A 55548-nucleotide genomic window follows, 5' to 3' on the forward strand; every position below is an offset into this window, starting at 1 on the left:
CCGCACTCGCGCGGCACAGCCGCGCTGGCCCTGGGAGGGCGACGAGGACGAGTGACGCCCCGCCGTGACGCGGGAAATCGCGGCGGCACCGCGCGGCGCGCCGTACGCTGGTGTCGTGGAGCGCTCATTGGAGACGCAGGTCGACCAGGCCGTCGAGGCCTGGTTGCGCTGGGTGCCGCGCTGGGAGCCGGCGACTCATCGCGGTCGCGTCGCGCCGTGCCGTCGGTGCCTCGGATCGCCGATCCTGTCCGCGGCCGGCATCGGCGCCAATGCGCCGCACGGCGTGCAGCACGGACTCTCGACGCGGATGAAGACGATCGTCGACCACGCGGTCGCCGACTACACGGCGCGGAACCTCCCCATGCTGCAGCGCGAGCTGGACGATCAGGCCGCCCGGAACCGTGCGCGCAGCTACCGGCCGGCAGAAGACCTCGATCCCGAGTTCGACGGTCTGCCGCTCGACCCCGAGCCCGTGCCGGGCGCCCCGTTCCTCTTCACGATCGCCGGGCTCGCCGACGACGCCACCGACGAGCTCCCTCCGCTGCCTCCGCTGACCGAGGAGGCGAAGGTCGCGCTCCGTCAGGAGGTCGCTCTCGCCGACGAGTACGCCAACATGGTCGGGCGCGAGATCTGCGGCATCCTGCTCCGGCACCGCCTGCACATCCAGGCCGCCATCTCGCAGCATGTCGAGCCGCAGATCGAGGCACTGCTCGCGGAACTCACGCAGTCTCTGGACTCTCCGTTCGATCCGGATGCCGCATAGTCCCGCAGCATCCTGATGTATCGGCATACAGCGCTCAGATCCATTGCTTTGCGGCACCGCGCGAACCTAGCCTGACCGGGATTCCTGCCCCCCGCGCAGGAACGGATGCGCAGCAGCGTCGAGGGCGGCGCTGCTCCGACGAAAGGATCGACCGTGATCGAATTCCCTCCCTTCGATGACCCGTGGTGGCTGACCCCCGACGCAGCGCTGATCTGGGACCTCTTCGGCCCCAACGCCTGATCTCCGTCAGCTCCCGACGGACCCGAAAGCCCCGCAGCACGCTGCGGGGCTTTCTTGTGCGCTCATTTGACCGGTTCGTTACGCGGCATTACACTTGATCAGGTGTGTGCACGTCTTGACGTGCGCGCTGGGCGTCGGCACCTTGCCGGTCCGCCTCCACGGCATACCCACCACACCACAAAGCCCGCCGATTCCGGCGTGCCGGTGGGTCATGATGTGAAACCCATCACGCTGTCACCGTGCAGCACTATGAGGAGAGAACGTGCCAACCATTCAGCAGTTGGTTCGCAAGGGTCGCTCGCCCAAGGTCACCAAGACCAAGGCGCCCGCCCTGAAGTCGAACCCGCAGCAGGCCGGGGTCTGCACCCGCGTCTACACCACCACCCCGAAGAAGCCGAACTCGGCGATGCGCAAGGTCGCTCGTGTGAAGCTCCGCAACGGCACCGAGGTCACCGCGTACATCCCCGGTGAGGGCCACAACCTCCAGGAGCACTCCCTGGTGCTCGTCCGCGGTGGTCGTGTCAAGGACCTCCCCGGTGTGCGTTACAAGATCGTCCGTGGCGCCCTGGACACCCAGGCAGTCAAGAACCGTAAGCAGGCTCGTTCCCGCTACGGCGCGAAGAAGGGTTGAGTTAGATGCCTCGTAAGGGTCCCGCCCCCAAGCGCCCCGTCGTCAACGACCCGGTATACGGCGCTCCGATCGTCACCTCGCTGGTGAACAAGATCCTCGTCGACGGCAAGAAGTCGCTCGCCGAGTCCATCGTCTACGGCGCCCTCCGCGGCGTCGAGGCGAAGAACGGCGGCCAGGACGCCGTCGCCACCCTCAAGAAGGCGCTCGACAACGTGCGCCCGACCCTCGAGGTCCGCAGCCGCCGCGTCGGTGGCTCGACCTACCAGGTTCCGGTCGAGGTCAAGCCGCACCGCGCGAACACCCTCGCGCTGCGCTGGCTCGTCAGCTACGCGAAGGGTCGTCGTGAGAAGACGATGACCGAGCGTCTGCAGAACGAGATCCTGGACGCGTCGAACGGCCTGGGTGCCGCGGTCAAGCGCCGCGAAGACACGCACAAGATGGCCGAGTCGAACCGCGCGTTCGCTCACTACCGCTGGTAAACACTTCGCCCGCTCCCGGTCACACGCCGGGAGCGGGCACCCCCTCCGCGCAGTACCACTGCACGAAAAGATAAGGACACTCCTGTGGCACAAGACGTGCTCACCGACCTGAGCAAGGTCCGCAACATCGGCATCATGGCGCACATCGATGCCGGCAAGACGACGACGACCGAGCGCATCCTGTTCTACACGGGCGTCAACCACAAGCTCGGCGAGACGCACGATGGCGCCTCGACCACCGACTGGATGGAGCAGGAGAAGGAGCGCGGCATCACGATCACGTCTGCCGCCGTGACCTGCTACTGGAACAAGAACCAGATCAACATCATCGACACCCCCGGTCACGTGGACTTCACGGTCGAGGTGGAGCGCTCGCTCCGCGTCCTCGACGGTGCCGTCGCCGTCTTCGACGGCAAGGAGGGCGTCGAGCCCCAGTCCGAGACCGTGTGGCGTCAGGCCGACAAGTACAACGTCCCGCGCATCTGCTTCGTCAACAAGATGGACAAGCTCGGCGCCGACTTCTACTTCACGGTCGACACGATCATCAACCGCCTCGGCGCGAAGCCGCTGGTCATCCAGCTGCCCATCGGCGCGGAGAACGACTTCATCGGCGTCGTCGACCTGGTCGAGATGCGCGCACTGGTGTGGGCGGGTGACTCCAAGGGTGACGTCACCATGGGCGCCTCCTACGAGATCCAGGAGATCCCGGCCGACCTCAAGGAGAAGGCCGACGAGTACCGTCAGCAGCTCCTCGAGACCGTCGCCGAGACCGACGACGCGCTGCTCGAGAAGTTCTTCGGCGGCGAAGAGCTGACCGTCGCCGAGATCAAGGGCGCGATCCGCATGCTCACCGTGGCTTCCGAGATCTACCCGGTCCTCTGCGGCTCGGCCTTCAAGAACCGCGGCGTGCAGCCGATGCTCGATGCGGTCGTCGACTACCTGCCGAACCCGCTCGACGTGGGCTCGATCGAGGCGCACGACCCGAAGGACTACGACACGATCATCGAGCGTCACCCCGACGCCAACGACCCGTTCGCGGCGCTGGCGTTCAAGGTCGCGGTGCACCCGTTCTTCGGTCGCCTCACCTACGTGCGCGTCTACTCGGGTCACCTCGACTCCGGTTCCGCGGTCGTGAACTCGACCAAGGGCAAGAAGGAGCGCATCGGCAAGATCTTCCAGATGCACGCCAACAAGGAGATCCCCGTCGCCTCGGTGACCGCCGGAAACATCTACGCGGTCATCGGTCTGAAGGACACCACCACCGGTGACACCCTGACCGACCCGACCTCGCCGGTCGTCCTCGAGTCGATGACGTTCCCCGAGCCCGTCATCGAGGTCGCGATCGAGCCGAAGACCAAGGCCGACCAGGAGAAGCTGGGTGTCGCCATCCAGAAGCTCGCTGAGGAGGACCCGACCTTCCGCACGGAGCTCAACCCCGAGACCGGTCAGACGACCATCAAGGGCATGGGCGAGCTGCACCTCGACATCCTCGTCGATCGCATGAAGCGCGAGTTCAACGTCGAGGCGAACGTCGGCAAGCCGCAGGTGGCGTACCGCGAGACGATCCGCAAGGCCGTCGAGAAGTACGACTACACCCACAAGAAGCAGACGGGTGGGTCGGGCCAGTTCGCCAAGATCCAGTTCAACATCGAGCCCCTCGATCTGGACGACGAGAAGACCTACGAGTTCGTGAACGCCGTCACCGGTGGTCGCATCCCTCGTGAGTACATCGGATCGATCGACGCCGGTTTCCAGGACGCGATGAACGTCGGAGTCCTCGCGGGCTACCCGATCGTCGGCGTCAAGGCGACCATCGTCGATGGTGCCGCGCACGACGTCGACTCCTCGGAGATGGCGTTCAAGATCGCCGGCTCCATGGGCTTCAAGGAGGCTCTGCGCCGCGCGAACCCCGTGCTGCTCGAGCCGCTGATGGCCGTCGAGGTGCGCACGCCCGAGGAGTACATGGGCGACGTCATCGGCGACCTGAACTCGCGTCGTGGCCAGATCCAGTCGATGGAGGATGCCGCAGGCGTCAAGGTCGTGCGTGCACACGTGCCGCTGTCCGAGATGTTCGGCTACATCGGCGACCTGCGCTCGAAGACCTCGGGTCGCGCCGTCTACTCGATGGAGTTCAACAGCTACGCTGAGGTTCCCCGGAACGTGGCCGACGAGATCGTCCAGAAGCACCAGGGCGGCGAGTAATCATCTTCCTGAGAGCCGGGTTCCGGCCCGGCTCTCAGGTCACCTACAACTTCACATTCCCTCTCTACTAAACTGAGATTCACACCCGTAGAGAACCGGTCGCAAACCAGTGCCCGGCACCCTCTACATGACGTCCTGAGGAGGACCCAGTGGCTAAGGCCAAGTTCGAGCGGACCAAGCCGCACGTCAACATCGGAACCATCGGTCACGTTGACCACGGCAAGACCACGCTCTCCGCAGCGATCTCGAAGGTGCTTGCTGACAAGTTCCCGTCTGACACCAACGTGCAGCGCGACTTCGCTTCCATCGACTCGGCGCCGGAAGAGCGCCAGCGTGGTATCACCATCAACATCTCGCACATCGAGTACGAGACCCCCAAGCGCCACTACGCGCACGTCGACGCCCCCGGCCACGCCGACTACGTCAAGAACATGATCACCGGTGCGGCTCAGATGGACGGCGCGATCCTCGTGGTCGCCGCCACCGACGGCCCGATGGCTCAGACGCGTGAGCACGTCCTGCTCGCCAAGCAGGTCGGCGTGCCGTACCTGCTCGTCGCGCTGAACAAGGCCGACATGGTCGACGACGAGGAGATCCTGGAGCTCGTCGAGCTCGAGGTCTCCGAGCTGCTCGCCTCGCAGGGCTTCGCCGAGGACGCTCCTGTCGTCCGCGTCTCCGCTCTGAAGGCCCTCGAGGGCGACGAGAAGTGGACCCAGTCCATCCTCGACCTCATGGAAGCCGTGGACAACAACGTTCCGGACCCGGTGCGCGACAAGGACAAGCCGTTCCTGATGCCCGTCGAGGACGTCTTCACGATCACCGGTCGTGGAACCGTCGTCACGGGTCGCGCCGAGCGTGGCACGCTGGCCATCAACTCCGAGGTCGAGATCGTCGGACTCCGTCCGACCGTCAAGACCACGGTCACGGGTATCGAGATGTTCCACAAGCAGCTCGACGAGGCCTGGGCCGGCGAGAACTGCGGTCTCCTGCTCCGTGGTACGAAGCGTGAGGACGTCGAGCGCGGTCAGGTCATCGTCAAGCCGGGTTCGGTCACGCCGCACACCGACTTCGCGGGCACCGCGTACATCCTCTCCAAGGACGAGGGTGGGCGTCACAACCCCTTCTACACGAACTACCGCCCGCAGTTCTACTTCCGCACCACCGACGTCACCGGCGTCATCACGCTGCCTGAGGGCACCGAGATGGTCATGCCCGGCGACACCACCGACGTGACGGTCGAGCTGATCCAGCCGATCGCCATGGAGGAGGGCCTCGGCTTCGCCATCCGTGAGGGTGGACGCACCGTCGGCGCCGGTACGGTCACGAAGATCATCAAGTAAGCATCTGCTTCCTCGCAGAGGGGTCGGACCTTCGGGTCCGGCCCCTCTGTCGTTAACGTCCGTCGCAAGGGTTCCCTTTGCCGGGGCGGGGATGCACAATGAGTCTTGCCGATCCCTACCGGTCGGCAGCACACACCTGAGAAGGGGAATCATGGGTATCGAGGACGCCGTCAACAAGGGCAAGGACCTGTACGAGCAGAACAAGGACAAGATCGCCGAGGCCGTCAAGAGCGAACAGGCCGAGGACATCAGCGACAAGGTCCTCGACGGTGTCGCGGACTTCGCCAAGAAGATCGCTCCCGGTGCGGCAGACAAGATCGACGAGATCCGCGACGAGGCCGACAAGGCGGTCGGCAACCAGTAGGTCTCGACCCGTACGTGAGACGGCGGTTCACCCATGGTGAACCGCCGTTTCTCGCGTCCAGCCAGTATTTCGGTGCTCGTGGACTCGCGCAGGAGGCCCTGGACCACGTATGATGTTCGAGACCGCCTGGGGATCTTGCGGTCGGGGTTGCCGAAGGGGTTCGGCTCCCGAAACTCGCGTCACTCGCGAACAAACTGGGGAAAAACGATCTTGGGGATCATCGTACGACGCGCGCACTCTGTGCGCCTGAGCGTCTCCCTGCCTGCGCGGCGGGTCATCATCCGTCGCGCCCTCGATCGAGGATGCCGGCGTCCCTTCACGCCGGCATCCTCGCGTTCGGTGTGCCCCCTCGCACTGAACGTCCTCCCCAAGCGGGGCGAGGCATGGGGATGCCTCGCCCCGCTCTCCTCCTCGATCTGACCCCGTTTCCGACCCGTTCAGAGGTCGGCGGGCGAGGCGCGACACGCCCGGGTTTGCAGAAGTGAAATCGGGCATGGCAGAATAGACAGGTTCGATATTCCGTCGCCGCTGTGCGTGCGAGGGATCACTGCCAGGGCAGTGCATAGACGGCGCCTCCTCCGGGATGGTGCAGGGTTCTAGGCCGCGGGTAGCAGAACAATCCCCGACACCTTCTTCCGAGAGGGTTCGCCGTGCGCGGCGGAGGTCGGCATCCGCATGTCGGAAGACACGCGGCTGACATGAGAACAGTGGTGCAGCAGATCGGCTCGCGAGAGTCGTCCGCGTGCCGAAGGCGCGAACAGCGCCGACGTGCGTCCAATGCCCCTGGGTCACCCGGCCCAGGACGGTAAGACGCCTGAAGAGAGTGAGCAGACAATGGCGGGACAGAAAATCCGCATTCGCCTGAAGTCGTATGACCACGAGGTCATCGACTCATCGGCACGCAAGATCGTCGACACCGTGACCCGTGCGGGCGCGACCGTCGTCGGCCCTGTGCCGCTTCCGACCGAGAAGAACGTCGTGTGCGTCATCCGGTCGCCGCACAAGTACAAGGACAGCCGCGAGCACTTCGAGATGCGCACCCACAAGCGTCTGATCGACATCGTCGACCCGACGCCCAAGGCTGTCGACTCGCTGATGCGTCTCGACCTCCCGGCCGATGTCAACATCGAGATCAAGCTCTGAGGTTCGACATGGCTGACATCAACTCCAAGGTTTCCAAGGGCATGCTGGGCACGAAGCTCGGCATGACCCAGGTCTGGAACGAGAGCGGCAAGCTCGTTCCCGTCACCGTCATCGAGCTCGCCTCGAACGTGGTCACCCAGGTCCGCACGCCCGAGAAGGACGGCTACAACGCCGTGCAGATCGCGTACGGCCAGATCGACCCGCGCAAGGTGAACAAGCCCCTCACGGCTCACTTCGAAGCGGCCGGCGTCACGCCGCGCCGTCACGTCACCGAGATCCGCACCGCGGACGCCGCCGAGTACACGCTCGGTCAGGAACTCACGGTCGACGGCACCTTCGAAGCCGGCCAGCTCGTCGACGTCGTCGGCACGAGCAAGGGCAAGGGCACCGCGGGTGTCATGAAGCGCCACAACTTCAAGGGCGTCTCGGCATCCCACGGTTCGCACCGCAACCACCGCAAGCCCGGCTCCATCGGCGCATCGTCGACCCCGAGCCGCGTCTTCAAGGGCATGCGCATGGCCGGCCGTATGGGTGGCGAGCGCGTGACCGTCCTCAACCTCACGGTGCACGCCGTCGACATCGAGAAGGGTCTGCTGCTCGTCAAGGGCGCCGTCCCCGGTGCTCGTGGCCGCATCGTCTATGTCCGCAACGCAGTGAAGGGTGCCTGAACATGGCTGACTCCACTCTCGCGCTCGACGTCCTCAAGGCAGACGGCAAGAAGGCAGGCTCCATCGAGCTTCCCGCCGCGCTGTTCGACGCCAAGACGAACATCCCGCTCATCCACCAGGTCGTCGTCGCGCAGCTCGCGGCGGCTCGCCAGGGCACGCACTCGACCAAGCGTCGTGGCGAGGTCTCCGGTGCCGGTCGCAAGCCCTTCAAGCAGAAGGGCACGGGTAACGCCCGTCAGGGTTCCATCCGCGCACCGCACATGACCGGTGGTGGCATCGTCCACGGACCGAAGCCGCGCGACTACTCGCAGCGCACCCCCAAGAAGATGATCGCCGCCGCCCTCCGGGGTGCACTCAGCGATCGCTTCCGCGGTGAGCGCATCCACGCCATCGAGTCCTTCGGGATCGACGGCACGCCCTCGACGAAGACCGCGGTGAACTTCCTCACCAACGTCGTCTCGTCGAAGAACGTGCTCGTCGTGATCGAGCGCAACGATGACGTGACGCTGAAGAGCATCCGCAACCTGTCGAACCTGCACGTGCTGACGTTCGACCAGCTCAACGCCTACGACGTGCTCGTCTCCGACGACATCGTCTTCACCCAGGCCGCGCTCGAGGGCTTCATCGCCTCCAAGTCCGGCGCCAACCAGGAGGTCTCCGCATGAGCGAGCAGGCATCTGTTCTCCAGACGGCCCTGAACAAGGACCCGCGCGACGTCATCCTGAAGCCGGTCGTGTCCGAGAAGAGCTACGGGCTCATCGATGAGGGCAAGTACACCTTCCTCGTCGACCCGCGCGCTTCGAAGACCGAGATCAAGCTCGCCATCGAGAAGATCTTCGGCGTCAAGGTCGCTGGGGTCAACACCCTCAACCGCGTCGGCAAGTCTCGCCGCACCCGCTTCGGAACCGGCAAGCGCAAGGACACCAAGCGCGCCATCGTCACCCTGAAGTCGGGCACCATCGACATCTTCACGGCAATCGGCTGATCCGGGGGATAAGGACAATCATGGCTATTCGCAAGTACAAGCCCACGACCCCGGGCCGTCGCGGCTCGTCGGTGGCTGACTTCGCCGAGATCACCCGATCGACGCCGGAGAAGTCGCTGCTGCGCCCGCTCTCGAAGACCGGTGGTCGCAACAACCAGGGCCGCATCACGACCCGTCACATCGGTGGTGGCCACAAGCGCCAGTACCGCGTCATCGACTTCCGTCGCAATGACAAGGACGGCGTCAACGCCCGTGTCGCTCACATCGAGTACGACCCCAACCGCACCGCGCGCATCGCGCTGCTGCACTACTTCGACGGCGAGAAGCGCTACATCCTCGCGCCGGCGAAGCTGAAGCAGGGCGACGTCGTCGAGTCCGGCGCCGGGGCCGACATCAAGCCGGGCAACAACCTCCCGCTGAAGAACATCCCGACGGGTACCGTCATCCACGCGATCGAGCTCCGCCCCGGCGGCGGCGCGAAGATGGCACGTTCGGCGGGCGCATCCGTGCGTCTCGTCGCTAAGGACGGCCCCTACGCTCAGCTGCGTCTGCCCTCGGGTGAGATCCGCAACGTCGACTCGCGCTGCCGCGCGACCATCGGCGAGGTCGGAAACGCCGAGCAGTCGAACATCAACTGGGGCAAGGCCGGCCGCATGCGCTGGAAGGGCGTCCGCCCGACCGTGCGTGGTGTCGCCATGAACCCGGTCGACCACCCGCACGGTGGTGGTGAGGGCAAGACGTCCGGTGGACGTCACCCCGTCACCCCCTGGGGTCAGGCTGAGGGTCGCACCCGTCACGCCAACAAGGAAAGCGACAAGTACATCGTGCGTCGTCGTAACGCCGGCAAGAAGCGCAAGTAGGAGTAAGAGAAGATGCCTCGCAGTCTTAAGAAGGGCCCCTTCGTCGACGATCACCTGCTTCGCAAGGTGGTCGTGCAGAACGAAGCCGGCACCAAGAACGTCATCAAGACCTGGTCTCGCCGGTCCATGATCATCCCGGCCATGCTGGGTCACACGATCGCGGTCCACGACGGACGCAAGCACATCCCTGTGTTCGTGTCCGAGTCCATGGTCGGTCACAAACTGGGCGAGTTCGCGCCCACCCGCACCTTCCGCGGCCACGAGAAGGACGACAAGAAGGGGCGGCGCCGCTAATGGTCGAATCGATCGCACGCGTGCGACACATCCGCGTGACCCCTCAGAAGGCTCGTCGTGTCGTCGCGCTCATCAAGGGCAAGCAGGCTCAGGAGGCTCTCGCCATCCTGAAGTTCGCGCAGCAGAGCGCCAGCGAGCCGATCTACAAGCTTGTCGCGTCGGCCATGGCCAACGCGCAGGTCAAGGCGGATCGCGACGGCGAGTTCCTCGACGAGCAGGACCTGTACGTGGCCAACGCGTACGTGGACGAGGGCACGACGCTCAAGCGTTTCCAGCCCCGTGCACAGGGTCGCGCTTTCCAGATCAAGAAGCGCACGAGCCACATCACGGTCGTGCTCTCGACGCCTGAGGCGGCTCCGGCCGCCGCGGGCGACAGCAAGAAGAAGGCGAGCAAGTAATGGGACAGAAGGTAAACCCGTACGGCTTCCGCCTCGGCATCACGACGGACCACGTCTCGCGCTGGTTCTCTGATTCGACGAAGCCGGGCCAGCGCTACGCCGACTACGTGGCCGAGGACATCAAGATCCGCAACCTGCTGAAGACGCAGCTCGACCGCGCCGGTGTCTCGAACATCGAGATCGAGCGCACCCGTGACCGCGTCCGCGTCGACATCCACACCGCCCGTCCGGGCATCGTGATCGGTCGTCGTGGCGCCGAGGCCGAGCGCATCCGCGGCGACCTCGAGAAGCTCTCGGGCAAGCAGATCCAGCTGAACATCCTCGAGGTCAAGAACCCCGAGGCCGATGCTCAGCTCGTCGCACAGGGCATCGCCGAGCAGCTCTCTGCTCGCGTGGCGTTCCGTCGTGCGATGCGCAAGGGTCTGCAGGGCGCTCAGCGCGCCGGCGCCAAGGGCATCCGCATCCAGGTCTCCGGCCGCCTCGGCGGCGCCGAGATGAGCCGTTCGGAGTTCTACCGCGAGGGTCGTGTGCCGCTGCACACGCTGCGCGCGAACATCGACTACGGCTTCTACGAGGCGAAGACCACCTTCGGCCGCATCGGCGTGAAGGTCTGGATCTACAAGGGTGACCTGACCGCAAAGGAGCTCGCTCGCGAGCAGGCCAATGCACCCAAGGCCCGTCGTGACGACCGTGGTGGCGACCGCCGCCGCGCGCCGCGCAACGAGGCACCTGTCGCAGAAGGAGCGTCGGCATAATGCTCATCCCCCGTAAGGTCAAGTTCCGCAAGCAGCACCACCCGGGTCGTTCGGGTCAGGCCACCGGTGGCACGAAGGTCTCCTTCGGCGACTTCGGCATCCAGGCCCTGACGCCCGCGTATGTGACGAACCGTCAGATCGAGTCCGCTCGTATCGCGATGACCCGTCACATCAAGCGTGGTGGAAAGGTGTGGATCAACATCTATCCCGACCGTCCGCTCACGAAGAAGCCTGCCGAGACCCGCATGGGTTCCGGTAAGGGTTCCCCCGAGTGGTGGGTCGCCAACGTCAAGCCGGGTCGCGTCCTCTTCGAGGTCGCCGGTGTGAGCGAGGAACTCGCTCGCGAGGCACTCACCCGTGCCATTCACAAGCTGCCTCTCAAGGCACGCATCATCAAGCGCGAGGAGGGCGACGCGTAATGGCGATCGGCACCAAGGAGCTCGCTCCGGCAGAGCTCGACACGTTCGAAGACCAGCGCCTCGTTGAGGAGCTGCGCAAGGCCAAGGAGGAGCTGTTCAACCTCCGTTTCCAGTCGGCCACCGGCCAGCTGGAGAGCCACGGCCGCATCCGCGCCGTCAAGCGCGACATCGCGCGTCTCTACACCGTGATCCGCGAACGCGAGCTGGGCATCCGTGCGACGCCTGCTCCGGTCGAGGCTCCGGCCAAGAAGGCGACCAAGTCGAAGGCGAAGAAGGCGGACTCCGCCGACGACGCCGTGAAGGAAGAGGCTGAGTGATGGCCACCAAGAAGGAAGCGACTGTGGAGACGCAGGCCGCAGGGCACGAGTCGGCTGCACACGACGTGCGCGACTCCGCGGCTCGCGGTTACCGCAAGACGCGTCGCGGCTATGTCGTCAGCGACAAGATGGACAAGACCATCGTGGTCGAGGTCGAGGACCGCGTGAAGCACCCGCTTTACGGCAAGGTCATCCGCCGCACCTCGAAGGTCAAGGCGCACGATGAGGCGAACACCGCCGGCATCGGCGACCTGGTCCTCATCAACGAGACCCGCCCGCTGAGCGCCACCAAGCGCTGGCGTCTGGTGGAGATTCTGGAGAAGGCCAAGTGATTCAGCAGGAGTCCCGCCTCAAGGTCGCCGACAACACCGGCGCCAAGGAGCTGCTCACGATTCGCGTGCTCGGTGGCTCGAAGCGTCGTTACGCCGGTCTCGGCGACACGATCGTCGCGACCGTCAAGGACGCGATCCCGGGCGGCAACGTGAAGAAGGGCGACGTCGTCAAGGCGGTCATCGTCCGCACCAAGAAGGAGGTCCGTCGTCCGGACGGCTCCTACATCAAGTTCGACGAGAACGCCGCCGTCATCCTGAAGGCAGACGGGGAGCCTCGCGGCACCCGCATCTTCGGACCGGTCGGTCGTGAGCTTCGCGACAAGAAGTTCATGAAGATCGTCTCGCTCGCGCCGGAGGTTATTTAGTCATGGCGAAGATCAAGAAGGGTGACCTGGTTCAGGTCATCACCGGATCCAAGGACCAGCGCGGAAAGCAGGGCAAGGTCCTCGAGATCCTGTCCGATCGCAACCGCGTCGTCGTGGAAGGCGTGAACTACGTCACCAAGCACACGCGTGTCGGTCAGACGCAGCGTGGCACCAAGACGGGTGGCCTCGAGACTGTCGAGGCTCCCATCCACATCTCGAACGTCGCACTCGTCGACCCTTCGACCAAGAAGCCGACCAAGGTCGGCCACCGGGTCGAGGAGAAGACCAAGGACGGCGTCAAGCGCACCGTCCGCGTGCGCTTCGCGAAGAAGAGCGGTAAGGACCTCTGATGAGCACCGACACTGCCGCGCCGGCTGGCAAGATCCAGCCGCGCCTGAAGCAGAAGTACAACGCCGAGATCAAGAAGGCGCTGCAGGACGAGTTCGGCTACTCGAACGTCATGCAGATCCCCGGACTGGTCAAGGTCGTCGTGAACACCGGTGTCGGCGAGGCAGCTCGCGACAGCAAGGTGATCGACGGCGCGGTCGACGACCTCACCAAGATCACCGGCCAGAAGCCGATCGTCACGAAGGCCCGCAAGTCCATCGCGCAGTTCAAGCTGCGCGAGGGCCAGGCCATCGGCGCGCACGTCACCCTCCGCGGTGACCGCGCGTGGGAGTTCGTGGACCGCCTGGTCTCGCTTGCACTGCCGCGCATCCGCGACTTCCGCGGCCTGTCGCCCAAGCAGTTCGACGGCAACGGCAACTACACCTTCGGTCTCCAGGAGCAGAGCGTGTTCCACGAGATCGATCAGGACAAGATCGACCGGGTTCGCGGTTTCGACATCACCGTCGTCACCACCGCGAAGACGGATGACGAGGGCCGGGCACTGCTCCGCCACCTCGGCTTCCCGTTCCAGTCGACCGACGCACAGGCGTAAGCCTTCGACGGGCTCAGTGGTCACTGGTCACTGGGCCCGTCGATCTGCACGTACAATTGAAGATTGCGTGTCATCGCAGGCCGTCTGTCGTGTAACGGCAGCCGGAACCTCATGAACAAAGGAAAACAACAATGACAATGACAGACCCGGTCGCAGATCTGCTGACCCGTCTGCGTAACGCGAACTCGGCGCACCACGACTCCGTGACCCTGCCGTCGAGCAAGCTCAAGACGCACATCGCCGAGATCCTCCAGCAGGAGGGCTACATCGCCGGCTGGGAGACCTCTGACGCCCGCGTCGGGAAGAACCTCACGCTGTCGCTGAAGTACGGCCCGAACCGCGAGCGCTCGATCGCTGGCATCAAGCGCGTGTCGAAGCCCGGCCTTCGCGTGTACGCGAAGTCGACGGAGCTCCCCAAGGTGCTCGGCGGCCTCGGCGTGGCCATCCTGTCCACTTCCTCCGGTCTTCTCACCGACCGTCAGGCTGAGCAGAAGGGCGTGGGCGGAGAAGTTCTCGCCTACGTGTGGTAATCCCTCATGTCGCGTATTGGACGACTTCCCATCGACGTGCCTGCGGGCGTCACCGTTTCGGTCGACGGCCGTGAGGTCGCGGTGAAGGGCCCCAAGGGTGAACTCACCCTCACGGTGGCCAGCCCCATCGAGGTCGCGGTCGAGGAGAACCAGGTTCTGGTCTCCCGTCCCGACGACGAGCGCGAGTCGCGGTCGCTTCACGGCCTGACCCGCACGCTCATCAGCAACAACATCATCGGCGTGACCCAGGGCTACACCAAGGGTCTCGAGGTCGTCGGAACCGGTTACCGCGTGGCTCAGAAGGGCAGCTCGGTCGAGTTCGCCCTCGGCTTCTCGCACCCGGTCCTGATCGACCCGCCCGCCGGCATCACGCTCACGGTCGAGGGCACCAACAAGCTCACCGTCAGCGGGATCGACAAGCAGGCTGTCGGCGAGGCAGCTGCCAACATCCGCAAGATCCGCAAGCCCGAGCCGTACAAGGGCAAGGGTGTGCGCTACGCCGGCGAGAACGTGCGTCGCAAGGCCGGAAAGAGTGGTAAGTAACCATGGCTCTCAAGTCAAAGTCTGACGCCCGCGCGCGTCGTCACGCCCGCCTTCGCAAGAAGGTCGTCGGCACCGAGGCGCGTCCGCGTCTCGTCGTCAACCGTTCGGCCCGCCACGTCTTCGTGCAGCTCGTCGACGACAGCAAGGGTCACACCGTGGCGTCGGCATCGACGCTCGAGACCGACCTGCGCTCCATCGAGGGTGACAAGACCGCCAAGGCACGCAAGGTCGGCGAGCTCCTCGCCGAGCGCGCGAAGGCCGCAGGCGTTTCCGAGGCAGTGTTCGACCGTGGCGGCAACCGCTACGCCGGTCGTGTCGCCGCCATCGCCGACGGCGCCCGCGAAGGGGGTCTGGCACTGTGAGTGACAACAAGGAGAACGAAGTGACCGAAACGGCTGCTGCCGCTCCCGAGACGGCCCCGGTCGTCTCTGAGACGGCCGCCGGCACGACCCAGGCCGAGCCTGCTCGCGAAGGCCGCCGCGGCGGCGGTCGCGATCGCAACCAGGGTGGCGGCCGCGACCGCAACTCGCGCGACCGCGGAGACAACCAGTTCCTGGAGCGTGTCGTCACGATCAACCGCGTCTCGAAGGTCGTGAAGGGTGGTCGTCGCTTCAGCTTCACCGCCCTCGTGGTCGTCGGTGACGGCAACGGTCTGGTCGGAGTCGGCTATGGGAAGGCCCGTGAGGTCCCCCTGGCGATCTCGAAGGGTGTCGAAGAGGCCAAGCGCAACTTCTTCCGCGTTCCGCGCGTCGCCAGCACCATCCCGCACCCCGTGCAGGGTGAGGCGGCCGCAGGTGTGGTCCTGCTTCGTCCGGCTGCTGCCGGTACCGGTGTCATCGCCGGTGGTCCGGTCCGCGCCGTGCTCGAGTGCGCCGGTATCCACGACGTGCTGTCGAAGTCGCTCGGTTCGTCGAACACGATCAACATCGTGCACGCGACCGTCGCTGCCCTGAAGCAGCTCGAGGAGCCCCGTGCGGTCGCCGCACGTCGTGGCCTCGAGTTCGACCAGGTTGCTCCGGCGCGTCTCGTCCGTGCGGAGGCTGACGCCATCGCCGCACAGAAGGTAGGTGCCTGATGGCTTCGCGCCTCAAGGTCACGCAGGTCAAGTCCAAGGTGAGCGAGAAGCAGAACCAGCGTGACACGCTGCGCAGCCTCGGTCTGAAGCGCATCGGTGACAGCACCGTTCGCCCCGACGACGCGCAGACGCGCGGTTACGTCAAGACCGTCGCCCACCTCGTCAAGGTTGAGGAGATCGACTAATGGCTGAGAAGAACGACGCCGTCGAGGCCGAGAAGGCCCCGAAGAAGGCTGCCGCTCCCAAGGCTGCCGCCGAGAAGAAGACGGCTGAGAAGAAGCCCACCGCGAAGAAGGCGCCGGCCAAGACCGCCGCTGCCGACGCCAAGGCCGACGCTCCCGCCAAGAAGCCTGCCGCCAGCAAGGCTGCGCCGAAGAAGGATGCTCCGGCATCCCGTCCCGGCGTGCTGAAGGTGCACCACCTGCGTCCGGTCCCCGGATCCAACACCGCGAAGACCCGTGTCGGTCGCGGTGAGGGCTCCAAGGGCAAGACCGCCGGTCGCGGCACCAAGGGCACCAAGGCTCGCAACACCGTTCGCGTCGGCTTCGAGGGTGGGCAGATGCCTCTGCACATGCGCACCCCGAAGCTGCGCGGGTTCAAGAACCCGTTCCGCGTCGAGTACCAGGTCGTGAACCTGGAGAAGCTCGCGGAGCTGTACCCGAAGGGCGGCGACGTCACCGTCACCGACCTGGTCGCCAAGGGCGCCGTTCGCAAGAACGAGAAGGTCAAGGTTCTCGGAAACGGCGACATCGCCGTGAAGCTCACCGTCGCGGTCGACAAGGTCTCGGGTTCCGCCGAGCAGAAGATCGTGGCAGCGGGCGGTTCCGTCAAGTAACCACTGCACAAGAGGGGCCGGAGGATTCTCCGGCCCCTCTTGTGGTTACGCAGTGCGGGCCGTGGTCCGCTCTCGCAGTCCGGGGTCGTCGGATGGGTTACCCTGGTCTTTCGGCCGTCCTTCGGGAATCGGCAACTTTTCAGGAGGAACGTTCTTGTTCAGCGCCATCGCGCGGATCTTCCGCACGCCCGACCTGCGTCGGAAGATCGGTTTCACTCTCGCCATCGTCGCGATCTACCGACTCGGTTCCAACGTCCCCGCACCCTTCGTCAACTTCCCGAACGTCGAGGAGTGCCTGGCCGCCAACTCGGGCACCGACGGACTGCTCGGTCTCGTCAACCTCTTCTCCGGCGGTGCGCTCCTGCAGCTGTCGATCTTCGCGCTCGGCGTGATGCCGTACATCACCGCGACGATCATCACCCAGCTCCTCCGCGTGGTCATCCCGCACTTCGAGGCCCTGCACAAGGAGGGTCAGGCCGGTCAGGCTCGACTCACCCAGTACACGCGGTACCTCACCATCGCGCTCGCGCTGCTGCAGTCGACGACCCTCGTCACGGTCGCCCGCAGCGGTCAGCTCTTCGGCACGACCGATCTCGCCGCCTGCCAGCAGCTGCTGACCAACGACGTGTGGTGGGCGCAGCTGCTCATCATCATGGCGATGACGGCCGGCACCGGACTCATCATGTGGTTCGCCGAGCTCGTCACCGAGCGCGGCATCGGCAACGGCATGTCGCTCCTCATCTTCACCTCCATCGCCGCGACCTTCCCCGGCGCCATGGGCCTCATCTGGCAGACCAAGGGCTTCGAGGTGTTCCTCCTGGTCTTGGCGGTGGGCATCATCGTGATGGGCCTCGTCGTCTTCGTCGAGCAATCCCAGCGACGCATCCCGGTGCAGTACGCCAAGCGGATGGTCGGACGCCGCACCTACGGCGGCACGAACACCTACATCCCGATCAAGGTGAACATGGCGGGTGTGATCCCCGTGATCTTCGCCTCGTCGCTGCTGTACATCCCGGCGCTCATCGCGCAGTTCAACACTCCGCAGGACGGCTCCGTGCCGGCGCCATGGGTCACCTGGATCAGCGCGAACTTCACCACGGGCAACCACCCCGTCTACATGGCGGCGTACTTCCTGCTCATCATCGGGTTCACCTACTTCTACGTCGCGATCACCTTCAACCCCGTCGAGGTCGCCGACAACATGAAGAAGTACGGCGGGTTCATCCCGGGCATCCGTGCCGGCCGCCCGACCGCCGAGTACCTCGACTACGTCCTCACCCGCATCACGCTTCCCGGCTCGCTGTACCTCGGCCTGATCGCGCTCATCCCGCTGATCGCCCTGGCCACCGTCGGCGCCAACCAGAACTTCCCGTTCGGCGGGGCCTCGATCCTCATCATCGTCGGCGTCGGCCTCGAGACCGTCAAGCAGATCGATGCTCAGCTGCAGCAGCGCCATTACGAAGGGCTTCTCCGATGACAGCATCCGCTCGTCTCCTCATCGTCGGACCCCAGGGCTCCGGAAAGGGCACGCAGGGCGTGCGCATCGCCGAGTCCTACGGCATCCCGGTCGTGTCGACCGGTGACATCTTCCGCGCGAACATCAAGGAGGGGACGCCTCTCGGCCAGCAGGTCACGGCGATCCTCGACAAGGGCGACCTCGTGTCCGACGAGCTGACGAGTGAGATCGTGCGCGATCGCCTGTCGCAGGAGGATGCCGCGAACGGCTTCCTGCTCGACGGGTACCCGCGCAATGTGGCCCAGGTGGCACACCTCGAGGAGTTCCTCGCGGGTCGCGGGGAGTCGCTCGACGCCGTCATCGTGCTCGATGTCCCTCGTGAGGAGAGCATGTCGCGCCTCGGCCTGCGGGCAGCGGAGCAGGGTCGCTCGGACGACACCGACGAGGCCATCGCCCACCGACTCGACATCTACGAGAAGGAGACGGCGCCGATCGTCGAGGTGTACGGGCCGAAGGGCATCGTCGACCGCATCGACGGCGTCGGCTCGCTGGACGAGATCACCGAGCGCATCTCCGCAGCACTCGCCGCCCGGGGCCTGCGCCTCGCGGCCTCGGCCTGAGGCCTCGCGATGTTCCGCCGGTCGATCTACAAGACCCCGGCCCAGCTTCGATCCATGGTCGAGCCCGGACTCATCACGGCGGCGGCGCTCGACGCCGTGCGTCCGCTGATCACGCCGGGCGTCACCACCCTGGAGCTGGATGCCGCGGCGAACCGCACCATCCTCGATCGTGGGGCGGAGTCGAACTTCCAGCTCGTGCGCGGCTATCACCACACCATCTGCGTGTCGGTGAACGAGCAGGTCGTGCACGGCATCCCGGGGGAGCGCGTGCTGGTGCCCGGCGACATCGTCTCTGTCGACTGCGGCGCCCAGTTCCAAGGGTGGAACGGCGACAGCGCGGTCACGGTCGTCGTGCCGGATCCCGAGCGTCCCGAGCTGGTGGCGCAGCGCGAGGAGCTCTCCCGTGTGACCGAGGGATCGATGTGGGCGGGGATCGCCGCCATGGCCTCCGTGTCGTCGATCGACGAGATCGGCGCCGCCATCCAGGAGTACATCGAGGCGCAGGGGCCCTCCGCGGTGTCGGGCGCGCCGTACGGAATCCTGCGCGAGTATGTCGGGCACGGCATCGGACGCAAGATGCACGAGGCGCCCAGCGTGTTCAACTACCGCACACCTGACCGCGGAGCCGACGTCAAGCCCGGGCTCGTCCTGGCGATCGAGCCGATGGTGACGGCGGGCGGTGAGGCGACCTACGTCGAGGACGACGACTGGACCGTCACGACCGTCGACGGCACAGACGGCTCACATTGGGAACATAGCGTAGCCCTGCATGATGGGGGTATCTGGGTGCTCACCGCGCCCGATGGTGGAAGAGCCGGACTCGCCCCGTTCGGGGTCGAGCCTCGAGAGATCGGAAAGTAATGGCAGCGGCGAAGAGCAACACGAACTGGTTCGCGATCGGCGTCTCCATCGCTGTGGTCGTGGTGCTGGTCGTGCTGGGTGGCCTCGTGGTGTTCCTCAACAACCAGGCGACCTCCCCGGGTGCTACGCCGACGAGCAACGGAACCTTCGATGCCGACGCCGGGTCGATCTCCATCGGCGAAGGCGAAGACACGGTCGCGGTGTTCGTGGACTTCCAGTGCCCTGTGTGCAAGAACTTCGAAGACCAGTACGGAGCGGCGCTCGAGGCAGCTGCGGAGGACGGGCGCATCACCCTCCAGTACCACCCGATCGCGATCCTCGACCGCTACTCGCAGGGAACCGACTACTCGTCGCGCTCGGCCGGTGCGGCCGTGTGCGTCGCCGAGTCCAACCCCGACCTCTACCTCGACTACGCCAAGGTTCTGTTCGAGAACCAGCCGGCCGAGAACTCCTCCGGCCTCACCACCGAGGAGCTCGCCGGGTTCGCCTCCCAGGTCGGTGCGGACGACGCCGTCTCCTGCATCAACGACGAGACGTACCGCAAGTTCGGCGTCGCCCAGGCGAAGGCCAACGAGATCGGGGGAACCCCCACGATCGAGATCAACGGAACCCGGCTCGACCTGCAGAACAACCCGGATGACCTGAAGAAGCTCACCGATCTCATCGGCTGAGCCGGGGAGCACCGGCCAAGTTGCCGGATGCCTCCAGAGGGTCTAATATTGATCTTTGGTGCTTTGTGCCTTGATTCGGCGTGTCCGATCGGTGCTGCACCGCACACCACCCACCCACCGCAGATCGACCGGTCTGCAGAAGCGTCAGCGAGGCTATGGCTAAGAAAGACGGTGTCATCGAGATCGAGGGCGTGATCTCCGAGGCTCTGCCCAACGCGATGTTCCGCGTTGAGCTCAGCAACGGACACAAGGTCCTGGCAACGATCTCCGGAAAGATGCGACAGAACTACATCCGCATCATCCCCGAGGACCGCGTGGTCGTGGAGCTCAGCCCCTACGACCTCACCCGCGGCCGTATCGTCTACCGCTACCGCTGACCGGTCGAGAAGTAACGGCCTGCCTCGGTAACGAGGCGGTACGAAGACAGCGATAAGGAAACATCATGAAGGTCAACCCGAGCGTCAAGCCGATCTGCGATCACTGCAAGGTGATCCGCCGCCACGGCCGCGTCATGGTGATCTGCAAGAGCAACCCGCGTCACAAGCAGCGCCAGGGCTGACCTGCGCTGCGCGGACCGCTCGCGCACATCTCACAACTCAATACGAAACGGCAGGATCAGATCCTTCGTCGGGGCTCAGGCACCAGCGAAGAGGACACCTCGGGGCGGAGGCCCGGGCACCGATCCTGTTCCATACCTCCACTACATCCAGGAGAACCGCATGGCACGTCTTGCCGGCGTTGACATCCCGCGCGACAAGCGCGTGGTGATCGCCCTTACCTACATCTACGGCGTCGGCCGTACCCGCTCGGTCGAGATCCTCAAGGCGACCGAGATCGACGAGAGCATCCGCGTGAAGGACCTCAGCGACGACCAGCTGATCGCCCTCCGCGACCACATCGAAGGCAACTACAAGGTGGAGGGTGACCTGCGCCGCGAGGTGGCTGCAGACATCCGCCGCAAGGTCGAGATCGGCTCCTACGAGGGCATCCGCCACCGTCGTGGTCTCCCGGTCCGTGGTCAGCGCACCAAGACCAACGCCCGTACCCGCAAGGGCCCGAAGCGCACCGTCGCCGGCAAGAAGAAGGCCCGCTAAACGCGGCCCCAGGGACTAGGAGAACATTTTCATGGCTGCACCCAAGGCCGCCGCGCGCAAGCCGCGCCGCAAGGAAAAGAAGAACATCGCGCTGGGCCAGGCCCACATCAAGTCGACGTTCAACAACACGATCGTCTCGATCACCGACCCGTCCGGCGCTGTCATCAGCTGGGCATCGTCGGGTGGAGTGGGCTTCAAGGGCTCGCGCAAGTCGACCCCGTACGCCGCAGGTCTTGCTGCCGAGTCCGCTGCGCGTCAGGCGCAGGAGCACGGCGTCAAGAAGGTCGACGTCTTCGTGAAGGGTCCGGGCTCCGGCCGCGAGACCGCGATCCGCTCGCTCCAGGCCGCCGGCCTCGAGGTCGGCTCGATCCAGGACGTCACCCCGCAGGCGCACAACGGTTGCCGCCCGCCGAAGCGTCGCCGCGTCTGACACGGCTTATGCGAGGGATGCCACGGCATCCCTCGCATGCCCGCGTGCGGGCATCGACTTCCACAATTGAAGACCTCACCACACCACATGTCATATAGCGGGCATGTGATCGAAAGGAACACAGAGTGCTCATTGCACAGCGTCCCACACTGACCGAGGAAAAGATCGTCGAGAACCGTAGCCGGTTCATCATCGAGCCTCTGGAGCCCGGCTTCGGCTACACGATCGGCAACGCGCTGCGTCGCAGCCTGCTGTCGTCGATCCCCGGCGCCGCTGTCACCAGCGTTCGTCTCGACGGCGTGCTGCACGAGTTCAGCACCATCCCCGGCGTGAAGGAGGATGTCACCGAGATCATCCTCAACATCAAGCAGCTCGTGGTCTCGTCGGAGCGCGACGAGCCCATCACCGCATACCTGCGCAAGACCGGTGCGGGCGAAGTGACTGCCGCTGACATCTCGGCTCCGGCCGGTGTCGAGGTGCAGAACCCCGAGCTCGTCATCGCGACCCTCAACGAGACCGCGAAGTTCGAGCTCGAGCTCACCATCGAGCGTGGCCGCGGCTACGTCTCGGCCACGCAGAACCGCAACGAGTACGCCGAGGCCGGTCAGATCCCGATCGACTCGATCTACTCGCCGGTCCTCAAGGTCAGCTACCGCGTCGAGGCGACTCGTGCCGGTGAGCGCACCGACTTCGACAAGCTCGTCCTCGATGTCGAGACCAAGTCGTCGATCAGCCCCCGCGACGCCGTCGCGTCGGCCGCGAAGACGCTCACCGAGCTGTTCGGCCTCGCCCGCGAGCTGAACGTCGAGGCCGAGGGCATCGAGATCGGCCCGGCACCCGTGGAGGCAGTGAACTCCAGCGAGCTGTCTATGCCGATCGAGGACCTCGACCTGTCGGTCCGCTCGTACAACTGCCTGAAGCGTGAGGGCATCAACACTGTTTCCGAGCTCGTCGCCCTGTCGGAGACGCAGCTCATGAACATCCGCAATTTCGGCCAGAAGTCGGTCGACGAGGTGCGCGACAAGCTCATCTCGCTCGGTCTGTCGCTCAAGGATTCGGTGCCCGGTTTCGACGGCGCCCACTTCTACGGCGGCAGCGAAGACGAGTCCTTCTGATACCCGACCCTTCTGACCAGGAGTTAGACGATTATGCCCAAGCCCACTAAGGGTCCCCGCCTCGGAGGCGGCCCCGCACACGAGCGCCTGCTGCTTGCCAACCTCGCGGCGGCTCTGTTCACCCACAAGTCGATCAAGACGACCGAGACCAAGGCCAAGCGCCTGCGTCCGCTCGCCGAGCGTTTGATCACGTTCGCGAAGCGCGGCGACCTGCACGCGCGTCGTCGCGTGCTGTCGGTCATCGGCGACAAGAGCGTCGTGCACACGCTCTTCGCTGAGATCGCACCGCTGGTCGCTGACCGCGAGGGTGGCTACACCCGTATCACCAAGGTCGGCAACCGCAAGGGCGACAACGCTCCGATGGCCGTGATCGAGCTCGTCCTCGAGCCGGTCAACCCGAAGCCGAAGTCCGCCAAGAAGTCGGCCGCCGCCGCTCCGAAGGCCGAGAAGCCCGCTGAGGTCGTCGAGGAGACTCCCGCCGAGGAGGCTCCCGCCGAGGACGCAGCCGTCGAGGAGACGCCGGACGCCGGCGCCGAGTCGCAGGCCGAGGGCGAAGCAGCCGAGGCTGCCGCTGAGGACGCTGTCGAGAAGTAAGCACCTCTCACCACGAAGCCCGCCGCCCCTTCCGGGGTGGCGGGCTTCGTCGTTCCTGGCCGCAGGTTCTGCGGCCAGGAGCAACTTCTGCGGCCCGATTCGCGAGATGTGGCCGCAGAAGTTCGGAATGGCCGCAGAACCTGCGCGGCGGGTCAGCGGGCGCGAAGATCCTTGCGGAGGATCTTCCCGGATGCGGACTTCGGGATCGCGTCGATGAACTCGACCTGGCGGACCTTCTCGTGCGGCGCGACATGGGCGGCGACGTGCGCCATGACTGCATCCGCGTCGAGATCGGCATCCGCCTGCCGCACGACGAACGCCTTCGGGACCTCCTGGCCATCGTCGTCGGGAGCACCGATGACGGCGGCGTCAGCAATGGACGGATGCTCCAGCAGCACGGCTTCCAGCACGGCGGGTGCGACCTGGTAGCCCTTGTACTTGATGAGCTCCTTGAGCCGGTCGACGATGCGGAAGATGCCGTCGTGCGTGACGGTCGCGACGTCGCCGGTGCGCAGCCAGCCGTCGGCGTCGAGCATCTCGGCAGTGGCATCCGGACGGTTGAGATAGCCCTTCATGACCTGCGGACCGCGGATCAGCAGCTCGCCGGGTTCGCTCGCCCCGTCGTCGGGCACGGCGACGTCCGCTCCGGTCTCGGGGTCGATCAGACGTGCTTCGGTGTTGCTGATGAGCATTCCGACCGAGGAGCGGTCGATGTCGTCGCGGGCGGCCGGGATGGCGTGGGTCACCGGACTGGTCTCAGTCATGCCATACCCCTGGCAAACGGTGCAGTCCAGCCGCTTCGCGACGGCCGAGGCGAGCCCGCCGTCGAGGGGAGCGGCCCCCGAGAAGATCACGGAGATGGAGGAAAGGTCGTACTGGTCGATCAGCGGATGCTTCGCCAGGGCCACCGCGATCGGCGGGGCGATGAACACCCAGGTCGTGCGATGCTCGGCGACGACGCGCAGGAACTCGGTCAGGTCGAACTTCGGCATCGTCACGAGGGCGGCACGCTGCCGCAGGGCGAAGTTCAGCAGCACCGTCATCCCGTAGATGTGGAAGAACGGCAGCACCGCGAGCACGCGATCGCCGTCGACCAGGGATATCGTCGAGCGGCACTGGCTCACGTTCGCGACGAGGTTGCGGTGCGTGAGCATCACGCCCTTCGGACGTCCGGTCGTTCCCGAGGAGTACGGCAGCACCGCGAGATGCTCGGCGGGGTCGAAGGAGACGTCCGGCGCCGCGCGGCCTTCGCCGAGGAGATCGCGGAGTGAGGGATGCCCGTCGGCGCCGTCGAGAACGATGAGGTGATCGGCGTCGATCCCCACCTGCGCCGCGGCGGCCTCCGCGCCCGGAAGCAGAGGAGAGACCGTGATCAGCCATTCCGCCTCGGCGTCGGTGAGCTGGTTCACGATCTCGTCGGCCGTGTAGAGCGAGTTGATCGTCGTCGCGGTGGCTCCCGCGCGCAGGATGCCGTGGAAGACCGTCGCGAACGCCGGGATGTTCGGGCAGAGCACACCGATGCGGGTGCCGACGCCGACGCCGCGGGCGGCGAGTGCGCCGGCGAACAGATCGATCTGGGCGACCAGCTGCCGGTACGTCGTCTCGGCGCCGCTGGTGCCGTCGACCAGCGCGACGGCATCGAGGCGGTCCTCGTCGAGGTCGCCGAAGAGGTAGTCGTACACGGAGACGGCGGGGATCTCCACGTCGGGGAGGGTGCTGCGAACCATGAGATCTCCTTCGATCCGGTCACGACGTCATCGTCTGATGGGATTCAGTTTCGCACAGGGAGGCACCCCGTACCACTGGTGAACGGGGGAGGGTCGCCGCGAGTAGGCTGATCCGGTGAGCGACGCACAGACCCTGAACCGAGGGCCTCGCGCCTACACCGCCTTCATCGGGATCGGCCTGCTGGCCGGCCTCCTGTCCGGACTCTTCGGAGTCGGCGGCGGCACCGTCATCGTGCCGCTGCTGGTCCTCTTCCTGCATTTCAATCAGCGGCTCGGCGCGGGGACCTCGCTCGCCGCCATCGTGCCCACGGCCACCGTGGGCGTGATCTCCTACGCGATCCACGGCTCGGTCGCCTGGGTTCCCGGCCTCATCCTCGCGGCGGGTTCCGTGGTGGGTGCGCAGATCGGCACCCGCCTGCTTCCGAGGGTCTCCCAGACCGTGCTCCGGTGGCTGTTCGTGGGCTTCCTCGTGGTCGTGATCGTGAGCCTCTTCCTGGTGATCCCGTCGCGCGACGCGGAGTTCGAGGTTCAGCTGCTGAACGGGCTCGCCCTGGTCGCGACAGGCGTCGTCACCGGCATCCTCGCCGGGCTCATCGGTGTCGGAGGCGGGGTGATCGTCGTTCCGGTCCTGATGCTCGCCTTCGGAACGAGCGACCTGATCGCCAAGGGCACGTCGCTGCTCATGATGATCCCCACCGCGATCTCCGGCACGATCGGCAACCTGCGCAACCACAACGTCGACCTCGTCGCGGCTGCGATCGTCGGCGTGTCCGCGTGCACCACGACCGCCCTGGGTGCGTGGCTCGCGACGCTCATCGACCCGTTCGTCGGCAACATGCTGTTCGCGGCATACCTCGTCGTCATCGCCGTGCAGATGGCGATGAAGGCGATCCGCGGGCGCAAGAAGGACTGACTCGTCCCGCCTCGGTAGGATCGAGGGGTGGCAGTGAACCAAGATCTTGTCGGCCGGGAGTTCCCGCCGACCGCCCCGTACCTCGTCGGACGAGAGAAGGTGCGCGAGTTCGCCCGCGCCGTCTTCGCCGATGCCCCGCAGCACACCGACGTCGATGCCGCCCGTGCCCTCGGCTTCGACGACGTGGTCGCACCGCCGACCTTCGCGATGGTCATCCAGGACCACACGCTCCAGCAGCTGCTGGCGCAGGAGGACTCCGGCATCGTGCTGGCGCGCACGATCCACGCCGAGCAGCGATTCGCCTACTCGCGTCCGATCGTCGCCGGAGACGAGCTCGTCGGGCAGCTGCGCGTCACCGGCATCCGCATGATGGGCGGAAACGCGATGATCACCAGCGAGGCGGAGATCACGGATGCGGCCGGACAGCATGTCGTGACGGCCACCAGCGTGCTGCTCGTCGGAGCCGACGAGACCGCCGAGGGAGAGGCCGCCTGATGGGCTACACCGTCGGAGACGTGATCGCCGAGCGCACCGTGCACCTCACCCGCGAGTCGCTCGTGCGGTACGCGGGCGCATCGGGGGACTTCAACCCCATCCATTACCGCGACGACGTCGCGGCATCCGTCGGCCTGCCCGGAGTGCTCGCGCACGGCATGCTCACGATGGGGATCGCGTCGTCCGTGGTCGTCGCCGCCCTCGAGCCCGGCGCGAAGATCCTCGACTACGGCGTGCGCTTCACCAAGCCCGTGGTCGTCGATCCTGAGGCCGGAGCCGATCTGCAGGTCGTGGCCACCGTCGGCGCCGTCGACGACGCCGCCACGCGCATCGACCTCAAGGTCACCTTCGGCGAGACGACCGTGCTGGTCAAGGCGCAGCTGCGCATCGCCGTCTGATGGGGGTGACCGAGGTGCGGGACATCGACCCCATCCGTCTCGCCCAGCTCACGACGCTGCGCACCGGCGCCGCTCCTGAAAGGATGCTCGAGGCATCGACGACGGCAGAGCTGGTCGAGGCCCTGCGCGCCACCTGGGCCGCGCGCGAGCCGTGGTTCGTGCTCGGCGGAGGCTCGAACCTGTTCGTGGGAGACGCGCCCTTCGACGGGACGGTGATCCGCGTGCGCACCGAGGGCATCGAAGAGCTGCCCTCTCCGCACGTCGGGCGCATCCGCCTGCGGGCCCAGGCGGGCCACGGCTGGGACGATCTCGTCGCCTACGCCGTGGAGCACGGATACGCGGGCCTCGAGGCCATGAGCGGCATCCCCGGGACGGTCGGCGCGGCGCCCGTGCAGAACATCGGCGCCTACGGGCAGGAGATCCAGGAGACGCTGGTCGAGGTCGAGCTCATCGACGAGGCGACCGGCGAGGTCTCGACCGTTCCCGCATCCGAGCTCGGACTGGGATTCCGCACCTCGGTGCTGAAGCATCACTACGGCGGCGAACCCCTGCGGCGGGCCGTGATCCTGTCGATCACCGTCGACCTGTTCGTCGCGGGCGAGCGCGTCGTGCGCGGCGAGCAGCTGCGCCGAGCCCTCGGACTCGACCACGAGGCCCCGGTCGCGCTCGGATGGGTGCGGGAGCGCATCCTCGCCACACGGGCGTCCAAGGGGATGCTGCTGGACGATGCGGACCCCGACACCCACAGCGTCGGCTCGTTCTTCCAGAACGCGATCGTGCCCGAGTCCGTGGCGCGCGCCCTGCCGCCGGAGTGCCCGCGCTGGCCGGTCGCGCCGGACCTCGATGCCGTCACCGTGATCCCGCTCGCCTCCTACGACGGGCTCGTCCCGCAGACGAAGACCGAGGCCTCCGACGTCAAGGTGAGCGCTGCATGGCTCATCGAGCAGGCCGGCATCCGCAAGGGCTTCAAGCTGCCGCGCTCCCGCGCATCCGTATCGACGAAGCACGCGCTCGCACTGACGAACCGCGGCGGCGCCACCGCCGGCGAAGTCGCCGAGCTGGCGCGCTTCATCCAGAGCAGGGTCCACGCCGAGTTCGGACTCGTGCTGCAGCCGGAGCCGGTGCTGGTCGGCGTCGAGCTCTAGCCTGCGCGCTACACTCGCCGCATGACCGGACTGACCCCGTATCTGCTCTTCCCCGGCAATGCCGCGGAGGCGATGCGGTTCTACCAGTCGGTGTTCGGCGGCGAGCTGCGGATGTTCGACTATGCGCAGTTCGACCGCCACGACGGGCCCTCCGACGCGATCGCCCACGCCATGCTCGAGGGCGTCGTGGATCTGTCGGGTGCGGATGCCGGAATCGATGCCGATGCGGTGCAGATGGGAGGCATGTTCTTCTCCCTGCTCGGCACGGCGGATGCGTCCACGCTCACCAGCTGGTTCGCCGACCTGTCCGTGGGCGGCAGAGTCATCGATCCGCTGCAGCGCCGCCCGTGGGGCGACTGGGACGGCACGCTCGTCGACCGCTACGGCATCCGCTGGCTGATCGGGTACCAGCCCGAGTCGTGACGTGCGACGAAACCCCCGGTTCGCGCCGAGACCCCCGTCCGCGGACGTCTGCGAACGGGGGTCTCGGCGATAAAGCGGGGTCTCGGCGAGGTCGCGTCGCAGTCAGGCGAACAGGCGCTGCAGGCGCTGCACGCCCTCGAGGAGCTGGTCGTCGCCCAGGGCGTACGACAGTCGCAGGTAGCCGCTCGGGCCGAAGGCCTCGCCCGGGACCACAGCGACCTCGGCCTGCTCGAGGATCAGGTCGGCGAGTTCGAGCGAGGTCGTCGGTGTGACGCCGCCCCACGTGCGACCGAGCAGGCCCTGCACGTCGGGGTACACGTAGAAGGCCCCGAGCGGGTTCGGCACACGGATTCCCTCGATCTTCGACAGCTCCGCGACGATGAGGCGGCGGCGGCGGTCGAAGGCCTCGCGCATCTGCTCGGCCTCGGTCTGCGGACCGTTGAGGGCGGCGATCGCGGCCTTCTGCGCCACGTTGTTCACGTTGCTCGAGAGGTGCGACTGAAGGTTGCCGGCGATCTTGATGGCGTCGGCCGGGCCGACCATCCAGCCCACGCGCCAGCCGGTCATGGCGTACGTCTTCGCGACGCCGTTGACGAGGATCGTCTGGCCGGCGACTTCGGGGACCGCGGCGACGATCGACGTCGCCGTCACGCCTTCGTAGGTGAGGTTCTGGTAGATCTCGTCGCTGATGATCCAGATGCCGTGCTCGACGGCCCATTCGCCGATCGCCTTCGTCTCTTCGGCGGTGTAGACCGATCCGGTCGGGTTCGAGGGCGACACGAAGACGAGGACCGTGGTGCGCTCGGTGCGCGCGGCCTCGAGCTGCTCGACCGTGACCTTGTAGTCCTGGTCGGCTCCGGCGAAGACCTCGACGGGCGTGCCGTCGGCGAGGCGGATCGCCTCGGGGTACGTGGTCCAGTAGGGAGCGGGCAGCAGCACCTCGTCGCCCGGGTTCACGACGGTCTGGAACGCCTGGTAGACGGACTGCTTGCCGCCGTTCGTCACGATGACCTGGCTCGGCGAGACCTCGAGTCCGGAGTCGCGGAGGGTCTTCGCGGCGACCGCCTCACGCAGAGCCGGGAGGCCGGCTGCCGGGGTGTACCGGTAGTTCGCCGGGTCGGCGAGGGCTTCGGCCGCGGCATCCACGATGAACTGCGGGGTCGCGAAGTCCGGCTCGCCGGCCGCATACGAGATGACGGGCTTGCCTTCGGCCTTGAGAGCCTTCGCCTTCGCGTCGACCTTGAGGGTCGCCGACTCGGCGATGGCGGACAGCTTGCGGGAGAGAGGAGCGCGTTCGGTCACGATTACGAGCGTACTCGGGTGGGCAGGCCGGTCGCCGGGCGCGTCGTCATGAAGAACCGGAGTTCTTTACGGATCAGGCGGTCGCGAAGCCGTGCGCCTGCGCGACGGCGTCGAGGGTGATGCGTCCGCCCTGGACGTTCAGACCCTTGGCGAGGGAAGGATCTTCGGATGCCGCGCGCTCCCAGCCCTTGCCGGCGATCGCCGACACGTAGGGGAGGGTGGCGTTGGTGAGCGCACGGGTCGCCGTCTCGGGCACGGCGCCCGGCATGTTCGCGACGCAGTAGTAGATGGCGTCGTGGACCGCGAACGTCGGGTCGTCGTGCGTGGTGGGGCGCGAGCCCTCGAAGCATCCGCCCTGGTCGATCGCGATGTCGACGAGCACCGATCCCGGCTTCATCCCGGCGACCATGTCGTCGGTGACGAGCTTCGGCGCCGCGGCGCCGGGGATGAGGACCGAGCCGATCACGAGGTCGGCGGTCGCCAGCTCCTCGGCGATGTCGTAGCGGCTCGAGGCCCGGGTCTGCAGTGCGCCGCCGTAACGGTGCTCGAGCTCGCGCAGGCGGGGGAGGGAGATGTCGATGACGGTGACCTGCGACCCGAGGCCGAGGGCGTTCGCCGCGGCGTGCTCGCCCGCGACTCCGCCGCCGATGACGACGGTCTTCGCGCGGGGCGTCCCTGCGATTCCGCCGAGCAGCATGCCGCGGCCGCCGTTCGACCGCAGCAGCGAGTAGGAGCCCATCGTGACCGAGAGTCGTCCGGCGATCTCGCTCATCGGCACGAGAAGGGGGAGGCTGCGGTCGGGCAGCTGCACGGTCTCGTAGGCGACGGCGGTCGTGCCGGCGTCGACGAGCCCGGTCGTCAGCGCGCGGTCCGCCGCCAGGTGCAGGTAGGTGAAGAGCGTGAGGTCGGGACGGAGGAACCCGTACTCCTGTGCGATGGGCTCCTTGACCTTGATCAGCAGGTCGGCCTCGCCCCAGGCATCCGCCGCCGTCGGCACGATCTCCGCACCGGCCGCGCGGAAGGCGTCATCGGAGATGCGCGAACCGAGGCCCGCCCCGGACTGCACGAGCACCCGGTGTCCTTCACGGACGAGGCGGTCGGCGCCGGCGGGGGTGAGCGCGACGCGGCTCTCGTTGTTCTTTACCTCGGTGGGCACGCCGATCTTCATCGATCCTCCAGGACTAGGTTTTGGTGGATACAGAATCGCAGAAACGTCGACCAGGCAACAGATTCACTGAAGATGATTCGGATCAGAGATGAATCCTGAATAATGGTTCACGTGGAGACGACATCGCAGGGTCCTCAGCCGAACACTCTTCGGGCACCCGCCCTGGACCCGACAGATGCGCGGATCGTGCAGCTTCTCGCCGACGACGGGCGCATGACCAACGCGGAGCTCGCGGGTCACCTCGGCGTCGCTCCCTCGACGGCGCACGCCCGGCTGCGCGCCCTCGTCGAGCGCGGCGTCATCACCGGCTTCCACGCGAGCGTGGACGAGCGGATGCTGGGCGCCGGGCTCCAGGCGATCATCGGAGTCACACTGCGTCCGAGCGGTCGGCGCGAGAGCATCGTCGAGTTCGCGGAGCGCGTGCGAGTGCTGCCGCAGGTCATCCAGGTGTTCTTCCTGGGCGGCGACGACGACTTCCTGCTGCACATCGCCGTCGCGGACTCGTCGGAGATGCGCGAGTTCGTGCTCGAGCACCTGTCGGCGCAGAGCAGCGTCGCATCGACGCGCACGAGCATCGTGTTCGACTACCACCGCAATTCGGTGGCCGCCTCGTTCGCGTGAGGATCAGCGGTCACGCGCCGTAGGAGGCGGGGAGGGCGCAGTAATCGGCGAATCGTCGGGTCGGGTTCGCGGGGTCGGTGACGTCGACAATCGCGGCGGCGACGGTATGCGGCGCCTCGTCGTCCGCGAGCTGCCACACGACGTAGTGCCACATGCCGCGGGCCGTCTCGCTCAGCAGCGCGGACGGGCCCGAGACGACGAGCACGCTGTCGCTCGCGGAGGTCGCGCGGAACGGCGCGATCACCTCGGTGCGGAGGAACTGCTCGTCGCCGTCGGCGGAATGCCTCCGCTCGACCTGGAGCCCTGTCGCGCTCAGCGCTGCCGTGAGCTCGTCGGCACTGTGACGCGAGCGCTCGGCATCCGCTCCTGCCACGGCGACGAGCCGTCGCCCCCGGGGATACAGGTGCACGAATTCCGAGACGATGTCGGTCCACACGTCGGCCATGCGTCCAGGCTACGCCCGGAGATCGGAGGGTGGGCCGGTCAGAGGAGGCTCACCGCGAGCCAGACGATCACGACCACGTAGTAGATCAGCGGGGTGAGGAGGGCGAGCACGCACGCGGCGGAGAGGATCAACGCGGTGTTGCCCAGCAGCATCGGCACCCGTGGTCGGGCTGCGGAACCCGTGGGTTGGTCAGCGAGTGTGAGCGCGACCGCCGCCAGGATGACGACCAGTCCGATGCCGCAGACGGCTGTGTTCAGCATCGGACCGGGGAGAGGGAAGCTCGTGAAGAAGTCCGTGAAGAAGAACGTCGTGACGATCGTGACGAGGCACAGCGCGGCGATGACGACGGCACTCAGGCCCAGGACGACGGAGACGGTGCGGCGGATGCGCGCGGCACGCGGGGAGAGGGGAGCAGACGGCATCCCGCGAGCGTAGGGCGGCCGGCGCCCTCCGGACGAAGTTATCCACAGGCAGAGAAGACCCCCGGTTGCGCTCGGCACATCCGGGGGCCTTTTCGGGGACGTCAGTCCTCGTCGACGAGGAACCGGCTGTAGGCGCCGAGCGTCAGGAAGGTGGGGAACTCCTCCCGCAGGGCGACCTCGCGGAAGATCTCCGCCGCGTCGTCGAACCGGTCACCGGCGCTCCGGGTGGCCGAGGCGATGACCCGGGTGATCAGACCCTCGACGTATTCGGCCGTGATCGGCGTGCCCTCCTGCGTGACGCGGTCCTGGTGGATCCACTGCCACACCTGTGACCGGCTGATCTCCGCCGTCGCGGCATCCTCCATCAGGTTGTCGATCGCGACGGCGCCGAGTCCACGCAACCACGCCTCGAGGTAGCGGATGGCCACCGACACGTTGTCGCGCACGCCCCGATCGGTGACGGCGCTGCCGATGCGCAGATCGAGCAGGTCACGTGCCTGCACGTGCACGTCGTCGCGCTGCCGGTCCGCCTGGTTCGGACGGTCTCCCAGCACGGCGTCGAACTCCGCCTGAGCCGTCGGGATCAGGTCGGGGTGCGCGACCCAGGTGCCGTCGAAGCCGTCGCCGGCCTCGCGCTTCTTGTCGGCGGAGACCTTCTCGATCGCGCGTGCCGTCACCTCGGGGTCGCGGCGGTTCGGGATGAACGCGCTCATGCCGCCGATCGCGAAGGCGCCCCGCTTGTGGCAGGTCTGCACGAGCAGATCGGTGTACGCCCGCATGAACGGCACCGTCATCGTGACCTCGCTGCGGTCGGGGAGCACGAAGCGCGCCCCGCGTCCGCGGTAGTTCTTGATGATCGAGAAGATGTAGTCCCAGCGACCGGCGTTGAGGCCGGCGCAGTGGTCGCGCAACTCGTACAGGATCTCGTCCATCTCGAACGCGGCGGGCAGCGTCTCGATGAGGACGGTGGCCCGGATGGTGCCGTGCGGGATGCCGATGTACTCCTCGCTGAACGAGAACACGTCGTCCCACAGCTTCGCCTCCTCGCTCGACTCGAGCTTGGCGAGGTAGAAGTACGGGCCGCGGCCGCCGTCGATCAGGGCCTGCGCGTTGTGCAGGAAGTAGAGCCCGAAGTCCACGAGGGAGCCGGATGCCGCGGTGCGGCGCCCCATCCGATCGATGAACGACACGTGCTTCTCGGGCAGGTGCCAGCCGCGCGGGCGCATCACGATCGTGGGCGTGCGCTCGGCGGTGACGCGGTACTCCTTGCCGTCGGGCGACGTGAAGGAGAGCTCGCCGCGGATCGCGTCGCGGAGCGAGAGCTGCCCCTCGATGACGTTCTTCCAGGTGGGGCTCGTGGCATCCTCCTGGTCGGCCAGCCAGACCCGCGCGCCGGAGTTGAGGGCGTTGATCGTCATCTTCGGATCGGTCGGCCCGGTGATCTCCACGCGACGGTCCTCGAGACCCGGGCCGGCACCGGCGACGCGCCAGTCCGCGTCGTCGCGGATGTGCGCGGTGTCGTCGCGGAAGCGGGGGTCGTGCCCGTTGCCGATCTCGAAGCGGCGGCGCATCCGATCCGCGAGCCGGTCGTGCCGGCGCGACGCGAACCGATGGTGCAGCTCGGTGAGGAAGGCGATCGCCTCGGGGGTGAGGATCTCGTCGTAACGGTCGCGCAGGGCGCCGGTGATGTCGATCGCCGGCCCCTGCTGGGTCGTCGGAGTCGGAGCGGTCGTCGGGGGAGCAGTGGGAGTGGTCATGATGAAGTCCTTTGCGTGGATGCTGAGACCCCGGTTTGTCGCCGAAACCCCGGGCTGTGGTCGCACACAGCGAGGGGTCTCGACGAGAACCGGGGGTCTCGCGGGATCAATGGAACTGCGCGGCTTCGGTGGAGCCGGCGAGGGCGAGAGTCGCGCTGTCGGGGTTGAGCGCCGTGGAGATGACGTCGAAGTAGCCGGTGCCCGCCTCGCGCTGGTGCTTGGTGGCGGTGTAGCCGTCTGCCTCGGCGGCGAACTCGGCTTCCTGCAGCTCGACGTACGCGCTCATGGCGCGTTCGGCGTAGCCGCGGGCGAGGTCGAACATCGAGTGGTTCAGGGCGTGGAACCCGGCCAGGGTGATGAACTGGAACTTGTAGCCCAGGTCGGCCAGGTCCTGCTGGAAGGTCGCGATCTCGGCGTCGGAGAGGTGCCGCTTCCAGTTGAAGCTCGGTGAGCAGTTGTAGGCCAGGAGCTTACCGGGGAACTCCGCGTGGATCGCGGCGGCGAACTCCCGGGCGAGCTCGATGTCGGGTTCGCCCGTCTCCACCCAGAGCAGGTCGGCGTAGGGGGCGAAGGCGAGGCCTCGGCTGATGACCGATTCGATGCCGGGGCGGATCCGGTAGAACCCCTCGGTCGTGCGCTCGCCGGTGGTGAACTGCTGGTCGCGCTCGTCGACGTCGCTGGTGAGCAGGTCGGCGGCGAGGGCGTCGGTGCGGGCGATGATGATGGTCGGCACGCCGGCGACGTCGGCTGCGAGACGGGCGGCGTTCAGGGTGCGGATGTGCTGCTGGGTGGGCACGAGCACCTTGCCGCCGAGATGGCCGCACTTCTTCTCGCTGGCCAGCTGGTCCTCCCAGTGGATCCCGGCTGCGCCCGACTGGATCAGCGACTGCGCGAGTTCGTAGGCGTTCAGCGGCCCGCCGAAGCCGGCCTCGGCGTCGGCCACGATCGGGGCGAGCCAGTCCTGCGTGATCTCGCCCTCGCCGGCGAGGGCCTCGGCGTGCTCGAGCTGGTCCTGGCGGATCAGGGCGTTGTTGATGCGGCGGACGACCGCCGGCACCGAGTTGGCCGGGTACAGCGACTGGTCGGGGTACGTCTGCCCGGCGAGGTTGCCGTCGGCCGCGACCTGCCAGCCCGAGAGGTAGATCGCCTTGAGGCCCGCGCGCACCTGCTGCACGGCCTGACCGCCGGTGTAGGCGCCGAGCGCCCGCACGTAGTCCTCGGTGTGCAGGAGGTTCCAGAGGTTCTCTGCGCCGCGGTGGGCGAGCGTCGACTCCTCGCGGACCGATCCGCGGATCCGGATGACGTCTTCGGCCGTGTAGGTGCGCTCGACGCCGTCCCAGCGGGGGTCGGTCTCCCAGATCTCCCGGAGCTCGGCGGCCGTCTGCACCTGGTCTCCGGCGCGGAGGCCGGCGGGGCGGGGTGCGGTGGTTCCTGCGGTGTTCGACATGGTGTCTCCTCGGTGAGCGTGGTGGCTTGGCATCCACTCTGTGTGAAGTTCCGCCGCCCGACCGACCGAATCGGGGGTGAAGAATGCCGGAAATTCTGTTTCTGTGACAGAATCACCGCCATGAGCACCGCTGACGCCGCAGAAGACACCGACGCCCTCACCATCGGGAGGCGCATCCGCCAGCTGCGCACCGCGCGGGGACTGACGCTCGAGGACCTCGCGGCCATGGTCGAGCGTGCGCCGAGCCAGCTGTCGATGATCGAGACCGGCAAGCGCGAGCCCAAGCTGACCCTGCTCCAGGCGATCGCGCGCGCCCTGGGCGTCACGCTCGATGTGCTGCTCGAGGGGGAGCCCCTCGACGAGCGCAGCGCGATCGAGATCGCACTGGAGCGCGCGATGAAGGGGCAGACGTTCCGGGCGCTCGGCATCGATCCGTTCCGCATCGCGAAGTCGGTGCCGACCGACGCTCTCAAGGCGCTTCTCGCGCTCCACGGCGAGATCGACCGGCTGCGGGATGAGCGCGCGGCCACACCGGAGGAGGCGCGGCGCGCGAACGTCGAACTGCGCCACCTCATGCGCCGCCAGGACAACCACTTCGCCGACCTCGAGCAGAAGGCATCCGAGATCCTCGCGGCGGTCGGCCACCCGGGCGGTCCGCTCACTCAGCGCACGGCATCCGAGATCGCCGCCTACCTCGGGTTCACCCTGCATTACGCTCCCGACCTGCCGCAGACGACGCGCAGCGTCGCCGATCTCGCGAACGGACGGCTGTACCTGTCGAGCAGCGTTCCCGCGAAAGGCGACGCCCGGACCGCGGTGCTCCAGGCCCTGTCGAGCCGCATGCTCGGACACTCCGAGCCGCACAGCTACGCGGAGTTCCTGCGGCAGCGGGTCGAGACCAACTACCTCACCGGTGCTCTGCTGATCCCCGAGGCGCACGTCGTGCCCTCCCTGAAGGATGCCAAGGCCCGCCGGTCGATCTCGATCGAGGATCTGCGCGACGCGTACTCCGTGTCGTACGAGACCGCCGCGCACCGGTTCACCAACCTGGCCACGCGCCACCTCGACATCCCCGTGCACTTCCTCAAGGTGCACGAGTCGGGCACGATCACGAAGGCGTACGAGAACGACGACGTCAACTTCCCGACCGACCGCCTCGGCGCGATCGAGGGGCAGATGTGCTGCCGACGCTGGACGAGTCGCGTCGTCTTCGACGAGGACGACCGCTTCAACCCGTACTACCAGTACACCGACACGGGCAACGGCACCTACTGGTGCACGGCTCGGGTCGAGGCCTCGAGCGAGGGCCTCCACTCGGTGAGCGTGGGCGTGCGGTTCGACGACACCAAATGGTTCGTCGGGCGCGACACCGGCCACCGCGGAGTCTCGAAGCACTCCGTCGAGGTGTGCTGCAGGCAGGCGCCGGCCGAGCTCGAGGCGCGCTGGCGCGAGAACTCCTGGCCGAATGTGAAGACGCCGCGCACGCTGCTCGCGACTCTTCCGACCGGTGCGTTCCCGGGCGTCGACACGACCGACGTGTACGAGTTCCTCGAGGCCCACGCTCCGCGGTGACTCGGAACGCGACCGGTCGTGCTCCGGTCGCACTTCCTGTCGCCCGCGAGCCGCGAAGGCGGCCGAAAGCGCGACCGGAGTGACGACGGGTTGAGTCAACACCGAACACATGTTAGGTTTTCGCGTATCGGTGTGCTGCCGACCGCAGCGCGTTCTCGACGAGGAGACACGATGAAGCGATGGATGAGTGCCCTGGCGACGGCCGGACTGGTGGTCGCGGGCTTGACGGTGTCCGGACCGGCGATGGCGGGCGGCGACCGATCGGACGACCGGGACCTGAACCGATGGGCAGCCGACACCTGGCAATCACTGGTCGCGATGACCGACGAGGCGACGGGCCTTCCTGCCGACAACGTCACGGGCGACCTCGAGACCTCCAGTGCCTACACCTCGCCGACGAACATCGGCGGCTACCTGTGGTCGACCGTGACCGCACGGGATCTCGGGATCATCAGCGCCGGCGAGGCCCGCACCCGCATGTCGACCACGCTCGACACCCTGACGGGGCTCGATCGCAACGACGCGAGCGGGATGTTCTACAACTGGTACTCACCGACCACGGGGGAGAAGCTGACGACCTGGCCCGATTCCGGTGACCCGGTGTATCCGTTCCTCAGCACCGTGGACAACGGATGGCTGGCCGCCGCGCTGCGCATCGTGCGCGAGGCGGATCCCGCGCTCGCCGAGCAGGCCGACGCGCTCTACGACTCGATGGACTTCGCCGCGTTCTTCGATCCGGCGGGTGCCGCCGGGCTCCCCGCGGGCACCAACCGCGGCGGGTTCTGGGACGCGCCCCCGCCCGACTGCAGCGTCGAGGCGCCGATGTACAACGGATCGGGAGAGAGCGCGTACTACACCTGCCACCACTACGACACGACGGTGAGCGAGAGCCGCATCGCGACCTATCTCGGCATCGCCAACGGCCAGATCCCGGCCACCGCGCTGTACGGCACGCACCGCACCATGCCCCCGGGCTGCGACTGGGCCTGGCAGGAACAGCTCCCGCAGGGGGAGTACCGCACCTACGACGGCGTCGAGGTCTGGGAGGGCGCGTACCAGTACGGCGAGATGTCGTTCGTGCCGAGCTGGGGCGGCAGCATGTTCGAGTCGCTGATGCCCGACCTGCTGGTGCCCGAGACGAAGTGGGGCCCGAAGTCCTGGAAGCTCAACCACCCGATCACCGTCGCCGTGCAGAAGCAGCACGGGCTCGACGAGGCCGGCTACGGGTACTGGGGCTTCTCGCCCGCGAGCAACCCCTTCGGCGGATACGCGGAATACGGGGTCGACATCGCCGGCATGCGGTCCGACGGCTACACGTCCGACGCGGAGAAGACCGACGTCGACGTCGACCGTCCCGGGTGCACCGTCGGCACGAATCCCGCTCCGGAGTTCGGCGACGGCGTCGTGACGCCGCACGCGGCGTTCCTCGCCCTGCCGTACGACCGGAAGGGGGCGATGGAGAACCTCCACGGGATCGAGAACGATCTCGGCGCGTACGGTCCCGGCGGGTTCTACGACGCCGTCGCCGTGCACAGCGGCGCGATCGCCGAACGCTACCTGTCGCTCGACCAGTCGATGATCATGGCCGCGATCGGCAACGAGCTCACGCGGGATAAGCTCAAGGACTACTTCGTGGATCGCGAGATGGAGCAGCGCCTGCGCCCCGCGATGAAACAGCAGGTATTCGGCTCCTCGTGGGGAGCGGGAGGCGGTCACCACGGCTGAGTCCCCGCCTCGCTTCGCCGAAGGACAGGAGCGCGCAGTGGGCACGGACGATCGACCGGCGGCGGGTCGCGGCCCCCGCGGTCCCTATGCGACGGGACAGGCGCGACGGCAGGCGATCGTCGACGAGGCGCTCGGAGTGTTCTCCCGCACGGGGTTCCATGGCGGATCCCTGCGGGAGATCGCCAAACGCGTCGGCGTGACCCCGGCCGGTCTCCTGCACCACTTCTCCGGCAAGGAGGAGCTGTTCGCCGAGGTCCTCCGCCAGCGCGACGAGAAGGTGCGCGCGGCGGCGGGCGACCCTGCCGAGCACACGCTGATCGAGCAGGCGAAGAGGGTCGTCGCGCACAACCAGACCTCGCGGGGGCTCACGTCGCTGTACGCCATCGTCTCGGCGGAGGCGACCGACTCCGAGCATCCGTCGCACGCCGACTTCGCCGCCCGCTACCGGGCGAGGGCCGACGAGGCGAGCGAGATCCTCCGACGCGGGCAGGATGCGGGCGAGGTGCGGGCCGACATCGACCCTGCGCTCGCGGCACGCCTGATCAGTGCCGTCATGGACGGGATCCAGCTGCAGTGGCTGCTCGACGAGTCGGTCGACATGGTCCCGCTGTTCGACGAGTTCGTGCGCCGCTACCTGCACCCCGCCGACGCGCCGCACGACTGAGTCGCCTGACGCGCGTCAGTCCCTGGCGGTCTGCAGCAGCGTCCAGAGCTCGGCCCGTGCGGGGAAAGCCGAGAGGTCGATGCCGAGCATGCCTCCCGCCTGGGCGATGCGCGAACGGAGCGTGTGCCGGTGCACGCCGAGCGCCGCGGCCGCCGACTCGGCCCTGGCGTCGTGCTCCAGCCAGGTGCGCAGCGAGTGCTCGAGGTCGGCGCCGGTGCGGGCGTCGTGCTCGCGCAGCGGAGCCAGGCGGGACTCCGCCACGAGTCGCGCCTCGTCGGTCGCGAGGGCGGTGAGGATGCTCGAGCCGACGGTGTCGGCATATCGCGCGGCGCCGTGGTCGCCGTGCTGGCGGAGAGCCGTGAGCGCCTGCGCGTGCGCGCGGGAGAAGGCGTCGTAGCCCTCGGGGGCGGAGACGCCGATACGGATGCCGAAGCGCACCGCGACCTCGTCGAGGAGATGCTCGTCGCTCGCGGACAGGCACACGGTCACGCCGTCCTCCGACTCGGCGATGAAGGAGGGTGTGCCGTGTTCGGACCGGTGCCTCTCCCACCAGTCGGTGAGCGGTCCGGCGGGAGCATCTCCGGCGACGGCGACGACGATCGGGGTGGGGGGAAGGGCGCCGAGCACCCGACGGGCGAGTCCGGGGTCATCGGCGAGGAGTGATCCGAGCAGTTGCGCGTGCAGGCGCCGCCGGCTGCGCGCCAGCTGCTCGCTCTGCTCCATGGCGAGACCCGCCATCGCGATGACCGAGGTCACGACCGACCGGGCCTCCGGGTCGAGCACGTCGACCGCGAGCGCGATGACTCCGCGCAGGTGGCCGCCCCGCCCGACCGTGAAGAGTGTGAACGTGCGGTCGTCGAGCGTGAGGGACTGGCCGGCTTCGAGCCCGCGGGTGAGGATCTCGATGACCCTCTCGCCGAGGTCTTCGAGCACGCCCGGCTCGATCGCACCGCGGGGATGCGAGCTGAGCAGCGCCCCGGCCGCATCGAACATGCCCGCCCACACGTCGAGGCGCCGGCCGAGCTCGGCGACGGTCGCGTCGAGACCGTGGGGGCGGAGGGCGGCGAGGGCGAGGGCTCGCTGCGTGTCGAGGGCCCAGGATCGCCGGGCGTACGCCTGCGCGGCGATGGCCTCGGCGTGTGCACGGGCGACGGCGATGAACGGCGTGCGGTAAGGGACCTCGAACAGCGGCATCCCGTGCTCGGCGCAGGCCTGCACGAGCTCTTCGGGAATGCCGGAGCGGTGCACCTCCGTGCCGAAGCCGAGTCCGAGCACGCCCCGACCGGCCAGGCGCCCGACGTAGGTGTCGATGTCGACCGCGTCGTCGAACTGGCTGCCGGTGGTCAGCAGGGCGAGGTCCTCCGAGAGGAACGGGGTGGGGTCGGCCAGATCGGAGCTGTGCACCCACCGCAGCGGTCGGTCGAGCGGGCCGTCCGGCAGCTCCTCGGCGGAGGAGACCAGCGCGAGGCCGAGGTCCCTTCGGTGCAGCAGCGCGCGGAGCGTGGGTTCCTCGGCCACAGCCATGGCGAACTCCTCTTGTACACACCGGCGATCTCTTGCTTCAGATTGTACAAGTCGGCGAGTGCGGCGGTGTCCGGAGCCGCCGTACGCTCGCGGACATGGCACTCCTCGACACCGCAGCTGTTGCAGTTCCCCTCGGCGGACCCGAGCTCCCCCAGGAGCGACGCCTCGTCACCGAGCTTCCCGGCCCCCGGTCGGCGGAGATCCTCGCGCGCAAGGCCGATGCCGTCGCCGCAGGCGTCGGCCACACGGTGCCCGTCGCGACCGTCGCCGCCGGCGGCGGAGTCGTGGTGGATGCCGACGGCAACTCGCTGATCGACCTCGGCTCCGGCATCGCCGTGACGACGGTCGGCAACGCGCACCCCAAGGTCGCCGCAGCCGTCGCCGCGCAGGCCGCGCAGTTCACCCACACCTGCTTCATGATCTCGCCGTACGAGTCGTACATCGAGGTCGCCGAGGCGCTGAACCGGGTGACCCCCGGCGACTTCGCCAAGAAGAGCGCCCTGTTCAACTCGGGCGCCGAGGCTGTCGAGAACGCGATCAAGATCGCCCGCAAGCACACCGGCCGCCAGGCCGTCGTCGCCTTCGACCACGGCTACCACGGCCGCACGAACCTGACCATGGCGCTCACCGCCAAGTCGATGCCGTACAAGAGCGGCTTCGGTCCCTTCGCACCCGAGGTCTACCGCGCGCCGATGTCGTACCCGTTCCGCGACGGCCTCGCCGGTCCCGAGGCCGCGGCCCGTGTCATCCTGCAGCTCGAGAAGCAGATCGGCGCCGACAACCTCGCCGCGGTCATCATCGAGCCCATCCAGGGCGAGGGCGGGTTCATCGTGCCCGCCGAGGGCTTCCTTCCGGCGATCGTCGACTGGTGCCGTGCGAACGGCGTCGTCTTCATCGCGGATGAGGTGCAGACCGGATTCGCCCGCACCGGACACATGTTCGCGAGCGAGATCTTCGGCATCGAGCCCGACCTGATCACCACCGCCAAGGGCATCGCCGGCGGTCTTCCCCTCGCCGCCGTCACCGGCCGCGCCGAGATCATGGACGCCTCCCACTCCGGCGGACTCGGCGGCACCTACGGCGGCAACCCGATCGCCTGCGCCGCGGCGCTCGCCGCCATCGACGTGTTCGAGAACGACGGCGTCATCGAGCGCGCCCGCGAGATCGGCACGATCCTCACCGACCGTCTCATCGCGATCCAGCAGGGCGACCCCCGCGTCGGCGACGTCCGCGGGCACGGCGCCATGATCGCGGCCGAGTTCGTCGACCCGGAGACCAAGGCGCCGGATGCCGCGCTCACCGCCGCCGTCGCGAAGGCCTGCATCGCCCAGGGCGTCATCGTGCTCACCTGCGGCACGTACGGCAACGTGATCCGCTTCCTCCCTCCGCTCGCGATCGGCGACGATCTGCTCAACGAAGGACTCGACGTGGTCGCCGCCGCACTCGCGGCCGCGTAGTCCCCGACCGCGGCCTGCCGCGGTCCGCACCAGATGTCCGGTCGCGACCCCAAATCGGGGGATTCCGGGTCGCGACCGGCACTTCATCCCCCACCGAAGGAGTTGCACATGGCTGAGATCACCCGCGACGTACTGATCATCGGCGCCGGAGCCGCAGGGCTCACGGCGGCGAACGACCTGCGCCAGGCCGGCCTCTCGGTCGCCGTGCTGGAAGCACGAGACCGCGTCGGCGGCCGCCTCTGGACCGATGTGATCGAGGGCGCGATGCTCGAGATCGGCGGCCAGTGGGTCTCTCCCGATCAGGACGCGCTGAAGGACGCCATCGAGGAGCTGGGCCTCGAGACGTACAGCCGTTACCGCGACGGCGACAGCGTGTACGTGGGTCCGGACGGCCAGTCGCACCGCTTCACCGGCGAGATGTTCCCGGTGGCGCCGGCGACCGAGGCCGTGATCGCCGAGATCACCGAGCGTCTGGACGCCATGGTCGCCGAGATCGACCCGGATCGTCCCTGGGCGCACCCGAAGGCCGAGGAATGGGACACCGTCACGTGGGACGCCTGGCTGCGCGCCCGGACCGATGACGACGAGGCCGTGCGCAACCTCGCCTTCGCCACCGGCACCGCGATGCTCACCAAGCCGACGCACTCCTTCTCGCTGCTGCAGTCGCTGCTGATGGCGGCATCCGCCGGCTCGTACTCGAACCTGGTCGACGCCGACTTCATCCTCGACAAGCGCGTCGTCGGCGGTCTCCAGCAGGTGCCGCTGCGCCTCGCGGAGCGCCTGGGCGACGACGTGCTCCTGAACCAGCCGGTGCGAAGCCTGGAGTGGGGCGCGAACGGCGTCACCGCCACGACCGACGACCTCACCGTCAGCGCACGGTACGCGATCCTCGCGCACGCACCGGTGCTCTACAGCCGGATCTCGTTCGTTCCGCCGCTGCCGCGTCGCCAGCACCAGATGCACCAGCACCTGTCGATGGGCTTCGTCATCAAGGTGCACGCGGTCTACGAGACGCCGTTCTGGCGTGCACAGGGGCTCAGCGCCACCGCCTTCAGCCCGTACGAGCTCGTGCACGAGGCGTACGACAACACGAACCACGGCGACGAGCGCGGCACCCTCGTCGGCTTCGTCTCCGACGCGAACGCCGACGGAGTGTTCGAGCTGTCGGCCGAGGAGCGCAAGGAGCGCATCCTCACCTCGCTCTCGCACTACTACGGCGACGAGGCGAAGAACCCGGTCGTCTACTACGAGAGCGACTGGGGCAGCGAGGAGTGGACCCGCGGCGCGTACGCCGCGAGCTTCGACATGGGCGGCCTGCACCGCTACGGCGCGGACCTCCGCACCCCCGTCGGACCGATCCACTTCGCGTGCAGCGACCTGGCGGGCGCCGGATACCAGCACGTCGACGGGGCGATCCGCATGGGTCACCTCGCCGCCGCGAACATCGTCGACGCGATCCGCGACGCGGGACCCACCGAGAGCGGCGACTGATGACCGGCTCGGTCGTCGTCGGCTACACGGCGACGGACAGCGGGGCGGATGCCGCGGCGCTCGGCGCCCGGCTCGCTCGCAGCCTCGGCGCGACGCTGCACCTGGTGATCGTGCTCCCGACCGAGGGCACGCGCAGCGCCGCGGTCCCGCCGGAGCGCGCCTACGAGGAGCACATCCGCGGTCAGGCGAAGAAGTGGCTCGCCGACGCGATCGTCCGGCTGCCGCAGGAGCTGACCCGCAGCGGACACGTGCGCTTCGGCGAGTCGTTCGCCGAGGGGCTCATCGCCGCCGGTGAGGAGTTCGGCGCGCGGGTGATCGTGGTCGGCGCCGCGGGCGGCGGCATCCTGGGGCGGCATCGCCTCGGCAGCGTCGCCTCGGAGCTGCTGCACTCGTCGACCATCCCGGTCGCGCTCGCGCCTGCGGGCACCGCGCAGCAGGATGATCACGTCATCCCGCGCGTCACCGTCGCCGTGGGCACCCGCCCCGGCGCCGACGCGCTGCTCGATGAAGGGGTCTCTCTCGCGAGCGACGCCGGCGTCGACCTGCGGCTCGTGTCGCTCGTGCCCTTCGACGTGCCACCGGGGCTCGACACCGGAGCGATCCGCGTGGTCGGCGACGAGCATTCGCAGGAGGTTCTCGCGGTCGCCTCGGAGCTGCTGCCCGACGGCCGGACCGCCGCCGTCGAGCGGGCGCCCGGCGACACCGTGGAGGATGCCGTCGCGCATCTCTCCTGGCTCCCCGGCGAGGTCGTCCTCGTCGGCTCCAGTCGGCTGGCTCAGCCCCGTCGACTGTTCCTGGGCTCCACGGCGGCGAAGATGCTGCACGAGCTGCCCGTCCCGATGATCGTCGTCCCGCGCACCCGCGCCGAAGCAGGAGTCCGCTGATGAGCAGCACGAATCGGGCGACGGAGCCCGAGTCCGGTGTCACCACCGGCATCTCCACGAAGGGTCTGAGGGCCGGCGCCGTCGGTGTGCTCGGAGCCGTGGTGATCGGCGTCTCGACCATCGCCCCCGCCTACACGCTCACCGCGTCGCTGGGCCCGACGGTGGCAGAGGTCGGCACCCAGGTGCCCGCCATCATCCTCGTCGGCTTCATCCCGATGCTGCTGACCGCCTTCGGCTACCGCGAGCTCAACCGCGTGATGCCGGACTCCGGCACCTCGTTCACCTGGGGCGTGCGCGCCTTCGGGCCCTGGATCGGCTGGATGACCGGTTGGGGGCTCATCGCCGCCACCGTCATCGTGCTGTCCAACCTCGCCGGGATCGCGGTGGAGTTCCTCTTCCTGCTGATCGCCCAGCTGACCGGCAACGCGGGGATCGCCGACCTGGCGTTCAACCCGATCATCAACGTCGTGGTGTGCCTGCTGTTCATGCTCGGCGCCACGCTCGTGTCGTACCGCGACATGCAGACGACGCAGAAGTTCCAGTACATCCTGGTGACCTTCCAGCTCGTCGTCCTGGTGGTCTTCGCCGTCGTCGCGATCGTCAAGGCCGTGTCGGGCGAGGCGCCGGAGCCCACGGCGTTCTCCTGGTCGTGGTTCAACCCCTTCGAGGTGCCGACGTTCAGCGCCTTCGCCGCCGGTCTGTCGCTGTCGATCTTCATCTTCTGGGGCTGGGACGTCGTCCTCACCATGAACGAGGAGACGAAGGATCCCGACAAGACGCCGGGCCGCGCCGCGATGCTCACGGTGTTCGTCGTCGTGAGCCTGTACCTGCTCCTGTCGATCGGCCTCATCATGTTCGCCGGCGTCGGGACAGGGGCCTTCGGGCTCGCGAACGAGGACATCTCCGCGAACGTCTTCTTCGCGCTGTCCGACCCCGTGCTCGGACCGCTGGCCTTCCTCGTCTCGCTCGCCGTGCTGTCGAGCTCGGCGGCGTCGTTGCAGTCGACGGCGGTGGGACCGGCGCGCACGCTCCTCGCGATGGGGCACTACGGCGCCCTTCCGAAGCAGTTCGCCAAGGTGAGCCCGCGGTTCTTCACGCCGGGTTATTCGACCATCGTGGCCGCCGTCGTCGCATCCGCGTTCTACGCCGTCATGCGTCTGCTGAGCGAGAACGTCCTGACCGACACGATCCTCTCGCTCGGCATGATGATCTGCTTCTACTACGGGCTCACGGCATTCGCCTGCGTCTGGTACTTCCGCAAGCAGTGGTTCGACTCGGCCCGCAGCTTCTTCTTCACGTTCCTGTTCCCGCTCGTCGGCGGCGGCATCCTGGCGGTGCTGTTCGTCACCACCCTGGTCGATTCGATGGACCCGGAATACGGCAGCGGATCGAGCATCGGCGGCCTCGGCCTCGTGTTCGTCCTGGGTGTCACGATCATCCTCGTCGGCGTGGTCATCATGATCTGGCAGCGCATCAAGCGCCCCGCGTTCTTCCGCGGCGAGACCCTGAGCATGGACGCCCCGCCGAGCATCCGCCGTCGCTGACCCGCACTCCTCCCCACAGAAAGAGAATCCATGAGCACTCAGACCGAGCAGGCGCTGCTCGACAGCATCCCCACCGGCCTCTTCATCGGCGGCGAGTGGACGGATGCCGAGACCGGCGGCACCTTCGACGTCACGGATCCCGCGACGGGCGCCGTGATCCGCACGATCGCCGACGCGACGCCGGCAGACGGCAAGCGCGCACTCGACGCGGCCGTCGCCGCGCAGGAATCGTGGGCGGCGACCGCTCCGCGCGTGCGCAGCGAGATCCTCCGCCGTGCGTTCGACCTGGTGCAGGTGCACAAGGAGGACCTGGCTCTGCTGATGACGCTCGAGATGGGCAAGCCGCTCGCCGAGGCGCGCGGCGAGGTCGTCTACGGCGGCGAGTTCCTGCGCTGGTTCAGCGAGGAGGCCGTGCGCATCAGCGGCCGCTACGGCATCAACCCCGAGGGCACCGGCAACATGGTCGTGTCGCAGCGGCCGGTCGGTCCGTCGTTCTTCGTGACGCCGTGGAACTTCCCGTTCGCGATGGCGACGCGCAAGATCGCCCCGGCGCTCGCCGCCGGCTGCACCGTGGTGATCAAGCCCCCGGCGCTCACGCCGCTGACGACGATCTTCTTCACGAAGCTGCTGGAGGAGGCCGGGCTTCCCGCCGGCGTCGTCAACGTCGTGCAGACGTCGAAGTCGAGCGCTCTCTCGGCGCCGATCATCGCCGACCCGCGTCTGCGCAAGCTGTCGTTCACCGGCTCGACCGAGGTGGGCCGCAAGCTCATCGCTCAGGCCGCCGAGGGCGTGCTCCGCGTGTCGATGGAGCTCGGCGGCAACGCGCCGTTCGTCGTCTTCGAGGACGCCGACCTGGACAAGGCCGTCGAGGGCGCCCTTCTGGCGAAGTTCCGCAACATCGGCCAGGCGTGCACGGCGGCCAACCGCTTCATCGTGCAGGCATCCGTCGCCGAGGAGTTCGCGCGCAAGGTCACCGAGCGCGTCAACGCCATGAAGATCGGCCGCGGCACGGAGGAGGACGTGGCGATCGGACCGCTCATCGACGAGGATGCCGTCGCCAAGGCGGGCGAGCTCGTCGGCGACGCGGTCGACCGCGGAGCGAGGCTCCTCGCCGGCGGCAAGGCGGTCGAGGGCACGGGCACGTTCTACGAGCCCACGGTGCTGACCGACGTCGTTCCCGGATCCGCGATCCTCCGCGAGGAGATCTTCGGACCGGTGCTGGCGATCGCGACCTTCGACACCGAAGACGAGGCCGTGCGCCTCGCGAACGACACCGAGTACGGTCTCGTCTCCTACGTCTTCACCGAGAACCTGCAGCGCGGCCAGCGCATGATCGACAAGCTCGAGACCGGCATGATGGGCCTCAACGTGGGCGTCGTGTCGAACGCGGCCGCACCCTTCGGCGGAGTCAAGCAGTCCGGCGTCGGACGCGAGGGCGGTTTCGAGGGCATCCACGAATACCTGTCCACCAAGTACACGCTGATCCCCGTCTCCTGAATCACGGGGTGGGTCTCTGAGCTCTGCCTGCGGGCCCACTCCTTCCCCCAAAACGAGAGGACGAATCATGACCGACTACGCCGTCATCAACCCCGCCACCGGAGAGACGCTGGCGTCCTTCGACACGTTCACGGACGCGCAGATCGACGAGGCGGTCGCGGCCGCCGACGCGGCGCACCGCGAGTGGTCGCGTTCGACGACCGTCGCCGAGCGTGCGGCGCTGCTCCGCCGTGCAGCCGAGCTGCACCGCGAGCGGCGGGAGGAGCTCGCCGATGTCTTCGTGCGCGAGATGGGCAAGCCCCGCGAGGCGGCGCTCGGCGAGGTCGACTTCGCCGCGGACATCGCGGAGTACTACGCCGACCAGGCGGAGTCGATCATGGCCGACCAGCCGATCGCGATCCTCGGCGACGGGTCGGCGATCATCCGCCGCTCGTCGCTGGGCCCGCTCGTGGGGATCATGCCGTGGAACTTCCCCGCGTACCAGATCGTGCGCTTCGCCGCCCCGAACCTCATCGTCGGCAACACGATCCTGCTGAAGCCCGCACCGCAGTGCCCCGAGTCGTCGACCGCTCTCGAGGCGATCTACCACGACGCCGGGTTCCCGAAGGGCGCCTATCAGAGCGTGCTGGCGACGAACGAGCAGATCGCGACGATGATCGCCGACCCGCGCGTGCAGGGCGTGTCGCTCACGGGCTCCGAGCGGGCGGGCGCGGCTGTCGCCGAGGTCGCCGGACGCAACCTCAAGAAGGTCGCACTGGAGCTCGGCGGCTCCGACCCGTTCATCGTGCTGTCCACGGACGACCTGGATGCCACCGTGAAGGCGGGCGTCGACGCGCGTCTCGACAACAACGGCCAGGCGTGCAACGGCGCGAAGCGATTCATCATCGTCGACGGACTCTACGACGCGTTCGTCGAGAAGTTCACGGCGGCGATGGCGGCGGTCGAGGCGACCGATCCGATGCTCGACGACACCGTGCTCGGCCCCGTGTCGTCGGAGACGGCGGCGGAGAACCTGCAGAAGCAGATCGACCAGGCCGTCGAACAGGGCGCGACGCTCCTCACCGGCGGCACCCGCGAGGGCGCCTTCTTCGCGCCGACCGTGCTGGCCGACGTCACCCCCTCGATGGACGTTTACCGCGAAGAGCTCTTCGGCCCCGCGGCGGTCGTCTATCGCGTCGCCGACGAGGACGCCGCCGTGGCCCTGGCGAACGACACGACCTTCGGTCTCGGCTCGTACGTCTTCACGACGGATGCCGAGCAGGCCGAACGCGTCGCCGACAAGATCGAGGCCGGCATGGTCTACGTCAACCTGGTGCTCGCCGACAGCCCTGAGCTGCCGTTCGGCGGCATCAAGCGCAGTGGCACCGCGCGTGAGCTCGGCCACCTCGCCGCGGATGAGTTCGTCAACAAGAAGCTCATCCGCATCGGCTGATCCGGCCGGAGACGTGCGAGGCGGCACCCTTTCGGGGGTGCCGCCTCGCATGCTCTCACCGGGCGAGTTGTCGCGTCGGGGCGGTCAGTACGATGGCCTGGTGGATGATGCAGACGGAGCCCGCGGGCTCACCCGAGGCGGCCGACTGCTCGAGCTGCGCACGCGGAGTGCGGCGCTGACCGCGCAGTTCCTCCGGGACAACGGTCCGGTCGTGCTCACCGACGTCGCGACGGGGACGGGGCTGTCGCGTCCCACGGTGATGGACCGGGTGGGGGAGCTCGTCGAACGCGGCGCGGCCGCCGTCGCCGGCAAGCGGGTGGCGACCTCCAAGGAGTCGGGTCGCCCTGCCATGCGGTACCGCTTCCGGGGCGAGATCGGCTACGTGGCCGCCGTCGAGATCGGCAAGCGCTCCACTCACCTGCTCGTGAGCGACCTGGCGGGCACGGTGGTGGCGGCGCGGCGCTGGCTGCATGAGCGGGCCGACGCGGAGTGGCCCGTCGCGGCCGACGTCGTCGATGAGCGCCTGCGCCTCGCGTGGACCGCGATCGCCGCGCTCGTGCCGCGTCCGGAGCGGAGTGCCGGCCTGCTCGGGGTGGGAGTCTGCCTGCAGGGGCTTCTGGGGCCCGACGGCATCGTGACGAACTCCGCGGACTTCCCGGGCCTCGTCGGCGTCGATGTTGCCGCCCGCGCGACGGAGGCCCTCGGGGTGCCCGCACGCGTGCACCTCGATCTCGCGGCGGCCGGTGTCGCGGAGCATCGGCTCGGTGCGGCGCAGGGCCTCGCCTCCTTCGTGCTGGCGACCGCATGGCCCACCGTCGCCGCGTCGGTCACGATCGACGGGGCGCCCTATCGAGGCGCCCGGAACCTCGCCGGGGTGATGTACCGGATGGACCTCTCGGCGCTGCTGCCGAACCCGTACGACGGAGACGACGCGGGCCTGCTGCGGGATCTGACGGAGCGTCGCGCGGGGGCACCGCTGTCGGCCGACCTCGCCGCGGTCGATGACCGGATCGCCGTGCAGCTGGCGGCCGCCGGCGCGACGATCGATCCCGAGGCCATCCTGCTCCTCGGCCCCGCGGTCGAGGCCGATCCCGAGCTGGTCGACCGTCTCGCCGAGCGCCTGCCCGCTTACGTCTCCGCGGACCTGCCGCTCGAGCTGCGGCGGGCGGTGCTCGGTCCGATCGCCCCGGTCGTGGGCACTCTGCTGAGCACCCTCGACGAGGCCAGCAGCCGACTGTTCGAGGATCGGATGCCGCCGATTCCCCGCCTCACGCGCGCCGCGGAGGTGACGGACGCCTGGCTCGACGGCATCCGTCCCGAGGAGTCGCAGCGGGCGTAGGGTCGAAGCATGACCACTGTCGCCGAGAACATCGTCCGGACTCTGCGGGTCAACGGGATCGACCGCGTCTACGGCATCCCCGGGGACTCCCTCAACGGCTTCACCGACGCGCTCCGCAAGGACGGCACGATCCGATGGGTGCACGTGCGTCATGAGGAGGCCGCGGCCTTCGCCGCCGCGGCGGATGCCGCGACCACCGGCGAGCTCGCGGTCGTCGCGGGCTCCTGCGGTCCCGGCAACCTGCACCTGATCAACGGCCTCTACGATGCGAACCGGTCGCGTGTTCCGGTGCTCGCGATCGCCGCGCACATCCCGACGACCGAGATCGGCACGGGCTACTTCCAGGAGACGCACCCGCAGGAGCTCTTCCGCGAGTGCAGCGTCTACGTCGAGTACGTCGCGGACGCCGCGCAGATGCCCCGGCTGATGGAGATCGCGATGCGCGCCGCCATCGAGCAGCGCGGCGTCGCCGTGCTCGTGATCCCCGGCGACGTCGCCCTCGCCGACATCGCCGACGACCGGGCCGTGGTGATCGAGCGGGCCCGCCCGGTGATCACGCCCAGCGGGGCCGAGCTCGACAGGGCGGCGACGCTGCTGAACGCGGCGAAGAAGGTCACGATCCTGGCCGGCGCCGGTGTCGAGGGCGCCCACGACGAGGTCATCGCCCTCGCCGACCGATTGGCTGCCCCGATCGTGCACGCGCTCCGCGGCAAGGAGTTCATCGAATACGACAACCCCTTCGACGTCGGCATGACCGGGCTGCTCGGCTTCGCATCCGGCTTCCGGGCCATGGAGGCCGCCGACGCCCTGCTGGTGCTGGGCAGCGACTTCCCCTACGAGCAGTTCTATCCCGAGGGCGCCACGACCATCCAGGTCGACATCCGCGGATCGCAGCTCGGCAAGCGGCATCCGCTCGATCTGGGTCTCGTGGGCGACGTGCGGGCCACGGCGGATGCGCTCCTGCCCCGGCTCGCCACCCGCGACGACCGCGGTCACCTCGACGATGCCACCGCCCATTACCGCAAGACGCGGGCGAAGCTCGACGAGCTGGCGGTGCCCACGAGGGGCAAGCGCCCGATCCACCCGCAGTACCTCGCCCGACTCGTCGACGAGTACGCCGACGACGACGCGATCTTCACCGCCGACGTGGGCTCGCCGACCGTGTGGGCGGCCCGCTACCTCACGATGACGAAGGAACGCCGCCTGATCGGCTCGTTCACCCACGGCTCCATGGCGAACGCGCTGCTGCACGGCATCGGCGCGCAGGTCGCCCACCCGCACCGGCAGGTCGTCGCGCTCGCCGGAGACGGCGGGCTCTCGATGATGCTCGGCGAGCTCCTCACCGTCACCCAGAACGGGCTGCCGGTGAAGACGATCGTCGTGAACAACTCCTCGCTGAACTTCGTCGAGCTCGAGATGAAGGCCGCCGGGTTCGTCACCTACGGGACGGGCCTCGAGAACCCCAGCTTCGCGGCGATCGCCGAGGCGATGGGGATCTTCGCACGCCGCGTGGAGCGCAGCGAGGATCTGCCGGATGCCGTGCGCGAGGTGCTCGACCACGACGGGCCCGCCCTGCTCGACGTCGTCACCGAACGGCAGGAGCTGTCGATGCCGCCGGCCATCGAGGCGGCCCAGGTCAAGGGCTTCGCGCTCTACGCGATCCGCACGGTCATGTCGGGCCGCGGTGACGAGCTCCTCGACCTCGCCAAGGCCAACTGGCGTCAGCTCTTCTGAGCCGCGCTCCGATCAGCTCTCGGCCAGCGCCCGCACCTCGGCGGCCTCGCCGTGCCGACCGAGCGCCTCGAGTACGTCACCGAGCTCGAGCGCCGCGACCTGTCGCAGCGCAGGGTGATCGGCGCCATGCTCGACGGCGCTCCGGTACACGGGCACGGCGTCGGCAGGACGCTCGTTGCCGGCGAGCACCCGGGCCGCGAAGAGCTCCGATCCGCCGGCCATTCCCGTGTCGCCGAGTGCCGCGAACCCGTCGGCGGCGGTGAGGGCTGCGGCGACCGCCTCGTCCACGCGCCCGAGCTCGGCCAGAGCCCGTCCGCGGGAGTCGGTCACGTCCGCCAGCAGCCAGCCGGCCTCGTGCTCCTGTGCGAGGGCCGCGACCTCGTCGAAGAGGTCGAACGCGCGCTCGTCGCCCCGCCCGCCGTAGGCCTGACCGAGGCTGTGCAGCACCTCGGCGACGGCTCCGGCCGCGTCATCCGCCTTCCGCACGATCTCGGCGGCGGATTCCAGGAGCGCGATCGCGTCGTCGTTCTCGTCGAAACGCGCGAGGATCTTCGCCTGCTCGGTCATCGACATGGCCTGGTCGGCGTGCTCCTCGGCCTCGCCGAACAGGTCGGACGCGTACCCGTGGGCGCCCACGGCCTGCCCGAACTCGCCGGAGGCGCTCAGTGCGCGGGCGAGCATCGACGCCGTCATGGCGCGGGATGCGGGGGAGACCTCGGCCTGCTCCTCCTGCTGCAGCACTTCGCCGAACAGCTCGGCGGCCTCCACCGCGTCGCCGGCGCGGAGCATGGCGCGCGCCATCCGGAAGCTCACCCCGGTGGAGTCGCCTCCGGCCTCGCCGCCGATGCGGCCCGCGACCCGGTACCGCGCGACCGCCTTCTCCGGCTCGTCGGCATCCTCCCAGAGGGCGCCGGCCAGGAGGTGGGCTTCTGCCAGCGCACGGGTCGCGCCGAGCTCGGCGAGCAGTCGGCACGACTCATCGGCATCGGTCGCACCGTCGGCGTAGGCGCCCGTGCCGCCGCGCACCCGTGCTCTCGTCTGGAGTGCCTGGGCGCGATGGCCCGCGCTCACGTCGTCCTGGGCGAGCAACCGGTCGAGCACCGACGACGCCGACTCGATGTCGCCCTTGTTCAGCAGAGCCGAGATCGCCACCAGCGTCGTCGTGTTCGACAGGCGTGCGTCCTCGGCCTCGGCGAACGCCCGGGCCGCCACCTCGGCGTGGTCGAGCGCGGCATCCGCCTCATCCGCCTGCAGGTGCAGAGAGGCACGGCTGATCGCGAGGTCGCCCCGCGACCAGGCCGGCAGGGTGGCGGATGCGGCGATCTCCTCCTCGAGTCCGGCGGCCGCCTCGGGGGTGTTCGCCCCGAACGTCGCCAGTCCCAGGCGCTCCTCCAGGTCGGCCTGCTCGTTCCTGCCCGCGGCGCGCAGGGCTGCGATCCGCTCGGGGAGCAGTTCTGCCGCCTCATCGGCGCGATCGAGGGCGATGAGGATGCCGAGGCGCATCGACTGCAGCTGCGCCAGCTTGGCAGGATCCTCGACCTCCAGAGCCCGCGGCAGGGCCTCGAGCATCTCGTGCTCCGCGCCGAACTGGGCCAGCTGCATCGCCCGCTCGTACCAGCCGTCGGCATCCACCGGGGTCACCGACGGGGTCGGAGCCGCGAAGGCGTCGGACCGGATCGGCACGTCGTACTGCTCGGTCTCGAGCGCTCGCATCCGTGCCAGCATCCGCGCATGGCCGTCGGTGCCGTCCCGCCGGTCGAACTCGGCACCGATCCGCTCGGCGGAGGCCCACGCGGCCGCGGCGAGGTCGGCCGCACTCCAGACGCCGTCGTGCGCGCCGAACAGGGGCACGAGGGCGGCGGCGTCGGCGCCGCGCACCGGCGTCTCGCCGTGCCCGGTCGCCACCACCCGATCGAGGGCGACGGCGAATGCGGCGAGGGCCGCGAAGTGCGCGTCGACGTTCAGCCCGTCGTGTGCCAGCCAGCCGATGTGCCGCTCGATCATCGCGAGCGCTCGCGCCTCGTTGCCGGTGAGAGCCGCGAACACGATGTTGTTGGCGACGATGCGGAGGTTGTCCGGGTTGTCCTTCGCCAGCCGGTAGCTGCGCAGGTGCGCCGTCTTCGCCTCGTCGAGGCGTCCGGCACGCAGGTACGGCATCAGCACGCGCGAGAGGGCGTGCTCGGGCTCCTCGCCGCACGAGAAGCCGCCCTCGATCATCTCCTCCACCAGGCGGATGGCGTCGGCATCGCGGTCGGTCTCGGCGAAGAAGCCGGCGAACTGGCTGCGACCGCACGCGTCGCAGTGGCTGTGATCGTCGCGGGGCGTGGCCTCGAGCTGCACCCGCAGCTTCTCGGCGTCGTCGAGGCGTCCGGCATCCCACGCATCCTCGAACCGCGCCGTGAGCACCCCGCTGGCACCCAGCCCCGCTGCGCGATAGTGGCTCTCCATGTCGTCGAGCACCGCGGCGATCTGCTCCTGCGAGAAGGCCGGAGACGAGCGCAGCGACGAGGCCATCCACTTGAACTGCCACATGAGGTCGGCGCCGCCGTTGTCGAGATCGGCGGGGAAGCGCTGCGGGTCGGCGTCGTGATGCGCCAGACACCACGCGAAGGAGTTCAGCATGACGTCGGTCGCGCCGCCCATGTTCGCCGATGCCGTCTGCCGCATCCGCGCTTCGTATTCGAGGCGCTCGTCGCCCATCTCGACGGCCAGCGCCACGGCCTCGTTCACGAGAGCCTGCTCGGCCGGCCCCCACGGCGTGCGGTCGATCTCCTCGATGAGCTGCTGGAAGCGCTTCTTCGGACGTGCCATGGACGGACCCTTCGGTGAGATGTCAGTGGGCGTCCCCGAAGGGGATCGAGTCCCCTTCGAGTCCGGCCGAGAGCGAGACGAGGTCGGACAGCGCGGTGGTCATCAGCGCGCGGTCGGCATCGCTGAGCGGGTGGTGCCCCGCGAGCAGCGCCTGGATGTAGAGGAGCTGCACGGTGCGGGCGAACACCGCATCGTCCTGCACCCGCACGAGCGCGCGCACCACGCGGTTCGACCAGTTCAGGCACAGGCGGGCACGGAGGTCGTCCTCGCGTGCCGAGGACAGCGTGCGGTC

The 55548-nt window shown here is 68.1% G+C and carries 64 protein-coding genes (1 of these 64 only partly in view); 54 read left to right on the plus strand and 10 right to left on the minus strand.

Going from position 1 to position 55548, the window contains the following annotated elements; all coding sequences use genetic code 11:
• The first annotated feature begins 115 nt into the window (after positions 1-115).
• The 37 genes from DW306_RS08560 to rplQ all read left to right on the plus strand — a co-directional run bounded on the left by DW306_RS08560 (position 116) and on the right by rplQ (position 23319).
• Positions 116-763, plus strand: coding sequence for a spermidine/putrescine ABC transporter substrate-binding protein (locus DW306_RS08560; protein ID WP_205814125.1), 648 nt, complete (start codon positions 116-118; stop codon positions 761-763).
• A 105-nt stretch (positions 764-868) separates the two neighbouring features.
• Entirely contained in the window at positions 869-1003 is a 135-nt protein-coding gene (locus DW306_RS21705; protein WP_275092145.1) for a hypothetical protein, read from the plus strand.
• Positions 1004-1265: 262 nt separating this feature from the next.
• Entirely contained in the window at positions 1266-1634 is a 369-nt protein-coding gene (gene rpsL, locus DW306_RS08565; protein ID WP_017201609.1) for a 30S ribosomal protein S12, read from the plus strand.
• A gap of 5 nt (positions 1635-1639) precedes the next feature.
• Positions 1640-2113, plus strand: a complete 474-nt coding sequence (gene rpsG, locus DW306_RS08570) for a 30S ribosomal protein S7 (protein WP_116635676.1) — start codon at positions 1640-1642, stop codon at positions 2111-2113.
• An 84-nt stretch (positions 2114-2197) separates the two neighbouring features.
• Entirely contained in the window at positions 2198-4315 is a 2118-nt protein-coding gene (gene fusA, locus DW306_RS08575; RefSeq protein WP_136055195.1) for an elongation factor G, read from the plus strand.
• A gap of 149 nt (positions 4316-4464) precedes the next feature.
• Positions 4465-5655, plus strand: a complete 1191-nt coding sequence (gene tuf / locus DW306_RS08580) for an elongation factor Tu (protein WP_045253854.1) — start codon at positions 4465-4467, stop codon at positions 5653-5655.
• Between the two features lie 151 nt (positions 5656-5806).
• Complete coding sequence (locus tag DW306_RS08585) at positions 5807-6019, plus strand: hypothetical protein (RefSeq protein ID WP_136055196.1); 213 nt, start codon at positions 5807-5809, stop codon at positions 6017-6019.
• 834 nt (positions 6020-6853) lie between these two features.
• On the plus strand, positions 6854-7162 hold the full coding sequence (gene rpsJ, locus DW306_RS08590) for a 30S ribosomal protein S10 (protein ID WP_030147986.1): 309 nt from the start codon (positions 6854-6856) through the stop codon (positions 7160-7162).
• Between the two features lie 8 nt (positions 7163-7170).
• Positions 7171-7830, plus strand: a complete 660-nt coding sequence (gene rplC / locus DW306_RS08595) for a 50S ribosomal protein L3 (RefSeq protein ID WP_136055197.1) — start codon at positions 7171-7173, stop codon at positions 7828-7830.
• Between the two features lie 2 nt (positions 7831-7832).
• Positions 7833-8495: a 50S ribosomal protein L4 gene (rplD, locus tag DW306_RS08600; protein WP_136055198.1), complete on the plus strand. Its 663-nt coding sequence runs from the start codon at positions 7833-7835 to the stop codon at positions 8493-8495.
• A complete protein-coding gene (rplW, locus tag DW306_RS08605; RefSeq protein WP_045278752.1) occupies positions 8492-8815 on the plus strand; it encodes a 50S ribosomal protein L23 in 324 nt (107 codons plus the stop codon). Before rplD ends, rplW begins: the two co-directional genes overlap by 4 nt.
• Positions 8816-8835: 20 nt before the next feature.
• Complete coding sequence (rplB, locus tag DW306_RS08610; RefSeq protein WP_136055199.1) at positions 8836-9675, plus strand: 50S ribosomal protein L2; 840 nt, start codon at positions 8836-8838, stop codon at positions 9673-9675.
• A gap of 12 nt (positions 9676-9687) precedes the next feature.
• Positions 9688-9969, plus strand: coding sequence for a 30S ribosomal protein S19 (gene rpsS / locus DW306_RS08615; protein ID WP_046013408.1), 282 nt, complete (start codon positions 9688-9690; stop codon positions 9967-9969).
• On the plus strand, positions 9969-10367 hold the full coding sequence (gene rplV / locus DW306_RS08620) for a 50S ribosomal protein L22 (RefSeq protein WP_116635684.1): 399 nt from the start codon (positions 9969-9971) through the stop codon (positions 10365-10367). Before rpsS ends, rplV begins: the two co-directional genes overlap by 1 nt.
• Positions 10367-11122 (plus strand): 30S ribosomal protein S3, encoded by a 756-nt coding sequence (gene rpsC, locus DW306_RS08625; protein ID WP_017201587.1) that lies wholly within the window; start codon positions 10367-10369, stop codon positions 11120-11122. Before rplV ends, rpsC begins: the two co-directional genes overlap by 1 nt.
• Positions 11122-11541 carry a 50S ribosomal protein L16 gene (rplP, locus tag DW306_RS08630; RefSeq protein ID WP_136055200.1) on the plus strand — a complete coding sequence of 140 codons (420 nt, stop codon included), beginning with the start codon at positions 11122-11124 and terminating at the stop codon, positions 11539-11541. The genes rpsC and rplP overlap by 1 nt, the downstream gene beginning before the upstream one ends.
• Entirely contained in the window at positions 11541-11858 is a 318-nt protein-coding gene (rpmC, locus tag DW306_RS21710) for a 50S ribosomal protein L29 (protein ID WP_017829202.1), read from the plus strand. Before rplP ends, rpmC begins: the two co-directional genes overlap by 1 nt.
• A complete protein-coding gene (rpsQ, locus tag DW306_RS08640) occupies positions 11858-12190 on the plus strand; it encodes a 30S ribosomal protein S17 (protein WP_136055201.1) in 333 nt (110 codons plus the stop codon). The genes rpmC and rpsQ overlap by 1 nt, the downstream gene beginning before the upstream one ends.
• Positions 12187-12555, plus strand: a complete 369-nt coding sequence (gene rplN / locus DW306_RS08645; RefSeq protein ID WP_136055202.1) for a 50S ribosomal protein L14 — start codon at positions 12187-12189, stop codon at positions 12553-12555. Before rpsQ ends, rplN begins: the two co-directional genes overlap by 4 nt.
• A gap of 2 nt (positions 12556-12557) precedes the next feature.
• Positions 12558-12905, plus strand: a complete 348-nt coding sequence (gene rplX, locus DW306_RS08650) for a 50S ribosomal protein L24 (RefSeq protein ID WP_136055203.1) — start codon at positions 12558-12560, stop codon at positions 12903-12905.
• On the plus strand, positions 12905-13495 hold the full coding sequence (gene rplE / locus DW306_RS08655; RefSeq protein ID WP_136055204.1) for a 50S ribosomal protein L5: 591 nt from the start codon (positions 12905-12907) through the stop codon (positions 13493-13495). The genes rplX and rplE overlap by 1 nt, the downstream gene beginning before the upstream one ends.
• Before the next feature lie 131 nt (positions 13496-13626).
• Complete coding sequence (rpsH, locus tag DW306_RS08660; RefSeq protein WP_046013414.1) at positions 13627-14025, plus strand: 30S ribosomal protein S8; 399 nt, start codon at positions 13627-13629, stop codon at positions 14023-14025.
• A gap of 6 nt (positions 14026-14031) precedes the next feature.
• On the plus strand, positions 14032-14568 hold the full coding sequence (gene rplF, locus DW306_RS08665) for a 50S ribosomal protein L6 (RefSeq protein WP_136055205.1): 537 nt from the start codon (positions 14032-14034) through the stop codon (positions 14566-14568).
• Between the two features lie 2 nt (positions 14569-14570).
• A complete protein-coding gene (gene rplR / locus DW306_RS08670; RefSeq protein ID WP_136055206.1) occupies positions 14571-14930 on the plus strand; it encodes a 50S ribosomal protein L18 in 360 nt (119 codons plus the stop codon).
• A gap of 20 nt (positions 14931-14950) precedes the next feature.
• A complete protein-coding gene (rpsE, locus tag DW306_RS08675; RefSeq protein WP_275092146.1) occupies positions 14951-15643 on the plus strand; it encodes a 30S ribosomal protein S5 in 693 nt (230 codons plus the stop codon).
• A complete protein-coding gene (gene rpmD, locus DW306_RS08680) occupies positions 15643-15828 on the plus strand; it encodes a 50S ribosomal protein L30 (protein ID WP_046013417.1) in 186 nt (61 codons plus the stop codon). Before rpsE ends, rpmD begins: the two co-directional genes overlap by 1 nt.
• Positions 15828-16478 (plus strand): 50S ribosomal protein L15, encoded by a 651-nt coding sequence (gene rplO / locus DW306_RS08685; RefSeq protein ID WP_136055208.1) that lies wholly within the window; start codon positions 15828-15830, stop codon positions 16476-16478. The genes rpmD and rplO overlap by 1 nt, the downstream gene beginning before the upstream one ends.
• A 154-nt stretch (positions 16479-16632) precedes the next feature.
• Entirely contained in the window at positions 16633-17955 is a 1323-nt protein-coding gene (gene secY / locus DW306_RS08690; protein ID WP_136055209.1) for a preprotein translocase subunit SecY, read from the plus strand.
• Entirely contained in the window at positions 17952-18554 is a 603-nt protein-coding gene (locus tag DW306_RS08695) for an adenylate kinase (protein ID WP_136055210.1), read from the plus strand. Before secY ends, DW306_RS08695 begins: the two co-directional genes overlap by 4 nt.
• A gap of 9 nt (positions 18555-18563) precedes the next feature.
• Positions 18564-19415, plus strand: a complete 852-nt coding sequence (gene map / locus DW306_RS08700; protein WP_136055211.1) for a type I methionyl aminopeptidase — start codon at positions 18564-18566, stop codon at positions 19413-19415.
• Entirely contained in the window at positions 19415-20086 is a 672-nt protein-coding gene (locus tag DW306_RS08705; RefSeq protein WP_136055212.1) for a thioredoxin domain-containing protein, read from the plus strand. The genes map and DW306_RS08705 overlap by 1 nt, the downstream gene beginning before the upstream one ends.
• A gap of 155 nt (positions 20087-20241) precedes the next feature.
• A complete protein-coding gene (gene infA / locus DW306_RS08710) occupies positions 20242-20463 on the plus strand; it encodes a translation initiation factor IF-1 (protein WP_017201569.1) in 222 nt (73 codons plus the stop codon).
• 65 nt (positions 20464-20528) lie between these two features.
• On the plus strand, positions 20529-20645 hold the full coding sequence (gene rpmJ / locus DW306_RS08715; RefSeq protein ID WP_005050492.1) for a 50S ribosomal protein L36: 117 nt from the start codon (positions 20529-20531) through the stop codon (positions 20643-20645).
• 160 nt (positions 20646-20805) lie between these two features.
• A complete protein-coding gene (gene rpsM, locus DW306_RS08720) occupies positions 20806-21180 on the plus strand; it encodes a 30S ribosomal protein S13 (RefSeq protein WP_017829190.1) in 375 nt (124 codons plus the stop codon).
• 31 nt (positions 21181-21211) lie between these two features.
• Complete coding sequence (gene rpsK / locus DW306_RS08725) at positions 21212-21610, plus strand: 30S ribosomal protein S11 (RefSeq protein WP_136055213.1); 399 nt, start codon at positions 21212-21214, stop codon at positions 21608-21610.
• A 125-nt stretch (positions 21611-21735) separates the two neighbouring features.
• Positions 21736-22725, plus strand: coding sequence for a DNA-directed RNA polymerase subunit alpha (locus tag DW306_RS08730; protein WP_116635696.1), 990 nt, complete (start codon positions 21736-21738; stop codon positions 22723-22725).
• 33 nt (positions 22726-22758) lie between these two features.
• Positions 22759-23319: a 50S ribosomal protein L17 gene (gene rplQ, locus DW306_RS08735; RefSeq protein WP_136055214.1), complete on the plus strand. Its 561-nt coding sequence runs from the start codon at positions 22759-22761 to the stop codon at positions 23317-23319.
• A 152-nt stretch (positions 23320-23471) separates the two neighbouring features.
• On the opposite strand, the gene DW306_RS08740 is transcribed toward rplQ, so the two are convergent.
• A complete protein-coding gene (locus DW306_RS08740; RefSeq protein WP_136055215.1) occupies positions 23472-25046 on the minus strand; it encodes an AMP-binding protein in 1575 nt (524 codons plus the stop codon).
• A 115-nt stretch (positions 25047-25161) separates the two neighbouring features.
• On the opposite strand from DW306_RS08740, the gene DW306_RS08745 reads away from it, so the two are divergent.
• The 5 genes from DW306_RS08745 to DW306_RS08765 are packed head-to-tail and all read left to right on the plus strand — an operon-like array spanning position 25162 to position 28420.
• On the plus strand, positions 25162-25959 hold the full coding sequence (locus DW306_RS08745; RefSeq protein ID WP_136055216.1) for a sulfite exporter TauE/SafE family protein: 798 nt from the start codon (positions 25162-25164) through the stop codon (positions 25957-25959).
• A gap of 27 nt (positions 25960-25986) precedes the next feature.
• Positions 25987-26454: a MaoC family dehydratase N-terminal domain-containing protein gene (locus DW306_RS08750; RefSeq protein ID WP_136055217.1), complete on the plus strand. Its 468-nt coding sequence runs from the start codon at positions 25987-25989 to the stop codon at positions 26452-26454.
• Positions 26454-26852 carry a MaoC/PaaZ C-terminal domain-containing protein gene (locus DW306_RS08755; RefSeq protein WP_136055218.1) on the plus strand — a complete coding sequence of 133 codons (399 nt, stop codon included), beginning with the start codon at positions 26454-26456 and terminating at the stop codon, positions 26850-26852. Before DW306_RS08750 ends, DW306_RS08755 begins: the two co-directional genes overlap by 1 nt.
• Positions 26853-26866: 14 nt before the next feature.
• Positions 26867-27997 (plus strand): UDP-N-acetylmuramate dehydrogenase, encoded by a 1131-nt coding sequence (locus DW306_RS08760; RefSeq protein WP_136055264.1) that lies wholly within the window; start codon positions 26867-26869, stop codon positions 27995-27997.
• A gap of 21 nt (positions 27998-28018) precedes the next feature.
• Complete coding sequence (locus DW306_RS08765) at positions 28019-28420, plus strand: VOC family protein (protein WP_136055219.1); 402 nt, start codon at positions 28019-28021, stop codon at positions 28418-28420.
• A 102-nt stretch (positions 28421-28522) separates the two neighbouring features.
• Here DW306_RS08765 and DW306_RS08770 read toward each other — a convergent pair whose 3' ends face one another.
• Positions 28523-29722 (minus strand): pyridoxal phosphate-dependent aminotransferase, encoded by a 1200-nt coding sequence (locus DW306_RS08770; protein WP_136055220.1) that lies wholly within the window; start codon positions 29720-29722, stop codon positions 28523-28525.
• A gap of 73 nt (positions 29723-29795) precedes the next feature.
• Entirely contained in the window at positions 29796-30890 is a 1095-nt protein-coding gene (gene ald / locus DW306_RS08775) for an alanine dehydrogenase (RefSeq protein ID WP_136055221.1), read from the minus strand.
• Between the two features lie 102 nt (positions 30891-30992).
• Between ald and DW306_RS08780 the strand changes: the two genes are divergently transcribed.
• Positions 30993-31511, plus strand: a complete 519-nt coding sequence (locus DW306_RS08780; RefSeq protein ID WP_136055222.1) for an Lrp/AsnC family transcriptional regulator — start codon at positions 30993-30995, stop codon at positions 31509-31511.
• Between the two features lie 10 nt (positions 31512-31521).
• Here the strand turns inward: DW306_RS08780 and DW306_RS08785 are convergent, their stop codons facing one another.
• From DW306_RS08785 to aceA, 4 genes are all read right to left on the minus strand, one after another.
• The gene (locus DW306_RS08785) at positions 31522-31956 is read right to left on the minus strand and encodes a hypothetical protein (protein WP_136055223.1); all 435 of its coding nucleotides are present in this window, start codon (positions 31954-31956) and stop codon (positions 31522-31524) included.
• Between the two features lie 38 nt (positions 31957-31994).
• The gene (locus DW306_RS08790) at positions 31995-32378 is read right to left on the minus strand and encodes a hypothetical protein (protein WP_136055224.1); all 384 of its coding nucleotides are present in this window, start codon (positions 32376-32378) and stop codon (positions 31995-31997) included.
• Positions 32379-32479: 101 nt separating this feature from the next.
• On the minus strand, positions 32480-34135 hold the full coding sequence (gene aceB, locus DW306_RS08795) for a malate synthase A (RefSeq protein WP_136055225.1): 1656 nt from the start codon (positions 34133-34135) through the stop codon (positions 32480-32482).
• Between the two features lie 106 nt (positions 34136-34241).
• Complete coding sequence (gene aceA, locus DW306_RS08800; RefSeq protein WP_136055226.1) at positions 34242-35582, minus strand: isocitrate lyase; 1341 nt, start codon at positions 35580-35582, stop codon at positions 34242-34244.
• A gap of 120 nt (positions 35583-35702) precedes the next feature.
• Here aceA and DW306_RS08805 point away from each other — a divergent pair, with 120 nt between their 5' ends.
• The 3 genes from DW306_RS08805 (at position 35703) to DW306_RS08815 (ending at position 39543) form a co-directional block, all read left to right on the plus strand.
• Positions 35703-37154 carry a helix-turn-helix transcriptional regulator gene (locus tag DW306_RS08805; RefSeq protein ID WP_136055227.1) on the plus strand — a complete coding sequence of 484 codons (1452 nt, stop codon included), beginning with the start codon at positions 35703-35705 and terminating at the stop codon, positions 37152-37154.
• 171 nt (positions 37155-37325) lie between these two features.
• Positions 37326-38879 carry a glucoamylase family protein gene (locus tag DW306_RS08810; RefSeq protein ID WP_136055228.1) on the plus strand — a complete coding sequence of 518 codons (1554 nt, stop codon included), beginning with the start codon at positions 37326-37328 and terminating at the stop codon, positions 38877-38879.
• 37 nt (positions 38880-38916) lie between these two features.
• Positions 38917-39543, plus strand: a complete 627-nt coding sequence (locus DW306_RS08815; RefSeq protein WP_136055229.1) for a TetR/AcrR family transcriptional regulator — start codon at positions 38917-38919, stop codon at positions 39541-39543.
• A gap of 15 nt (positions 39544-39558) precedes the next feature.
• Here DW306_RS08815 and DW306_RS08820 read toward each other — a convergent pair whose 3' ends face one another.
• Entirely contained in the window at positions 39559-41067 is a 1509-nt protein-coding gene (locus DW306_RS08820; RefSeq protein ID WP_136055230.1) for a PucR family transcriptional regulator, read from the minus strand.
• Positions 41068-41162: 95 nt separating this feature from the next.
• Here DW306_RS08820 and gabT point away from each other — a divergent pair, with 95 nt between their 5' ends.
• From gabT to poxB, 8 genes are all read left to right on the plus strand, one after another.
• Positions 41163-42524, plus strand: a complete 1362-nt coding sequence (gabT, locus tag DW306_RS08825) for a 4-aminobutyrate--2-oxoglutarate transaminase (RefSeq protein ID WP_136055231.1) — start codon at positions 41163-41165, stop codon at positions 42522-42524.
• A gap of 108 nt (positions 42525-42632) precedes the next feature.
• Positions 42633-44015 (plus strand): NAD(P)/FAD-dependent oxidoreductase, encoded by a 1383-nt coding sequence (locus DW306_RS08830; protein ID WP_136055232.1) that lies wholly within the window; start codon positions 42633-42635, stop codon positions 44013-44015.
• Positions 44015-44899 (plus strand): universal stress protein, encoded by an 885-nt coding sequence (locus tag DW306_RS08835; protein ID WP_136055233.1) that lies wholly within the window; start codon positions 44015-44017, stop codon positions 44897-44899. Before DW306_RS08830 ends, DW306_RS08835 begins: the two co-directional genes overlap by 1 nt.
• The gene (locus DW306_RS08840) at positions 44899-46443 is read left to right on the plus strand and encodes an APC family permease (protein WP_136055234.1); all 1545 of its coding nucleotides are present in this window, start codon (positions 44899-44901) and stop codon (positions 46441-46443) included. Before DW306_RS08835 ends, DW306_RS08840 begins: the two co-directional genes overlap by 1 nt.
• Positions 46444-46473: 30 nt before the next feature.
• Positions 46474-47940, plus strand: coding sequence for an NAD-dependent succinate-semialdehyde dehydrogenase (locus tag DW306_RS08845; protein WP_136055235.1), 1467 nt, complete (start codon positions 46474-46476; stop codon positions 47938-47940).
• Between the two features lie 67 nt (positions 47941-48007).
• A complete protein-coding gene (locus tag DW306_RS08850; protein ID WP_136055236.1) occupies positions 48008-49372 on the plus strand; it encodes an NAD-dependent succinate-semialdehyde dehydrogenase in 1365 nt (454 codons plus the stop codon).
• 100 nt (positions 49373-49472) lie between these two features.
• On the plus strand, positions 49473-50711 hold the full coding sequence (locus DW306_RS08855; RefSeq protein ID WP_168429268.1) for an ROK family protein: 1239 nt from the start codon (positions 49473-49475) through the stop codon (positions 50709-50711).
• 9 nt (positions 50712-50720) lie between these two features.
• On the plus strand, positions 50721-52445 hold the full coding sequence (gene poxB / locus DW306_RS08860) for a ubiquinone-dependent pyruvate dehydrogenase (RefSeq protein ID WP_136055238.1): 1725 nt from the start codon (positions 50721-50723) through the stop codon (positions 52443-52445).
• A gap of 12 nt (positions 52446-52457) precedes the next feature.
• Here the strand turns inward: poxB and DW306_RS08865 are convergent, their stop codons facing one another.
• Entirely contained in the window at positions 52458-55256 is a 2799-nt protein-coding gene (locus DW306_RS08865) for a hypothetical protein (protein WP_136055239.1), read from the minus strand.
• A 22-nt stretch (positions 55257-55278) separates the two neighbouring features.
• Positions 55279-55548, minus strand: the end of a protein-coding gene (locus DW306_RS08870; protein WP_136055240.1) for an HSP90 family protein. 1575 nt of this gene lie beyond the right edge of the window; the window shows 270 of its 1845 coding nt (coding positions 1576-1845); its start codon lies beyond the right edge, outside the window; the stop codon is at positions 55279-55281.

Source organism: Microbacterium sp. K24, from assembly GCF_004794465.1.
Classification (GTDB): domain Bacteria; phylum Actinomycetota; class Actinomycetes; order Actinomycetales; family Microbacteriaceae; genus Microbacterium.

Coding starts and splice junctions, on each gene's coding strand:
- DW306_RS21705 (WP_275092145.1), top strand. CDS start 869: ATGCGCAGCAGCGTCGAGGGCGGCGCTGCTCCGACGAAAGGATCGACC.
- rpsG (WP_116635676.1), top strand. CDS start 1,640: ATGCCTCGTAAGGGTCCCGCCCCCAAGCGCCCCGTCGTCAACGACCCG.
- DW306_RS08585 (WP_136055196.1), top strand. CDS start 5,807: ATGGGTATCGAGGACGCCGTCAACAAGGGCAAGGACCTGTACGAGCAG.
- rpsJ (WP_030147986.1), top strand. CDS start 6,854: ATGGCGGGACAGAAAATCCGCATTCGCCTGAAGTCGTATGACCACGAG.
- rplC (WP_136055197.1), top strand. CDS start 7,171: ATGGCTGACATCAACTCCAAGGTTTCCAAGGGCATGCTGGGCACGAAG.
- rplD (WP_136055198.1), top strand. CDS start 7,833: ATGGCTGACTCCACTCTCGCGCTCGACGTCCTCAAGGCAGACGGCAAG.
- rplW (WP_045278752.1), top strand. CDS start 8,492: ATGAGCGAGCAGGCATCTGTTCTCCAGACGGCCCTGAACAAGGACCCG.
- rplB (WP_136055199.1), top strand. CDS start 8,836: ATGGCTATTCGCAAGTACAAGCCCACGACCCCGGGCCGTCGCGGCTCG.
- rpsS (WP_046013408.1), top strand. CDS start 9,688: ATGCCTCGCAGTCTTAAGAAGGGCCCCTTCGTCGACGATCACCTGCTT.
- rplV (WP_116635684.1), top strand. CDS start 9,969: ATGGTCGAATCGATCGCACGCGTGCGACACATCCGCGTGACCCCTCAG.
- rpsC (WP_017201587.1), top strand. CDS start 10,367: ATGGGACAGAAGGTAAACCCGTACGGCTTCCGCCTCGGCATCACGACG.
- rplP (WP_136055200.1), top strand. CDS start 11,122: ATGCTCATCCCCCGTAAGGTCAAGTTCCGCAAGCAGCACCACCCGGGT.
- rpmC (WP_017829202.1), top strand. CDS start 11,541: ATGGCGATCGGCACCAAGGAGCTCGCTCCGGCAGAGCTCGACACGTTC.
- rpsQ (WP_136055201.1), top strand. CDS start 11,858: ATGGCCACCAAGAAGGAAGCGACTGTGGAGACGCAGGCCGCAGGGCAC.
- rplX (WP_136055203.1), top strand. CDS start 12,558: ATGGCGAAGATCAAGAAGGGTGACCTGGTTCAGGTCATCACCGGATCC.
- rplE (WP_136055204.1), top strand. CDS start 12,905: ATGAGCACCGACACTGCCGCGCCGGCTGGCAAGATCCAGCCGCGCCTG.
- rpsH (WP_046013414.1), top strand. CDS start 13,627: ATGACAATGACAGACCCGGTCGCAGATCTGCTGACCCGTCTGCGTAAC.
- rplF (WP_136055205.1), top strand. CDS start 14,032: ATGTCGCGTATTGGACGACTTCCCATCGACGTGCCTGCGGGCGTCACC.
- rplR (WP_136055206.1), top strand. CDS start 14,571: ATGGCTCTCAAGTCAAAGTCTGACGCCCGCGCGCGTCGTCACGCCCGC.
- rpmD (WP_046013417.1), top strand. CDS start 15,643: ATGGCTTCGCGCCTCAAGGTCACGCAGGTCAAGTCCAAGGTGAGCGAG.
- rplO (WP_136055208.1), top strand. CDS start 15,828: ATGGCTGAGAAGAACGACGCCGTCGAGGCCGAGAAGGCCCCGAAGAAG.
- DW306_RS08695 (WP_136055210.1), top strand. CDS start 17,952: ATGACAGCATCCGCTCGTCTCCTCATCGTCGGACCCCAGGGCTCCGGA.
- map (WP_136055211.1), top strand. CDS start 18,564: ATGTTCCGCCGGTCGATCTACAAGACCCCGGCCCAGCTTCGATCCATG.
- DW306_RS08705 (WP_136055212.1), top strand. CDS start 19,415: ATGGCAGCGGCGAAGAGCAACACGAACTGGTTCGCGATCGGCGTCTCC.
- infA (WP_017201569.1), top strand. CDS start 20,242: ATGGCTAAGAAAGACGGTGTCATCGAGATCGAGGGCGTGATCTCCGAG.
- rpmJ (WP_005050492.1), top strand. CDS start 20,529: ATGAAGGTCAACCCGAGCGTCAAGCCGATCTGCGATCACTGCAAGGTG.
- rpsM (WP_017829190.1), top strand. CDS start 20,806: ATGGCACGTCTTGCCGGCGTTGACATCCCGCGCGACAAGCGCGTGGTG.
- rpsK (WP_136055213.1), top strand. CDS start 21,212: ATGGCTGCACCCAAGGCCGCCGCGCGCAAGCCGCGCCGCAAGGAAAAG.
- rplQ (WP_136055214.1), top strand. CDS start 22,759: ATGCCCAAGCCCACTAAGGGTCCCCGCCTCGGAGGCGGCCCCGCACAC.
- DW306_RS08740 (WP_136055215.1), bottom strand. CDS start 25,046: ATGGTTCGCAGCACCCTCCCCGACGTGGAGATCCCCGCCGTCTCCGTG.
- DW306_RS08755 (WP_136055218.1), top strand. CDS start 26,454: ATGGGCTACACCGTCGGAGACGTGATCGCCGAGCGCACCGTGCACCTC.
- DW306_RS08765 (WP_136055219.1), top strand. CDS start 28,019: ATGACCGGACTGACCCCGTATCTGCTCTTCCCCGGCAATGCCGCGGAG.
- ald (WP_136055221.1), bottom strand. CDS start 30,890: ATGAAGATCGGCGTGCCCACCGAGGTAAAGAACAACGAGAGCCGCGTC.
- DW306_RS08780 (WP_136055222.1), top strand. CDS start 30,993: ATGGTTCACGTGGAGACGACATCGCAGGGTCCTCAGCCGAACACTCTT.
- DW306_RS08785 (WP_136055223.1), bottom strand. CDS start 31,956: ATGGCCGACGTGTGGACCGACATCGTCTCGGAATTCGTGCACCTGTAT.
- DW306_RS08790 (WP_136055224.1), bottom strand. CDS start 32,378: ATGCCGTCTGCTCCCCTCTCCCCGCGTGCCGCGCGCATCCGCCGCACC.
- aceB (WP_136055225.1), bottom strand. CDS start 34,135: ATGACCACTCCCACTGCTCCCCCGACGACCGCTCCGACTCCGACGACC.
- aceA (WP_136055226.1), bottom strand. CDS start 35,582: ATGTCGAACACCGCAGGAACCACCGCACCCCGCCCCGCCGGCCTCCGC.
- DW306_RS08805 (WP_136055227.1), top strand. CDS start 35,703: ATGAGCACCGCTGACGCCGCAGAAGACACCGACGCCCTCACCATCGGG.
- DW306_RS08810 (WP_136055228.1), top strand. CDS start 37,326: ATGAAGCGATGGATGAGTGCCCTGGCGACGGCCGGACTGGTGGTCGCG.
- DW306_RS08820 (WP_136055230.1), bottom strand. CDS start 41,067: ATGGCTGTGGCCGAGGAACCCACGCTCCGCGCGCTGCTGCACCGAAGG.
- gabT (WP_136055231.1), top strand. CDS start 41,163: ATGGCACTCCTCGACACCGCAGCTGTTGCAGTTCCCCTCGGCGGACCC.
- DW306_RS08830 (WP_136055232.1), top strand. CDS start 42,633: ATGGCTGAGATCACCCGCGACGTACTGATCATCGGCGCCGGAGCCGCA.
- DW306_RS08835 (WP_136055233.1), top strand. CDS start 44,015: ATGACCGGCTCGGTCGTCGTCGGCTACACGGCGACGGACAGCGGGGCG.
- DW306_RS08840 (WP_136055234.1), top strand. CDS start 44,899: ATGAGCAGCACGAATCGGGCGACGGAGCCCGAGTCCGGTGTCACCACC.
- DW306_RS08845 (WP_136055235.1), top strand. CDS start 46,474: ATGAGCACTCAGACCGAGCAGGCGCTGCTCGACAGCATCCCCACCGGC.
- DW306_RS08850 (WP_136055236.1), top strand. CDS start 48,008: ATGACCGACTACGCCGTCATCAACCCCGCCACCGGAGAGACGCTGGCG.
- poxB (WP_136055238.1), top strand. CDS start 50,721: ATGACCACTGTCGCCGAGAACATCGTCCGGACTCTGCGGGTCAACGGG.
- DW306_RS08865 (WP_136055239.1), bottom strand. CDS start 55,256: ATGGCACGTCCGAAGAAGCGCTTCCAGCAGCTCATCGAGGAGATCGAC.